Origin of the sequence: Streptococcus sp. Marseille-P6264 (assembly GCF_902460355.1) — a bacterium.
In the GTDB taxonomy this organism is placed as follows: domain Bacteria; phylum Bacillota; class Bacilli; order Lactobacillales; family Streptococcaceae; genus Streptococcus.
The window spans coordinates 173015-214717 of record NZ_CABPTO010000004.1 but is presented as its reverse complement, the minus strand read 5'-3'; the positions used below and the strand labels follow the sequence as shown (position 1 = coordinate 214717).

Genomic DNA, 41703 nt, shown 5'->3' with positions numbered 1-41703 from the left:
AAGGGAGAGTTAATCTTTCCCTTTTAGTTGTTGATTTATCAATGATTTTGTAGGTGGTGGGAAATAAAATTGTAAGAAAGATAAAAAAGTTTAAAAAAAGTGTTGACAAGGGGATGGATAGGTGATATACTAATATAGTTGTCGCTTGAGAGAGCGATAAAGACCTTTGAAAACTGAACAAGACGAACCAATGTGCAGGGCACTACAACATAAGTTGTAGTACTGAACAAAGAAAAAAACAATAAATCTGTCAGTGACAGAAATGAGTGAGAACTCAAACTTTTAATGAGAGTTTGATCCTGGCTCAGGACGAACGCTGGCGGCGTGCCTAATACATGCAAGTAGAACGCTGAAGGGAGAGCTTGCTCTTCTGGATGAGTTGCGAACGGGTGAGTAACGCGTAGGTAACCTGCCTGGTAGCGGGGGATAACTATTGGAAACGATAGCTAATACCGCATAACATTGACTATTGCATGATAGTCAATTGAAAGGTGCAAATGCACCACTACCAGATGGACCTGCGTTGTATTAGCTAGTTGGTGGGGTAACGGCTCACCAAGGCGACGATACATAGCCGACCTGAGAGGGTGATCGGCCACACTGGGACTGAGACACGGCCCAGACTCCTACGGGAGGCAGCAGTAGGGAATCTTCGGCAATGGACGGAAGTCTGACCGAGCAACGCCGCGTGAGTGAAGAAGGTTTTCGGATCGTAAAGCTCTGTTGTAAGAGAAGAACGAGTGTGAGAGTGGAAAGTTCACACTGTGACGGTATCTTACCAGAAAGGGACGGCTAACTACGTGCCAGCAGCCGCGGTAATACGTAGGTCCCGAGCGTTGTCCGGATTTATTGGGCGTAAAGCGAGCGCAGGCGGTTAGATAAGTCTGAAGTTAAAGGCTGTGGCTTAACCATAGTACGCTTTGGAAACTGTTTAACTTGAGTGCAGAAGGGGAGAGTGGAATTCCATGTGTAGCGGTGAAATGCGTAGATATATGGAGGAACACCGGTGGCGAAAGCGGCTCTCTGGTCTGTAACTGACGCTGAGGCTCGAAAGCGTGGGGAGCAAACAGGATTAGATACCCTGGTAGTCCACGCCGTAAACGATGAGTGCTAGGTGTTGGGTCCTTTCCGGGACTCAGTGCCGCAGCTAACGCATTAAGCACTCCGCCTGGGGAGTACGACCGCAAGGTTGAAACTCAAAGGAATTGACGGGGGCCCGCACAAGCGGTGGAGCATGTGGTTTAATTCGAAGCAACGCGAAGAACCTTACCAGGTCTTGACATCCCGGTGCCCGTCCTAGAGATAGGATTTTGCTTCGGCACACCGGTGACAGGTGGTGCATGGTTGTCGTCAGCTCGTGTCGTGAGATGTTGGGTTAAGTCCCGCAACGAGCGCAACCCTTATTGTTAGTTGCCATCATTTAGTTGGGCACTCTAGCGAGACTGCCGGTAATAAACCGGAGGAAGGTGGGGATGACGTCAAATCATCATGCCCCTTATGACCTGGGCTACACACGTGCTACAATGGCTGGTACAACGAGTCGCAAGTCGGTGACGGCAAGCTAATCTCTTAAAGCCAGTCTCAGTTCGGATTGTAGGCTGCAACTCGCCTACATGAAGTCGGAATCGCTAGTAATCGCGGATCAGCACGCCGCGGTGAATACGTTCCCGGGCCTTGTACACACCGCCCGTCACACCACGAGAGTTTGTAACACCCGAAGTCGGTGAGGTAACCTTTTAGGAGCCAGCCGCCTAAGGTGGGATAGATGATTGGGGTGAAGTCGTAACAAGGTAGCCGTATCGGAAGGTGCGGCTGGATCACCTCCTTTCTAAGGAAAAACGGAAGCCATTGGTCGTCATGTTTAGTTTTGAGAGGTCTTGTGGGGCCTTAGCTCAGCTGGGAGAGCGCCTGCTTTGCACGCAGGAGGTCAGCGGTTCGATCCCGCTAGGCTCCATTAGGATAGTGATAACTATTCTAAACTTGTCCATTGAAAATTGAATAACTATATCAAATAGTAACAAGAAAATAAACCGAAACGCTGTGAATATTAATGAGTTTAAGACTGAGAGGTCAAAAATAAGGTTAAGTTAGTAAGGGCGCACGGTGGATGCCTTGGCACTAGGAGCCGATGAAGGACGTGACAAACGACGAAATGCCTCGGGGAGCTGTAAGTAAGCGCAGATCCGGGGATGTCCGAATGGGGGAACCCAACAGGTACTACCTGTTACCCATCTCTGTTAAGGAGATGAGGAGGAAGACGCAGTGAACTGAAACATCTAAGTAGCTGCAGGAAGAGAAAGCAAAAGCGATTGCCTTAGTAGCGGCGAGCGAAACGGCAGAAGGGCAAACCGAAGAGTTTACTCTTCGGGGTTGTAGGACTGCAATGTGGACTCAGATTTTATAGAAGAATGACATGGGAAGGTCAGCCAAAGAGAGTAATAGCCTCGTATTTTAAATAGAATCTGTACCTAGCAGAATCCTGAGTACGGCGGGACACGAGAAATCCCGTCGGAATCTGGGAGGACCATCTCCCAACCCTAAATACTCCCTAGTGACCGATAGTGAACCAGTACCGTGAGGGAAAGGTGAAAAGTACCCCGGAAGGGGAGTGAAATAGAACCTGAAACCGTGTGCCTACAACAAGTTCGAGCCCGTTAATGGGTGAGAGCGTGCCTTTTGTAGAATGAACCGGCGAGTTACGTTATGATGCGAGGTTAAGTTGAAGAGACGGAGCCGTAGGGAAACCGAGTCTGAATAGGGCGTCTTAGTATCATGATGTAGACCCGAAACCATGTGACCTACCCATGAGCAGGTTGAAGGTGCGGTAAAACGCACTGGAGGACCGAACCAGGGCACGTTGAAAAGTGCTTGGATGACTTGTGGGTAGCGGAGAAATTCCAAACGAACTTGGAGATAGCTGGTTCTCTCCGAAATAGCTTTAGGGCTAGCGTCGACATAAAGATTCTTGGAGGTAGAGCACTGTTTGGGTGAGGGGTCCATCCCGGATTACCAATCTCAGATAAACTCCGAATGCCAATGAATTATGGTCGGCAGTCAGACTGCGAGTGCTAAGATCCGTAGTCGAAAGGGAAACAGCCCAGACCACCAGCTAAGGTCCCAAAATAATTGTTAAGTGGAAAAGGATGTGGGGTTGCACAGACAACTAGGATGTTAGCTTAGAAGCAGCTATTCATTCAAAGAGTGCGTAATAGCTCACTAGTCGAGTGACCCTGCGCCGAAAATGTACCGGGGCTAAAACAATTTACCGAAGCTGTGGATACCTTTATAGGTATGGTAGGAGAGCGTTCTATGTGTGGAGAAGGTGTACCGTGAGGAGCGCTGGAACGCATAGAAGTGAGAATGCCGGTATGAGTAGCGAAAGATGGGTGAGAATCCCATCCACCGTAAGACTAAGGTTTCCAGGGGAAGGCTCGTCCGCCCTGGGTTAGTCGGGACCTAAGGAGAGACCGAAAGGTGTATCCGATGGACAACAGGTTGATATTCCTGTACTAGAGTATGAAGTGATGGAGGGACGCAGTAGGCTAACTCGTGCGTACGAATGGATGTACGTCTAAGCAGTGAGGCGTGGTATGAGTCAAATGCTTATACCTCTAACGTTGAGCTGTGATGGGGAGCGAAGTTTAGTAGCGAGTGAGTGATGTCACACTGCCAAGAAAAGCTTCTAGCGTTGTATCATACTCTACCCGTACCGCAAACCGACACAGGTAGTCGAGGCGAGTAGCCTCAGGTGAGCGAGAGAACTCTCGTTAAGGAACTCGGCAAAATGACCCCGTAACTTCGGGAGAAGGGGTGCTGACTGATGTCAGCCGCAGTGAATAGGCCCAAGCAACTGTTTATCAAAAACACAGCTCTCTGCTAAATCGTAAGATGATGTATAGGGGGTGACGCCTGCCCGGTGCTGGAAGGTTAAGAGGAGTGCTTAGCGGTAACGCGAAGGTATGAATTGAAGCCCCAGTAAACGGCGGCCGTAACTATAACGGTCCTAAGGTAGCGAAATTCCTTGTCGGGTAAGTTCCGACCCGCACGAAAGGCGTAATGATTTGGGCACTGTCTCAACGAGAGACTCGGTGAAATTTTAGTACCTGTGAAGATGCAGGTTACCCGCGACAGGACGGAAAGACCCCATGGAGCTTTACTGCAGTTTGATATTGAGTGTCTGTGCCACATGTACAGGATAGGTAGGAGCCTAAGAGATCGGGACGCCAGTTTCGATGGAGGCGTTGTTGGGATACTACCCTTGTGTTATGGCCACTCTAACCCGGATAGGTGATCCCTATCGGAGACAGTGTCTGACGGGCAGTTTGACTGGGGCGGTCGCCTCCTAAAAGGTAACGGAGGCGCCCAAAGGTTCCCTCAGACTGGTTGGAAATCAGTCGCAGAGTGTAAAGGTATAAGGGAGCTTGACTGCGAGAGCTACAACTCGAGCAGGGACGAAAGTCGGGCTTAGTGATCCGGTGGTTCCGCATGGAAGGGCCATCGCTCAACGGATAAAAGCTACCCTGGGGATAACAGGCTTATCTCCCCCAAGAGTTCACATCGACGGGGAGGTTTGGCACCTCGATGTCGGCTCGTCGCATCCTGGGGCTGTAGTCGGTCCCAAGGGTTGGGCTGTTCGCCCATTAAAGCGGCACGCGAGCTGGGTTCAGAACGTCGTGAGACAGTTCGGTCCCTATCCGTCGCGGGCGTAGGAAATTTGAGAGGATCTGCTCCTAGTACGAGAGGACCAGAGTGGACTTACCGCTGGTGTACCAGTTGTCTCGCCAGAGGCATCGCTGGGTAGCTATGTAGGGAAGGGATAAACGCTGAAAGCATCTAAGTGTGAAACCCACCTCAAGATGAGATTTCCCATAACGCAAGTTAGTAAGAGCCCTGAGAGAAGATCAGGTAGATAGGTTAGGAGTGGAAGTGTGGCGACACATGTAGCGGACTAATACTAATAGCTCGAGGACTTATCCAATTTTCATTGAGCGCAGCGTTCGATAAGACTTGTTAGGATTGAGTAGTTATTCAATTTTGAGTTGACAAGGCAATGTAAGATTGCAAGTTAATTCAGAAAGTTAAGTGACGATAGCCTAGGAGATACACCTGTACCCATGCCGAACACAGAAGTTAAGCCCTAGAACGCCGGAAGTAGTTGGGGGTTGCCCCCTGTGAGATATGGTAGTCGCTTAGCTATTATCCGCCATAGCTCAGTTGGTAGTAGCGCATGACTGTTAATCATGATGTCGTAGGTTCGAGTCCTACTGGCGGAGTAAATGAGCATATGAGAAAAGAGCAGTTGGCTCTTTTTTCTTTCTCTCTATCGATGCTTTTGCATTGTTTTAGAATCAGAGTGTTACTATAGTTGGAGCTTGACTCTTTTCTTTTTTGTGGTATAATTAACCGGTAAAGTTTCAACCAGTTAAGAAAGGAAGCGAAGAATGGGGGATTTGGCGGAAAAAATTAATCATTTTTTGAATGAGGTTATATTGACAGCTGAGAATCAACATGAAATCTTGGTCGGCTCTTGTACGAGCGATGTGCGGCTAACGAATACGCAGGAGCACATTTTGATGCTTTTGTCTCAGGAATCTTTGACAAATTCTGATTTGGCGAAACGGCTGAATGTTAGCCAAGCTGCTGTAACTAAAGCTGTTAAGGCTTTGGTGGAGCAAAAGATGTTGCAAACTTTCAAGGATAAGAAAGATGCTCGTGTGACTTTTTATCGTTTGACTGACTTGGCGCGACCGATTGCGGAAGAGCATCAGCACCATCATGTGAACACCTTAGACACCTACCAGAGATTGGCGGAGCAATTTTCTTCTGATGAGCAAGAAGTGATTGTGAGATTTTTGGATGGTTTGATTGGAGAAATTGGGAAATGAGATATATCACAGTGGAAAATCTGTCTTTTTACTATGACAAGGAACCTGTGTTGGAGCATATTCATTACTTTTTGGATAGTGGCGAGTTCGTAACCTTGACAGGGGAGAATGGGGCTGCTAAGACGACACTTGTCAAGGCTAGTTTGGGAATTTTGCAGCCTAAGCATGGGGAAGTTAAGATTTCCAAGACCAATGAGCGAGGTAAGAAACTGCGGATTGCTTATCTTCCTCAGCAGATTGCTAGTTTTAATGCAGGTTTTCCTAGCACGGTTTACGAGTTTGTTAAGTCGGGACGTTATCCGCGCAAGGGCTGGTTTCGTCGTTTGAATGAGCATGATGAGGAGCATATCAAGGCCAGTTTGGAGTCGGTTGGGATGTGGGAACATCGGGACAAGCGGATTGGTTCTCTCTCTGGTGGTCAAAAGCAGAGGGCTGTGATTGCTCGTATGTTTGCTTCGGATCCGGATATTTTTGTCCTAGATGAGCCGACAACAGGGATGGATGCAGGCAGCAAGGATGAATTTTACAAGCTCATGCACCATAGTGCTCACAAGCATGGGAAAGCTGTCTTGATGATTACACACGATCCAGAAGAAGTTCGTAAATATGCTGACCGCAACATTCATCTAGTTCGGAATCAGGACTCACCTTGGCGCTGCTTCAATGTGCATGAAAGTGACAGCGGACAGGAGGTAAATCATGCTTAATCTATTTTCCTATGATTTTATGCAGCGAGCCTTTTTAGCAGTTATTGCCATGAGCCTCTTTTCACCGATTCTGGGTACTTTCCTTATTTTACGTCGGCAGAGCCTCATGAGTGATACGCTTAGTCACGTTTCTCTGGCGGGTGTGGCTTTTGGCTTGGTTCTAGGTTTGTCACCAACCTTCACAACGGTAGTGGTGGTTATCATTGCAGCGGTCTTTTTGGAATACTTGCGGACAATCTATAGAAATTTCATGGAAATCGGGACAGCCATTCTTATGTCAACTGGCTTAGCCATTTCCTTGATTGTTATGAGTAAGGGCAAGAGTTCCAGCGCCATGAGTCTGGACCAGTATCTATTTGGCTCTATTGTGACTATCAGTAGGGAGCAGGTGATTTCTCTTTTTGTTATTGCTGCTGTGGTGCTTGTCTTGACCTTCCTCTTCATTCGGCCTATGTACATCTTGACCTTTGATGAGGATACAGCATTTGTGGATGGGCTACCTGTGCGGACTATGTCTATTCTCTTCAATATCGTGACAGGTGTTGCGATTGCCCTCATGATTCCGGCTGCGGGAGCCCTGCTGGTTTCGACCATCATGGTCTTGCCGGCCAGTATTGCCCTACGGATTGGGAAAAATTTCAAGTCGGTCATTTTGCTGGCAAATGCCATCGGCTTCTTTGGTATGATTGCTGGACTTTATATTTCTTACTATGCAGAGACACCAGCGAGCGCCAGCATTACGATTATCTTCGTCAGCTTGTTCTTACTGGTCAATCTGGTCAAAAAATTTATGAAATAGGAGCATAAAATGAAAAAAATTAGTTTACTATTAGCAGGTTTACTGAGTATTTTCTTAGTAGCTTGTTCCAATCAAAAAAATGCAGATGGCAAGCTCAGTATTGTCACGACTTTTTATCCGGTTTACGAGTTTACTAAGCAGGTTGCTGGAGATGAGGCCAATGTTGAACTTCTAATCGGGGCTGGTACAGAGCCGCATGATTATGAGCCTTCAGCTAAGGCAGTTGCTACCATTCAGGATGCAGATGCCTTTGTCTATGAAAATGAAAATATGGAGACTTGGGTTCCTGATTTGCTAAAAACCTTGAAAAATAAGGAAGAAAAGGTTATCAAAGCGACTGGAAATATGCTTTTGCTGCCTGGTGGTGAAGAGGAAGAAGACCATGACCATGGGGAAGAGGGACACCATCATGAATATGATCCCCATGTTTGGCTGTCTCCAAAGCGAGCTATTAAAATGGTGGAACATATCCGAGATAGTCTGAGCAAGGCCTATCCTGACAAGAAAGCTTCTTTTGAGAAAAATGCGGCGGCTTATATCAAGAAGCTAGAAGCCTTGGATAAAGAATTTGAAGCTGGTTTGGCCAACGCTAAGCAAAAGAGCTTCGTCACTCAGCACGCTGCCTTTAACTATCTGGCATTGGACTATGGCTTGAAACAGGTACCAATTTCTGGACTTTCACCAGACAGTGAACCATCCGCTTCACGCTTGGCTGAATTGACCGAGTACATCAAGAAAAATAAAATCAAGTATATCTACTTTGAAGAAAATGCTTCTCAGGCTCTGGCTTCCACTTTGGCTAAGGAAACAGGAGTAGAGCTTGATGTATTGAATCCGCTGGAAAGCTTGACAGAAAAGCAGAGCAAGGACGGGGCAGACTATATTTCGATCATGCAGGCTAATCTAAAGGCCCTCAAGAAAACGACTGACCAAGAGGGAGCGGAGATTGCAGCCGAGAAAGAAGAAGACGATAAGACAGTCCAAAACGGCTACTTTGAAGACAGTGCTGTCAAGGATCGGACCTTGTCTGACTATGCTGGCGAGTGGCAGTCTGTTTACCCATATCTGAAGGACGGTACCCTAGATCAAGTCTTTGACTACAAGGCTAAGTTGACTGGGAAAATGACGGCAGCTGAATACAAGGACTACTATGACAAGGGCTATAAGACGGATATTTCCAATATCAATATCACAGACAAGACCATGGAATTTGTGGTAGATGGGAAAACCAAGAAATATACGTATAAATACGTTGGTAAGCACACTCTGACTTACTCTAAGGGAAATCGTGGAGTTCGCTTTATGTTTGAAGCGACAGATGCGGATGCTGGCCAGTACAAATATGTTCAGTTTAGCGACCATAACATTGCACCGACCAAGGCGGCTCACTTCCATATCTTCTATGGTGGTGAGAGTCAGGAAGCGCTCTTTAATGAGCTGGAAAACTGGCCAACCTACTATCCAAGTAAGTTGACAGGTCAAGAAATCGCCCAAGAGATGTTGGCACACTAATAGAATAAAGCAAGAAGACGGGATGATCCCGCCTTCTTTTTTGTATATCAGAAAATGACGATAAAAATACTTGACAAATTACGATTACAATTGTAAACTATTAAAGAATCGAATTACAAATGTAAATGTTAAGGAAGTGTTAGACAATGGAACAGCAAAATATGAGCCAAGCAGAATGGCAAGTGATGCGCGTACTATGGGCTTATCCACACAGTCGTAGTACAGAGATTATAGCGCGTTTAGAAGCCGATTTCTCCTGGAAGCCGGCAACCATCAAGACTCTTTTGAATCGTCTGAAGACAAAAGAATTTATTGCCATGGAAAAGATCGAGGGTAAGTTTTATTACAATGCTCGGATTTTAGAAGCAGATCATCTGGAAAGTACTTGGCAGGCGCTTTTTGACAATATCTGTAATACTAAACATGGAGATCTTTTGATTTCGATGATTGAGAGAAGTCAGTTCAGTCAAAGGGACTTGGAGCGGCTCAGCCAAGTCATTGATAAGAAAAGAGCTTCGGCTCCGCTAGAAATCAAATGCCACTGCCCTCAAGGTCAGTGTCGTTGCGGGCACGGAAAGGAGACACATTGATGAGCGAGAAGAAAGAATACAAGCTCTCAGGTATGACCTGTGCTGCCTGTGCTATGACGGTGGAGATGGCGGTCAAGGACTTGGAAACGGTAGAGGATGTCAGTGTCAATCTGGCGACAGAACGTCTCAGTTTAGTCCCTAAGGCGGGATTTGACAGCCAGCAAGTGCTGGATGCGGTAGCTGAGGCTGGTTATCAGGCTGAAGAAAAAGGAAAAAATAAGCCGTCTGACGTAAACGAAGAGGCTGTAGCTAGAGCGCAAATATTACGAAGAAAGAAACAAGAGCTACTAATTCTTTTATTTACAGCTCTGCCCTTGCTTTATATCTCTATGGGCAGTATGATTGGTCTTCCCTTGCCTAGCTTCTTGGATCATATAGCGCATCCCTTGGTCTTCGTTCTGTCACAACTGCTTTTGACACTGCCTGCTGTGTGGATCGGTCGTGGCTTTTATCAGAGAGGATTTCGCAATCTGATCAAGCGACATCCTAATATGGATAGTTTGATTGCGGTAGGGACCAGCGCAGCATTTTTCTACAGTCTCTACTCGGTCAGTCAGGTTTTTCGAGGTCATCATGCCTTTGTGCATCAGCTTTATTTTGAGTCTGTTGCAGTGATTATTGCCTTAGTTCTTCTGGGTAAATATCTGGAAAGTTCAGCCAAGGGGAAAACGTCTCAAGCGATTCAGTCTCTACTTGAGCTAGTGCCTAGTCAGGCGACAGTGATTCGCTATGGAGAGGCTGTGACCATTGATACAGAGGATATCCGAGTTGGAGACATTATCCGTATCAAGCCAGGGGAGCGTATGCCGGTAGATGGCCTTGTGATGGAGGGGCAGACCTTTGTGGATGAGTCCATGATGACTGGTGAAAGTGTCCCGATTGAAAAGAAGGTCGGCGATACTATTACCAGTGCCACAATCAATCAAAATGGTAGTATTGACTACCAAGCAACTAGGGTGGGTTCAGATACGACCTTAGCTCAGATTGTCAGATTGGTGGAGGAAGCGCAGGGGTCTAAGGCTCCGATAGCGGCTTTGGCCGATAAGATTTCGCTCTATTTTGTCCCGATTGTGCTAAGCTTGGCTACTTTGTCCGCGCTGGGCTGGTATTTTCTAGCTGGTGAGAGTCTTAGCTTTTCCCTGTCAATCTTTATCGCAGTTCTGGTCATTGCCTGCCCTTGTGCGCTGGGGTTAGCCACTCCGACAGCCATCATGGTTGGGACTGGTAAAGGGGCTGAAAATGGCATTCTGATTAAGTCTGGTCAAGCATTGGAAGCTGCTTATCAGTTGGATACTATTGTTCTGGATAAGACTGGGACGATTACGGTTGGCAAGCCCAGCCTGACGGATTTGTTGCCTTTAGGTGCTTTTAATCGCTCTGACTTGTTGCAGCTAATAGCCAGTGCTGAGCAGCATTCTGAGCATCCTTTGGCTCAGGCTATCTTGGAAGCAGCTGAAGAGGAGGAGCTTGACTTGCTGCCTGTCAGTCATTTTGAGGCCATTGTTGGCCGAGGTTTGTCAGCTCAGGTTGAAGGTAAGCATCTTCTGGTCGGTAATGAGTCTCTGATGAAAGAAAAGAACATTGACAGCAGTGCCTTTCAAGAACAGTTGTTAGAGCTATCCCAAGAAGGGAAGACAGCCATGTTTGTCGCAGTAGATGGACAGCTGGCTGGTATTTTAGCAGTAGCCGATGAGATGAAATCTAGTAGTCTGTCGGCTGTACAGGAGCTCCAGTCTATGGGACTAGAAGTCATCATGCTGACAGGTGATCGTGAAGAAACTGCGGTAGCTATTGCCCAGAAAGCTGGAATCCAAAAAGTTATCGCAGGTGTATTGCCAGATGGTAAGGCCGCTGCTATCAAGGACTTGCAGGAAGCCAGGAAAAAACTAGCCATGGTCGGAGACGGTATCAATGACGCACCGGCTCTGGTTCAGGCAGATGTTGGAATTGCCATCGGATCAGGAGCTGATGTAGCTATTGAGTCAGCAGATGTAGTGCTCATGCATAGTGATTTGCAGGATGTGGTCAAGGCTATCAAGCTCAGTCAGGCGACCATCCGCAATATCAAGGAAAATCTTTTCTGGGCTTTTGCCTACAATACACTAGGCATCCCGATTGCTATGGGGCTATTGCATCTTTTCAGCGGTCCCTTGCTCAATCCGATGTTGGCTGGTCTGGCCATGAGCTTAAGCTCAGTGTCAGTTGTGGCCAATGCTCTGCGTCTAGGACGCTTTAAATTTTAAAATGAAGGAATATACGGAGGAATAAATCTATGAAACAAACAGTTCAATTAGAAAACTTATCTTGTCAAAACTGTGTTAAACACGTCACCCAGCACTTCCTATCTATGGAGGGAGTGTCAGATGTGGCTGTAGACTTAGAAAAGCAGACTGCAGAAGTTATTGCGGATAGATCCTTGAGTGCAGAGGATTATCAGGCGGCTTTGAGCAAAACCATCTATAAGGTCTTAGCGGTGCAGGATAGCTGAGCCAACTTGTAAAATAGGCTGAAAAAGTCTATAATATTAGTAATCATTTATTGGATAAGGAGAAAGCCATGAAGCAGAAAATAGTCTATCCTTTGTTATGTTGCTTAGCACTATCGACTTTGGCAGCCTGCTCTAGTAAGGCAGTTAATTCTACTCAGACAAGTTCGAGTACTACTCAGGAATCTTCTCAAGTAGCTTCTAGCCAGAGTGTTGCAGAATCGTCTTCTTCTGCAACAAGCAGTCAAAGCTCAGCAGAAGTTAGTCCAGAAAAGACGCAAGAGGAGAAAAAAGCAATGGATATTTCGGCCTTGGCCAATGGAGACTACTCCAGTGTAAAAGGAACCTGGCAGAATGCTGCTGGTCACCAGCTGGTGTTCAATGATAAAGGGTTAGTTTCTGATAGCTATGAGCTGTATGGAGCATCGTTAACGGATTATGGAACAGCTTCTGGCGGTGTATACGGCGGTGAAACTGGTGGTTTCTTGCTAGAGTTCATTCCAAAAGGTGTCCAGCTTGCGAATAAAGAAAATTTCCAAGATAGCTCAGATGCCAGCCAAGATCGTCTGTGGACGGGAGTTGGGATGAATAGCTTTGATGAACAAGGCCAATTTTACTATCGTGTTACTAACTAGTCGTGTAGGATAGAAATTTTCTATCCTATTTTTGTTTTAAAAGAGTAGTTATTCGAAATATGATAAAAAATTGTGCAAACGTTTGAATAAATGCTTGAAATAATAATTAAAAAAGGATATAATATTTTTATGAAAGCGCTTTGAAATTTTTAGGGGTTTCAAAGGCAACTATTTTCACATAAAGTAAAGGGGAACTTATGGTTGAGTTAAATCTGAAAAATATTTATAAGAAGTATCCAAATAGTGAGCACTATTCTGTTGAAGACTTTAATTTGGACATCAAGGACAAGGAGTTTATCGTTTTCGTTGGTCCGTCAGGATGCGGAAAATCTACAACGTTGCGTATGATTGCGGGTCTTGAGGATATCACAGAAGGGACAGCGTCGATTGATGGTAAAGTTGTCAATGATGTGGCACCGAAAGACCGCGATATTGCCATGGTCTTCCAGAACTATGCCCTCTATCCGCACATGACAGTCTATGACAACATGGCTTTCGGATTGAAACTGCGCAAGTACAGCAAGGAAGATATCGACAAACGTGTGCAAGAAGCGGCTGAAATCCTTGGTTTAAAAGAATTCTTGGAGCGTAAACCAGCAGACCTTTCTGGTGGTCAACGTCAGCGTGTTGCCATGGGACGGGCCATCGTGCGTGATGCAAAGGTTTTCCTAATGGATGAGCCTTTGTCAAACTTGGATGCTAAATTGCGTGTGTCTATGCGTGCTGAGATTGCCAAAATCCACCGTCGTATCGGAGCAACAACCATCTACGTTACCCACGATCAGACAGAAGCCATGACACTGGCTGACCGCATTGTTATCATGTCAGCAACCAAGAATCCTGCTGGAACTGGAACCATTGGTCGAGTGGAACAAATCGGTAGTCCACAGGAAGTTTACAGAAATCCAGTCAACAAGTTTGTGGCAGGCTTCATTGGCAGCCCAGCGATGAACTTTATCACTGTGACACTTGAGGGGAATGAAATCGTTGCCGATGGCTTGCGTTTGACAGTGCCAGAAGGAACGCTGAAAGTTCTGCGTGAGAAGGGTTATGACGGCAAGAAATTGATCTTCGGTATTCGTCCAGAAGACATTAATACAGAACCTGCCTTCTTAGAGACCTTCCCAGATTCTGTGGTTCATGCGACCATCTCTGTCTCTGAGCTTTTGGGTGCTGAGTCTCACCTATACTGCCAAGTTGGCGACAGTGAGTTTATCGCGCGTGTAGATGCTCGTGACCACTTGGAGACAGGTGTTGGAATTGACCTTGGTTTCGACTTGAACAAGGCGCATTTCTTTGATTTCGAAACAGAGAAAACAGTTTATTAAAATATGAGTTAGAAAAAGATAGTCCGCAAGCTAAACGGAATACATTTGGTCTGCGGACTATCTTTTCTTTATTTTGCTTTTCCGATAAGAATGGTAGCTGCAATGGTCACTTGGGTGAGGTCAGTCCAGTCGATCTGGTCTTGCTCGACATGAAAGAGCAGCGGTGTCATTGCTAAAAGAGCTGCTCGGCTTTCGGCAGTCAAGGACTGGCTGGACTCGACAGTAATCTCGGAGATTATATCGAAGTGTTCTTGGAAATGCTGAATGACTTCTTGGTTAGAGTAATCCTTGTTGCTGAGCTGTCTAGCGGCTTTTTGGCGAATTTCTTGAAGATGGTGCTCAGTGGGGATGACCTTGATGAGGAGGGCATTGTCAGACATGACTCTCTGAAATTCCTGATAATTGGCTGGAGAAAAGATGTCTAAAATGATGTCCATGCTGGCATCTTGTAGCGGTAGATTGGCCAAATCACCGACGAACCAATTGACTGCGAAAGAGCTGTCACTCTTGGCTGCTAGCTGGATAGAATCTTTTGAAATATCGAAGGCATAGAAGGTTTTTTTGGAATGGATTTCTTGGAGTTTGCGAGAGTAGAAGCCTTCGCCGCAGCCAATATCTAAGACTGTTTTGGCAGTTTCTGAGTTAGCAAGTAAGCTCGAGACAGCCTCTAAGATAGCTTGGTAGAATCCAGCTTCTAAAATCAACTGCCGATTCTGAAAACTTATCTTATCGTAGTCTTTGGGCTGCTTGATTTGAGGTGCTAGATTTACATAGCCAAACTTGGCCAAGTCATAAGAATGCCGGTGGTGACATTTGAGGCTGTTTTCCATCAGCTGTAATTCTTCCTTGCAGATGGGACAGGCAAAGGCGGTCGCTGTGGCAAAGCGAGCGAGTTTTGGTTTCAAGTTTGTATTCATAGTTTTAAGTCTAGCAAAAGTGAATCTTGAAATCAAGATTTGCTTCAATTTTCTTGATACAAAATGAAGAAATATAAAAGGATACCCTGTAGGAGTATCTATGATTGCTTTTGAACTTAATTTTATATATAATGATTACAAAGGAGGAAATCAATATGTTAAAAGAAGCATTAACAGTGGCAAAGATTGCTAAAAAATCAGGTCTCTTTTTAGGAGGCTTAGCATTTGGTACAATTGGTTTGAAGGTTCTAGCAAGCAAAGAAGCTAAAAAAGGTTATTCTAGGGCCTTGGCTAAAGCCTACAAATTGAAAGATGAACTGGATGCATCTGTTTCTGTTGTAAAACAACACGGTGATGATGTTTTACAAGACGCTAAATATTTATACGAACAGGAAAAGAAAGAAGAACAACTAGATAGCCTGACAGGTGAATAATATGTCTTTTAAAGTGCTACATAGAGGATACCAACATATCCGATTATCATCCTCTTTTTCACTGACCTTGGATATTCAAGATTATCTTCGTTCCTTGGCTAGAGATGAAAAAGGGATCGACTCTATTCAGTTTTATATAGATCAGCAGCACTTTACTCTACGTATGAAAGAGGGCTTCTCTGTATTAGAAAATGCAGAGGCCTTTTTAAAAAGAATTGATAAGGGGAAAGTTTCGGACTTGATGACTCTTCCCATTCGTAGAGAAGAGAGTGCTTATTCTATTGTTTCAGGTGCAGCGGTTAAGCGTGTACTTTTTCGTAGTTTTGTGCCGTATCCTATTCGCTATATATGGACTTGTTATCAGGCTTTTGGCTATATTAGAGAAGCCTATCAAACACTAGCGCGTAAGGAACTAACGATGGAAGTCTTGGACTGCTCGGCGATTTTATTGTCCTTGTTCATGAATCAATCCAAGACTGCTAGCAACATCATGTTTATGCTTGATTTGGGGAATCATTTAGATCAGTGGTCCTTGAAAAAAACTGCAACAGATTTAGAACAGAGTCTTCTTGCAAAAGAGAGCGATGTATTCCTAGTACAGGGCGATACGGTTGTTAGTATCAAGAGTTCCGATGTTCAAATAGGAGATGTTTTGGTCTTATCTCAAGGAAATGAAATTCTGTTTGATGGACAAGTAGTTTCAGGTTTAGGTATGGTCAACGAAAGTTCCTTGACGGGAGAGAGTTTTCCAGTTGAAAAAAGAGAGTCTGATTTGGTTTGTGCAAATACAGTATTAGAAACTGGAGAGTTACGCATTCGTGTAACCGATAATCAGATGAACAGCCGGGTTTTACAACTGATTGAGTTGATGAAGAAATCTGAAGAAAACAAGAAAACGAAACAACGCTATTTCATCAAAATGGCGGACAAGGTCGTCAAATATAATTTCTTGGGGGCTGGGCTGACTTACCTATTGACAGGTTCTTTTTCTAAGGCTATTTCTTTCCTATTGGTCGATTTCTCCTGCGCTTTGAAAATCTCTACTCCTGTAGCTTATTTGACAGCTATCAAGGAGGGGTTGAACCGTGAAATGGTGATTAAGGATGGAGATGTTTTGGAGAAATATCTGGAAGTTGATACTTTCTTGTTTGATAAGACGGGAACAATCACAACTAGCTATCCGATAGTTGACAAGGTGTTACCTTTTGGGGACTATAGTGAGGAAGATATTCTCAGAATCAGTGCCTGTCTTGAGGAACACATTTATCATCCTATTGCTAATGCCATCGTCAAGCAAGCTGAGATAGAGGGGATTGAACATGAGGAAATGCATGGGAAACTCCAATATATCGCAAGCAAGGGGATCAAATCTCATATAGATGGCCAACCAGTTCTTATTGGGAATTATGTCTTGATGCAGGATGAGCAGATTCATATCAGTTCAGAACAAAATGCTTTAATTGAAGAGTACAAGAGTCACTACAATCTCTTATTCTTGGCTTATCAGAATGAATTGATTGGAATGTTCTGCATTCATACTCCTTTGAGAAAAGAAGCAAAAACAGCCTTGGATAAACTTAAGGCACAGGGGAAAAAATTGATTCTGGCAACAGGGGATACCTCGGTTAGGACAGAGGAATTAGTCAAAGATTTGCCCTTTGATCAGGTATATACAGACTTGAAACCTGATGGGAAATTTGAATTGGTGCAGGAGTTACAGCAATCTGGTCATACTGTCTTAATGGTCGGAGATGGCCTGAATGACTCGGCAGCTCTAACCCTTGCGGATATTGGTGTTGTGATGAATGAAAGTGCAGATATTTCTAAGCAAATGAGCGATATATTATTATTAGATAATCGCTTGGATTTTTTTGAAGAATTAGACTCTCTGTCATCGTCTTTGCAAAAACTGATTCAGAAGAATATCCAAGAAACCGTCGTCGTAAATAGTAGTTTGATTGGCTTTGGTTTATTTAACTGGCTTAGTCCTTCCAATCTTTCTATCTTACATAACCTCACAACTTTGCGAATTGTACTTCGTAGTCTTTCTGTTAAGAATAGATAAGTAAGAAGATTTTAATCTACTATGAGCAAAAAGGAGTTATCTCAGAGAAGAGTAACTCCTTTTGTTTGTGTGGATAAATTTTGAATGTTTTAGTATGTAAGGACGAAGTATTTCTTCTTACCACGGCGGATAACAGTAAGTTCATTCTCTAACTTATCTGCGTCGCTCAAGACATAGTCAAGGTCTTGGATGCGGTCGCCGTTGACGTAAATTGCTCCGTTTTGAACATCTTCGCGGGCTTGGCGTTTTGAGTTGACTACGCCAGATGACACGAGGATTTCCACGATGTTAAGATTTTCGTCGGCTTGAACTTGGTAGTTTGGTACTCCACGAAGTCCTTGTTTGAGTTCTTTGACAGAAAGGTTTTTGATGTTTCCAGCAAAGAGTTGCTCGGTAATATTGAGGGCTTCCTTGTAGGCTTCTTCACCGTGAACAAGAGTCACGACTTCACGAGCGAGGATTTTTTGAGCCAAGCGTTCGTGTGGAGCTGCTTCGAATTGTTTGCGGATGTCTTCAATCTCATCCAGTGACAAGAAGGTAAAGATCTTCAAGAAGCGAACAGCGTCAGCATCCATGACGTTCATCCAGAATTGGTACATTTCGTATGGAGAAGTCTTGTCAGCATTGAGCCAGACTGCGTTTCCCTCTGATTTACCAAATTTCTTACCAGTCGCATCAGTGATAAGGGGAACAGTGATAACGTGGCCAGTCTTATCAGCCTTACGACGAAGCAATTCGGTACCAGCTGTCATATTTCCCCACTGGTCAGAACCACCGATTTGCAGCGTTACGTTGTGCTCTTGGTTAAGGACGTAGAAGTCGTACCCTTGCATGATTTGGTAGGCAAACTCTGTGTAAGAAATTCCAGTTTCGATCCGTTTTTTAACAGACTCCTTGCTCATCATGTAGTTGACAGTGAAGTATTTACCGACATCACGGAGGAAATCAATGAAGCTGATGCTGCCAAACCAGTCGTAGTTGTTGACCATGACAGCTTTGTTTTCGCCATTTTCAAAGTCAAGAAAGCGAGACAGTTGTCCTTTGATAGACTGAACCCAGCCATCAACGGTTTCCTTGGTTTGCAGGCTACGCTCCGCATCTTTAAAGGATGGGTCGCCAATCAAACCTGTTGCACCACCGACGAGGGCATAAGGCTTGTGCCCAGCCAACTGTAAGCGGCGGCTGGTCAAAATAGCCACCAAGTGACCTAAGTGCAGACTGTCCGCTGTTGGATCGTATCCAGTATAATAAGAGACCTGCCCTTCTTCTAAGGCTTTACGCAAAGCTTCTTCATCAGTCGTTTGAAAAATCAAACCACGCTCTTGCAGCTCATCAAAAATGTGCATAGTCGTCTCTCCTTTTCTAAGATAGCAAAGGATTGTGCCCTTGCTCAAGTATTTTTTTGTTTTATCTCTCTATTGTATCACAAACGCGACAAATAGCAATGAGTAGCCAGAAAATAATTCCTGTAAAAGCGCTAGAATTAGCTCTTTCTTGATATAATCTGCTGATGTTTGCTATAATAGTCGATAAGGAGAATCTATGTTGAAACCATTTATAAAAAAGTTAAAACAGTTTGGTAAGGGGGAGCCCTCACCTGTTAAGACGTCTAAGCCAAAAGGAGAGACATGGTCGGTACTTGATATTGTTTCCGTTATTTTTCGGACAGTAAAACTACTCTTAAATGTCGCTTTTGTATTTATCTTTTTTGGAATAGTATTGGGGGCTGGACTCGGATTGGGCTATGCCGCCAGCCTTTTTAGTGATGTCTCCGTGCCGAAGCAGGAGGAGCTGGTAAGTCAGGTCAATAAGATTTCTGGGATTTCGAAGCTGACCTATGCTAACGGAGAGTTGATTTCTGAAATTGATAATGATTTGTTGCGGATCCCAGTTGCCAGCGATGCGATTTCGGATAATGTCAAAAATGCTATCATTGCGACAGAAGATGAGAATTTTGAAACTCACAATGGTGTTGTGCCCAAGGCGGTTCTGCGGGCAACCTTGGGTTCTGTAGTTGGAGTTGGTTCATCCAGCGGGGGCTCGACCTTAACTCAGCAGTTGATCAAGCAGCAGGTCGTGGGAGATGCTCCGACTTTCAAGCGGAAGGCAGTAGAGATTGTTGATGCCTTGGCTTTGGAACGCTATATGTCTAAGGATGACATTCTGACTGCTTATTTGAATGTGGCACCTTTTGGTCGGAATAACAAAGGACAAAATATTGCTGGAGTGGAAGAAGCAGCTCAAGGGATTTTTGGTGTATCAGCCAAGGATTTGAGCATTCCACAGGCTGCGTTTATTGCAGGATTGCCTCAGAGCCCGATTGTCTATTCGCCCTATGCCTCTGATGGCAGTATGAAGAGTCCAGATGATATGGCTTTAGGTCTAGAGCGGGCTCGGAATGTTTTGTATAATATGTACCGTACAGGTCGACTGAGTGAGGCAGACTATCAGCAGTACAAAGACTATGATCTGACACAAGATTTTAAGCCGACTGAGAGCCTTCAAAAGAGCTCGCATAGTTACCTCTACCATACAGCCTTTTCAGAAGCGCAGACGGCCATGTATCAGTACTTGATCCAGCGGGACAATGTATCCCAGCAAGAATTAAAAAATAATGCAACGGTTGAAGCTTATCAGGAGTTGGCTCGAAAAGAGCTGAGCGAGGGTGGCTATACCGTTACGACAACCATCAATCATTCCATTCATCAGGCCATGCAGAAGGCAGTTGCCAACTACGGTGGTCTCTTGGATGATGGGACAGGAATGGTCGAGGTTGGGAATGTCCTTCAGGACAATAAAACAGGAGCTATCATTGGTTTTATCGGTGGTAGAGACTATAGTTCTAATCAAAACAACCATGCTTTTGATACGGAAAGATCTCCTGGTTCGACTATCAAGCCGATTTTAGCTTATGGGATTGCCATTGACCAAGGGCTGATGGGAAGCGCGAGTGTGCTTTCTAATTACCCAACGAACTTCTCTAGCGGTGAGCCGATTATGCACGTGGACAGTCGCGGGACAGGCATGATGGATCTGCAGGAAGCCCTCAATACTTCTTGGAATATTCCAGCTTATTGGACCTATCGTGCACTTCGTGAGAAGGGTGTGAATGTCCGAGGTTATATGGAAAAAATGGGCTATCATATTGACAACTACGATATTGAAAGCCTACCAATGGGTGGGGGAATCGAGGTTTCAGTTGCCCAGCATACCAACGGCTTCCAGACCTTGGCCAATAATGGCTCTTACCAAGAAAAATATATGATTGAAAAGATCACAGCTCCAGACGGCAAGGTAGTTTATGAGCATAAGGCCAAACCAGTTCAAGTTTACTCACCTGCTGCTGCGACGATTATGCAGAACTTGATGCGAGGCGTACTTAACTCTGGTGCAACTACGACCTTTAAATCAAGAATTAGCCAAGTCAATGGCACTTTGTCAGGTGCAGATTGGATTGGTAAGACAGGGACAACTAACAGCAATGGTGATATGTGGCTCATGCTTTCCACTCCTCGGATGACCCTTGGAGGCTGGATCGGTCATGATGACAACACCTCTATGGCTGCCTTAACAGGCTACAATAATAATGCGGCCTATATGGCTTATCTGGCCAATGCCATTTATGAAGCGGATCCAGAGGCCTGGGGAATCGGAGAGAAGTTCAATCTTGATTCGAGTGTTATCAAGTCTGATGTTCTCAAGTCTACGGGAGAAAGACCAGGAACCGTCACAATCAATGGTCGCTCCATCAATCTAAGCGGTCCGACCGTTCCTAGCTACTGGGCCAAGAATGGCGCGCCTACGACGAGCTACCGCTTTAGTATTGGGGCATCAGATGCGGATTATCAGAGAGCTTGGGGAGCAATTTTGGGAAGCTATACCTCTAATTTTAGCTCTAATTCCAACTCCAGTTCCAATAATGGGACTAATTCTAGCAGGAACCGGCAGGGAAACTAGGACATCAAGAACGGCTTTTCAACTTTTCAGAAAGCAGAAGAAAGCCTTGCAATTTCTAGATAAATACGGTATAATAGTATCAATAATTTGTCGTGTGCTTTAATTGAAATATTGTCCGATTAAAGCTTGCAGCAGTTAAATCAAACTTTTTATAAGTCAGATTTAGCTGCTCTTTTTGTGTCTATTTTTCAGAATTCTAGGATTTGTAACGCAAATTTAAAGATTCTAAAAACTTAGCAAAAGGGACTGATTGTAGCTGTTTTGACGAGAGTCAATGGTGTAGAAGGGGTCTCCCCTTGGTAAGAGTGAAGAAGAGTACGATATGAGAGGTAGATGGTTATTATTTCAATAATCGGTAAATCTCAATTCTCTCCGATTCCTCCCTCTGTACTTTATAAAAAAGGAGTTAGAAACTTGGCAGGACATGACGTTCAATACGGGAAACATCGGACCCGTCGTAGTTTTTCAAGAATTAAAGAAGTTCTTGATTTACCAAACTTGATTGAAATTCAAACAGACTCGTTTAAAGATTTCTTGGACCATGGTTTGAAAGAAGTCTTTGAGGATGTGCTTCCTATTTCAAACTTTACCGACACCATGGAATTGGAATTTGTCGGCTATGAAATCCGTGAGCCTAAATATACGCTGGAAGAAGCTCGTATCCACGATGCTAGCTACTCAGCGCCAATCTTTGTGACTTTCCGCCTGATTAACAAGGAAACTGGTGAAATCAAGACGCAGGAAGTCTTCTTTGGTGATTTCCCAATCATGACTGAAATGGGGACCTTCATCATCAACGGTGGTGAACGGATTATCGTGTCTCAGTTAGTGCGTTCGCCAGGGGTTTACTTCAACGATAAGGTTGACAAAAACGGTAAAGTTGGCTACGGTTCAACTGTTATTCCTAACCGCGGTGCTTGGTTGGAGCTAGAAACAGACTCAAAAGATATCGCCTATACTCGTATTGACCGGACTCGTAAAATTCCATTTACGACCTTGGTTCGTGCGCTTGGTTTCTCAGGTGATGATGAGATCTTGGACATCTTTGGTGACAGCGACTTGGTTCGCAATACCATTGAAAAAGATATCCACAAGAACCCAATGGACTCTCGTACGGATGAAGCTTTGAAAGAAATCTACGAGCGCCTTCGTCCAGGTGAGCCTAAGACAGCTGAAAGCTCACGTAGCTTGCTTGTAGCTCGTTTCTTTGATCCACATCGTTATGATTTGGCAGCCGTTGGTCGTTACAAGATTAACAAGAAGCTCAACATCAAGAACCGCCTGCTCAATCAAACATTGGCAGAGCATCTGGTAGATGCTGAAACTGGTGAAATTCTTGTCGAAGCTGGTACAGTCATGACTCGCAGTGTGATTGACAGCATTGCTGAGCATCTGGACAATGGTTTAAACAAGATCACTTATATTCCAAACGACTCAGCTGTCTTGACAGAGCCTGTAGAATTGCAGAAGTTCAAGGTTGTCGCACCAAGCGATCCAGACCGCGTTGTGACGATCATTGGCAATGCAAACCCATCTGACAAGGTTCGGACTGTAACACCAGCTGACATCTTGGCTGAAATGAGCTATTTCCTCAACTTGGCAGAAGGTATCGGTCGTGTGGATGATATTGACCACTTGGGGAACCGTCGTATCCGTGCGGTTGGTGAGCTTTTGGCTAACCAAGTTCGACTCGGACTTTCTCGGATGGAGCGTAATGTTCGCGAACGGATGTCTGTTCAGGACAATGAAGTTCTCACACCACAACAAATCATCAACATCCGTCCAGTAACTGCAGCTATTAAAGAATTCTTTGGTTCTTCTCAGTTGTCTCAGTTCATGGACCAACACAATCCGCTGTCTGAGCTTTCTCACAAACGTCGTCTCTCTGCCTTAGGACCTGGTGGTTTGACACGTGACCGCGCTGGTTATGAAGTGCGGGACGTGCACTATACTCACTATGGTCGTATGTGTCCGATTGAAACGCCTGAAGGGCCAAACATCGGTTTGATCAATAACTTATCTTCTTACGGACATCTTAATAAATACGGATTTATTCAAACACCTTACCGTAAGGTGGACCGTGAAGCTGGTGTAGTAACTAACGAAATCGTTTGGCTGACAGCTGATGAGGAAGATGAATTTATCGTAGCGCAGGCCAACTCTAAGCTGAATGAAAAAGGTGGCTTTGCAGAGCCTATCGTGATGGGACGCCACCAAGGTAATAACCAAGAATTCCCTTCAGACCAAGTAGACTACATGGACGTATCACCTAAGCAGGTAGTTGCCGTAGCGACAGCATGTATTCCTTTCTTGGAAAATGACGACTCCAACCGTGCCCTCATGGGTGCCAACATGCAACGTCAGGCTGTGCCTTTGATTGATCCAAAAGCGCCTTATGTCGGTACTGGTATGGAATACCAAGCTGCCCACGATTCTGGTGCAGCGGTTATTGCTCAGTATGATGGTAAGGTTACCTATGCGGATGCGGATAAGGTAGAAGTTCGTCGCGAAGATGGTTCACTAGATGTGTACCACATCCAAAAATTCCGTCGTTCTAACTCAGGAACTGCCTACAACCAACGCACCCTTGTAAAAGTTGGCGATGTCGTTGAAAAAGGCGACTTTATCGCTGACGGACCTTCTATGGAAAATGGAGAAATGGCGCTTGGACAAAACCCAATCGTTGCCTACATGACATGGGAAGGTTACAACTTCGAGGATGCGGTTATCATGAGTGAGCGTCTGGTGAAAGACGATGTCTATACATCTGTCCACCTCGAAGAATACGAATCAGAAACACGTGATACAAAGCTTGGGCCTGAAGAAATTACCCGCGAAATTCCAAACGTTGGTGAAGATGCTCTTAAAGACCTTGACGAAATGGGTATTATCCGTATCGGTGCCGAGGTTAAAGAAGGCGATATCCTTGTAGGTAAAGTCACACCTAAGGGTGAAAAAGATCTTTCAGCTGAAGAACGCCTCTTGCACGCTATCTTTGGTGATAAGTCGCGTGAAGTGCGTGATACTTCTCTTCGTGTACCTCACGGTGCCGATGGTGTCGTTCGCGATGTGAAAATCTTTACACGTGCAAATGGAGATGAGTTGCAATCAGGTGTTAACATGCTGGTTCGCGTCTACATCGCTCAAAAACGTAAGATCAAGGTCGGAGATAAGATGGCCGGACGTCACGGAAACAAAGGGGTTGTCTCTCGTATCGTTCCCGTGGAAGACATGCCATACTTGCCAGACGGAACACCAGTTGATATCATGTTGAACCCACTTGGGGTGCCATCACGTATGAACATCGGTCAGGTTATGGAACTCCACCTTGGTATGGCAGCGCGTAACTTGGGTATCCACATTGCAACACCGGTCTTTGACGGAGCAAGCTCAGAAGACCTCTGGTCTACAGTTCGTGAAGCTGGTATGGATAGTGATGCTAAGACAATTCTTTATGATGGACGTACTGGTGAGCCATTTGATAACCGTGTTTCTGTCGGTGTCATGTACATGATCAAGCTCCACCACATGGTTGACGATAAGCTCCATGCCCGCTCAGTTGGTCCATACTCAACCGTTACCCAACAGCCACTCGGAGGTAAAGCTCAGTTTGGTGGACAACGTTTCGGGGAAATGGAAGTTTGGGCCTTAGAGGCTTACGGTGCGTCAAATGTCCTTCAAGAAATCTTGACTTACAAGTCTGACGATATCAACGGACGTCTGAAAGCTTATGAAGCGATTACCAAAGGGAAACCAATTCCAAAACCAGGTGTTCCAGAATCCTTCCGAGTTCTTGTGAAAGAATTGCAATCTCTTGGTCTTGACATGCGTGTCCTTGACGAAGATGACCAAGAAGTAGAATTGCGTGACTTGGATGAAGACATGGATGAAGATGTGATCCATGTGGACGATCTGGAAAAAGCACGTCAAAAACAGGCTCAAGAAGCTAAAGCAGCTTTTGATGCTGAAGGAAATGAAGAAAAATAATTCGTCGCTGATTAGATAAATAAGAAAGGTAAGAAATAGTGGTTGATGTAAATCGATTTAAAAGTATGCAAATCACCCTAGCTTCTCCAAGTAAGGTCCGTTCATGGTCTTACGGAGAAGTGAAGAAGCCTGAGACAATCAATTACCGGACCTTGAAGCCAGAACGTGAAGGCCTCTTTGACGAGGTGATCTTCGGTCCAACCAAGGATTGGGAGTGTGCCTGCGGTAAATACAAACGGATTCGTTACAAAGGGATTATTTGTGACCGCTGTGGTGTTGAAGTAACACGGACTAAGGTTCGTCGTGAACGTATGGGCCACATTGAGCTCAAAGCACCAGTTTCTCATATCTGGTATTTTAAGGGAATCCCAAGCCGAATGGGCTTGACTCTGGATATGAGCCCGCGCGCCTTGGAAGAAGTCATTTATTTCGCGGCTTATGTGGTGATTGATCCTAAGGAAACACCACTGGAGCATAAGTCTATCATGACAGAGCGTGAGTACCGCGAGCGTCTCCGTGAATATGGTGCAGGTTCATTCGTCGCTAAAATGGGAGCAGAAGCAATCCAAGACTTGTTGAAACAAGTGGATTTGGAAACAGAAATTGCGGCTCTCAAGGAAGAATTGAAAACAGCTTCTGGTCAAAAACGAATCAAGGCTATTCGTCGATTGGACGTTTTGGATGCCTTCTACCGCTCTGGCAATAAGCCAGAATGGATGATTCTCAACATCCTGCCAGTCATTCCGCCAGATCTACGTCCAATGTTGCAGTTGGATGGTGGCCGTTTTGCCTCATCTGACTTGAATGACCTTTACCGCCGTGTTATCAACCGGAACAACCGCTTGGCTCGTTTGCTTGAGTTGAATGCACCAGGTATCATCGTTCAAAATGAAAAGCGGATGTTGCAAGAAGCGGTGGATGCTTTGATTGACAACGGTCGTCGTGGTCGTCCGATCACAGGTCCAGGTAGCCGTCCACTTAAGTCTTTGAGCCATATGCTTAAAGGTAAACAAGGTCGTTTCCGTCAAAACTTGCTGGGTAAACGGGTTGACTTCTCAGGACGTTCCGTTATCGCTGTTGGTCCGACATTGAAAATGTATCAATGTGGTGTGCCACGTGAAATGGCGATCGAGCTCTTCAAGCCGTTTGTCATGCGGGAAATTGTTGCCCGTGACTATGCACAGAATGTGAAAGCTGCTAAACGCATGGTAGAGCGTGGCGATGAGCGTATTTGGGATGTCTTGGAAGATGTTATCAAAGAACACCCAGTGCTCCTTAACCGCGCACCGACCCTTCACCGTTTGGGTATCCAAGCCTTTGAGCCAGTTCTAATCGATGGTAAAGCTCTTCGCTTGCATCCACTGGTCTGTGAAGCCTACAATGCCGACTTTGACGGTGACCAAATGGCCATCCACGTTCCATTGTCTGAAGAAGCGCAAGCTGAAGCTCGTATCCTCATGCTGGCTGCTGAGCACATCTTGAATCCAAAAGACGGAAAACCAGTTGTAACACCATCTCAGGATATGGTCTTGGGTAACTATTACCTGACCATGGAAGAAGCAGGTCGTGAAGGTGAAGGCATGGTCTTTAAAGACCGTGATGAAGCCGTGATGGCCTTGCGTAATGGCTATGTCCACTTGCACACTCGTGTAGGTATCGCGACAGATAGCCTCAACAAACCTTGGACAGAAGATCAAAAACACAAGATCCTTATGACCACAGTAGGTAAGATTCTCTTCAACGATATCATGCCAGAAGAGCTGCCTTACCTGCAAGAGCCAACGAATGCTAACTTGACAGAAGGTGTACCAGCTAAATACTTCTTGGAGCCAGGTAAAGACATCAAGTCTGCTATTGAAGCCCTAGAGCTGAATATTCCATTCAAGAAGAAAAATCTAGGAAATATCATCGCTGAAATCTTCAAACGCTTCCGTACCACAGAAACATCTGCCCTGCTGGACCGCTTGAAAGACCTAGGTTATCACCATTCTACTTTGGCTGGTTTGACAGTGGGTATTGCTGACATTCCAGTCGTCGAAGACAAGGCAGAGATCATTGAAGAATCTCACAAACGTGTAGAACAAATTACCAAACAATTCCGTCGTGGTATGATTACAGACGACGAGCGCTACAACGCGGTTACTGCTGAATGGCGTGCTGCCCGTGAAAAACTGGAGAAACGCTTGGTTGCCAACCAAGATCCGAAGAACCCGATCGTTATGATGATGGACTCTGGAGCCCGTGGTAACATCTCTAACTTCTCCCAGTTGGCCGGTATGCGTGGTCTGATGGCTGCGCCAAACGGACGTATCATGGAGTTGCCAATCCTTTCAAACTTCCGTGAAGGTCTGTCCGTTTTGGAAATGTTCTTCTCAACTCACGGTGCCCGTAAGGGTATGACCGATACGGCCCTCAAGACAGCCGACTCAGGTTACTTGACTCGCCGTCTGGTTGACGTTGCTCAAGATGTAATTATCCGTGAGGACGACTGTGGTACAGATCGCGGCTTGCTCATCACTTCTATTACAGAAGGCAAGGAAATGATCGAGTCACTGGAAGAGCGTCTCAATGGTCGTTATACTAAGAAGACGGTTAAACATCCAGAAACTGGCGCAGTTATCATCGGTCCAAATGAATTAATCACCGAAGACAAGGCGCGTGAGATTGTCAATGCTGGTGTTGAAGAAGTGACGATTCGCTCTGTCTTTACATGTAACACACGCCACGGTGTCTGCCGTCACTGTTACGGTATCAACTTGGCAACTGGTGATGCAGTTGAAGTTGGTGAAGCAGTCGGAACCATCGCTGCCCAATCTATCGGGGAGCCTGGTACACAGCTGACCATGCGTACCTTCCACACGGGTGGTGTTGCCTCAAATACCGATATTACTCAGGGTCTTCCTCGTGTCCAAGAAATCTTTGAAGCCCGCAATCCGAAAGGAGAAGCGGTCATCACTGAAGTCAAGGGTGAAGTTACTGCTATTGAAGAAGATGCCTCTACTCGTACTAAGAAAGTCTTTGTCAAAGGTGCAACTGGTGAAGGTGAATATGTGGTGCCATTTACAGCCCGCATGAAGGTGGAAGTGGGCGACCAAGTTTCTCGTGGTGCTGCCTTGACCGAAGGTTCTATCCAGCCGAAGCACTTGCTGGCTGTCCGTGATGTCTTGTCTGTTGAAACTTACCTGCTTGCTGAGGTACAAAAAGTTTACCGTAGCCAAGGGGTAGAAATCGGCGATAAACACATTGAGGTAATGGTTCGTCAAATGATTCGCAAGGTGCGCGTCATGGATCCAGGAGATACAGATCTTCTCATGGGAACTCTCATGGATATTACAGACTTTACAGATGCTAACCGTGATGTGGTTATCTCAGGTGGTGTACCTGCGACAGCTCGTCCAGTCCTCATGGGAATCACCAAAGCTTCCCTTGAAACTAATAGCTTCCTGTCTGCAGCTTCCTTCCAGGAAACAACTCGTGTCCTGACAGATGCTGCGATCCGTGGTAAGAAAGACCATCTGCTTGGTCTCAAGGAAAATGTTATCATCGGTAAGATTATCCCAGCCGGTACTGGTATGGCTCGTTACCGTAACTTGGAACCACAAGCAATCAATGAAGTTGAAATCATTGATGAAGTTGTGGAAACAGCAGAGACTGAAGAAGTTGAAACAAGCGTAGAATCATAAAAACTTGCTTGAGTTTACAATATAAAAGTCTATCAGAGGCTGGGACAAAAGTCCTAGCCTCTCTATTGTCTTTGGATTGTCGAGCAAGACGCAGTGGTTGAGTGGGCCCTACTACGCTGATTTCATCAGCTTTTACAGTCCTACTCAACTATGCGGAGGTGGGACGATGAAATCGAATTCTAACGAATTACCGATTTCTGTCCCACTCCCTTTTTTGCTAGGTGTACTACATTGGTAAAGATATAAAAAATTGGAAATTTAGCGTTCCTTTTTTCTGCTAGACTGAATCAAAAGCTTAGGGAAGGAGATTCCTAGTGAGCATGATGGCGCATTTTTTGATTTTATCTGGCTCTTAGCTGTACAGGAAGGGAAAAATTCGCTATACTAAGTAAAAGGAGGAAAAAATGAAAATTTTTTTGCAAAAAGTAGAATATAGTTTACTGGCTTTGTTTTTAGCCGTACAGACTCAAATTCCTTTTGTGCTGATCCAGTTTTACAAAGGTCGAGATCAAAGTTTTTCAATAGGCTACACCTTGCTTGTCCTGATGGTTTATTTTCTGATTATTTTTTATGCTCTGCGAATGGCCAAAAAAGAAGGCTTACTGACCCTTGATTTTAGCTTTTTTAATTTAAAATCAGTAATCTGGTTGATATTATCCTATCTGATAACTTTTGGAATTAGTATCTTTGCAGCACTTATCATGGTCCTAGAGGGTCAATTTTCAGGAACGACAGCCAATCAGGCTGCTTTGCAGAGCTTGTTTCATAATACACCCGTTATCTTGATTCTTGTGGGGACGCTACTCTCAGCGCCAATTTTGGAAGAGATTCTTTTCCGTGGTTTGATTCCCAAAAAGCTATTTCCCCAGCATGAGTTGATTGGTTTGATAGTTGGTTCCATTCTTTTTGGTTTTTTCCACGGTCCGACCAATATCGGTAGTTTTATTCTTTATGCTGGCATGGGTGGCGTCTTAGCTTTAGTAGTTTACCAGACCAAGCATTTGGAAATGGGAATTTTAGCCCATATGCTACGAAATGGAATTGCTATTTTGGTGATGCTTATCTCACAAAGTTAACGATATATCATTCATGGATGAAGAGGTCAGATTGACCTCTTTTTTGACATTTCAGGGATAAAAAGTGACTTTTGAGGACAAGGGGCTAGCAAAGCGAATCTTTTGCTTTATAATGAGAATTGTATCTTAGCTTTAGGGAGTGAAAAATATGCGTCTCAAATTTCAAAAATCTATCCAAATCTTATTAGTAGTTATGCTACTTCAATCGGGTTTGTTGCTTTTGGTTCAGCCAATGACCAACCGCTTGGTTTTATCAAGGCCTAGTCTGCTCGTTATCTCTCTGTTTTTGATCATTCTTTTTGGGTACGCCTCTTACTTTTCTCGTGAGTGGCGGGATTTTAAGATGGAGCTGCGTACTTCCAAGCGATTTCCACACTTGCGCTACCTCTACTTTTTGATGATTGCAAGCAATGCAGCAGGTCTTGTTCTTCTTTGCGGTCAGGCGAGTTTGGTGCAAGCACCCTTGCAGCAGCTAGTTTCAGACAGTTTTTTGGCTTCCTCCTTGCTGCTACTTGGCATGGACTTACTGGCTTTGTTGCCGCAGGTTGACCAAAATAGGCAGATGAAATATGGGAAAAGTTTGGCTCTTGCCTTGGGAATTACTCTCTTTGCTTTCCTGAGAAATCCCGGAGAATCATCTTGTTTTCTGATTTATCTAAGTTTAGGTATGGCTTTTATCCAGCTCTTAAAAGCTTGGGTTGGATCTCTAGAATTATCCTTACTGGCTCATCTTCTTCGGAATTTGATTCTGATCCTCCTTTTACCCTTCTGTTTGTAAAAAGTGTTTTCTTAAATAGTGGAATTGTGGTAAAATGATAAATGAAACAAGAGTCTGATAGGATTGCTTGTAGGATCAAGTGCAGTTTGTAAAACTGATGCTGCATCTGCTGTTGGCTTTGCGGTACACTAGATGGGTGTGCCTTTTTTATTGAAAGGCAGTAGTAGCAAGAGGAAAGGAAATACGATGAATCTAAGACAACTTGCTCCAGAGGGCAAGACGGCCCTTTGCGGGATTCTCAATGTTACCCCAGATTCCTTTTCGGATGGGGGCAGATATGATACGGTGGAAAAGGCTCTGGAGCAGGCGCGCAAGATGATAGCTCAGGGAGCTCACCTGCTGGATATCGGTGGTGAGTCGACTCGTCCGGGCAGCCATTTTGTGGACATTGAGGCGGAAATAGGGCGTGTTGTGCCGGTCATTGAGGCTCTTCGCCGGGAGACTGATATCCTCATTTCTGTGGATACTTGGAAGGCACCAGTTGCCGAAGCAGCTTTGGCCGCTGGAGCCAATATCATCAATGACATCACAGGACTCTTGGGTGATGAGAGAATGGCAGTTGTGGCTGCCAAGGCTGGAGCACCAGTTATTGCCATGTTCAACCCAGTCATGGCTCGGCCCCAACATGCTAGCTCGAAAATCTTTCCGACTTTTGGCTTTGGGCCTGCTTTTACGGAGTCAGAATTAGCAAATTTTGAGCAGCTGGATATTCAGGCGCTCATGTGGGCATTTTTTGAAAAGACACTGGAAAGAGCTGAGAAAGCTGGGCTAGAGCGGGAGCAAATCATGCTGGATCCAGGGATAGGCTTTGGTTTGACTAAGCGGGAGAATCTCCTGCTCTTACAGGAGTTGGGGAGCATTCATCGGGCTGGCTTTCCCATTTTTCTGGGTGTCTCTCGCAAACGCTTTTTGGTCAATATCTTGGAGGAAAATGGTTTTGAGACCGACCCAGAGACGGAAGCTGGTTTTCAAAACAGAGACCTTGCTTCAGCTCATTTGACCAGCATTGCAGCTAGTCAGGGTGTCGAGGCTGTGCGGGTGCATGATGTGGAAGCCCATCGGATGGCGGCTGAGATTGGCGATGCCATTCGACTGGCTCAGAAAATGGAAGATCTAAATTTACGGCAGTATAAATGAGTATGATAAAAGAAGAATTGCCAGATTTAAGCTGGCTGGAAGCCTATCGGACGGATAGTCCTAATTTTGGCTTGGAGCGGATGGAGCGGATGCTGGCTCTGCGGGGAAATCCTCATTTGCAGCTGTCAGTGATTCATATAGGGGGTACCAACGGGAAGGGCTCAACCATTGCCCACCTGCGTCAACTCTTGGAAATGCGAGGTCTGCGTGTGGGAACCTTTACCTCCCCCTATCTGATCAGCTACAATGAACAAATCGCCATCAATGGTCGGCCTATTGCCAATCAAGATTTGGAGCGTCTGCTAGAGACTTATCGAGCTCTCTTTGAGGAGCAAGCTAATGATGAGGTTTTGCAGGGAGTGACTGAGTTTGAAATCATGACGGCTTTGGCCTATGATTATTTGGCTCAGGAGCGGGTCGATGTGGCCATTATGGAGGTCGGCATGGGTGGCCTATTAGACAGTACCAATGTCTGCCGCCCTGATTTGACAGCCATTACGACCATTGGCTTAGATCATGTGGCTCTGCTGGGGCATTCTCTGGCAGCAATTGCCGAGCAGAAAGCTGGGATTATCAAGCCAAATGTGCCCTTGGTGACTGGACGGATTGAGCCAGAAGCTCTGGCGGTCATTGAGGACAAGGCTCATCAAATGCAAGCGCCTCACTATGTTTATGGGCTGTCTTATCAAGTTCAGAGCTTGGGCGGGACTGACTCAGGAGAACATCTTAGCTTTTCTAATGCCTATCGGGAGGCGGAGCCTTACCTGACGCCTCTGCTGGGGCAGCATCAGGTAGATAATGCTGGTTTGGCGATTGAGCTCTGTGACCTCTATTGCCAGCTCAAGCAGTTGCCACTGTTAACAAAAGAGCAAGTTGGCGTGGCTTTAGTGGCGACAAGTTGGCCGGGTCGGATGGAGCAGATTTCGCATCAGCCTCGTATTTTGCTTGATGGCGCCCACAATCCCCATGCTATGGAGAGATTGATGAGGACCTTGAGCCAGCATTATCCAGACTTGGATAAGAAAATCCTTTTCAGCTGTATCCAGACCAAGTCTCTGGAGGAAATGGTGGGTCAGCTCAAGCAGGTGCCTAAGAGTCAGCTAATTTTGACCAGTTTTGCAGATCCGAGGAGCTTTCCTAAAGAAAAAATGGAGGTGCTGACTTGCGAGCAAGACTTGCACTATGCTGATTGGCAGGACTTTTTAGAGGCTTATTTGAAAGCTGGGCATAGGGACGATGAGCTCTTGCTGATTACGGGCTCTCTTTATTTCCTGGCTCAGGTTAGGGCCTATATCATTGACAAAGAAAAAGAATCTAGGAGTGAATATGGACACGAAGAAAATTGAAGCAGCTGTTGCTCAGATTATTGAGGCGATTGGCGAAGACGGAAGCCGCGAAGGCTTGCAGGAGACACCTCAGCGCATTGCTAAAATGTACCAGGAAATCTTTGCTGGGCTAGGTGAGACGGCTGAGGAGCATCTGGCCAAGTCTTTTGAAATCATTGACAATAATATGGTAGTGGAGAAGGATATTTTCTTTCATTCCATGTGTGAGCACCACTTCCTGCCATTTTACGGGAAGGTTCACATCGCCTATGTGCCTAATGGTCGGGTAGCAGGCCTGTCCAAGCTGGCTCGTACGGTGGAAGTCTATGCCAAGAAACCGCAGATTCAAGAGCGATTGACCGTGGAGATTGCTGAAGCCTTGATGGACTATCTGGGTGCTCAAGGGGCCTTGGTCTGGGTGGAAGCTGAGCATATGTGTATGAATATGCGCGGAGTCAGAAAGCCTGGCACTGCAACGGTTACTACAGCAGCGCGTGGCGTTTTAGCGACGGACAAGGACCTAAAAAATGAAGCTTACAAGCTGATGGGGCATTAAGGACTTGACAATAAGGAGGGGAGAGTCATGGATCAGCTACGGATTAAGGATTTGGAAGTGTACGCCTATCATGGTGTTTTTGGAGCGGAAAAAGAACTGGGCCAGCGTTTTGTGCTGGATCTGATTTTGGACTATGATATGACTCGAGCGGCCAAAACAGGCGACCTGACAGCTTCTATCCACTATGGAGAATTGGCTCAAGATTTGACCCACTGGTGTCAGGAAAGCAAGGAGGACTTGATTGAGACGCTGGCTTACAAGCTGATTGATCGGGTTTTTCTGACTCATCCTTTGGTACAGAAGGTCAGCTTGGAGGTCAAGAAGCCTTGGGCACCGGTGCCGCTGCCTTTAGAGACCTGCTCAGTCAAACTAGTGCGTCAAAAGCGGAAGGTCTTTATCGCTTTGGGAAGCAATCAAGGCAACCCAGCTGCCAATCTGGATGCTGCTTTGGAAAAAATGGCAGAGCAAAATATAAGAATTTTGCAGGCATCAAGCCGCATTGAGACGGAGCCTTGGGGTGGCGTTGAGCAAGATCCGTTCCTCAATCAAGTTGTTGAAGTTGAAACTTGGCTTAATCCTGAGGAATTAATGCAGACCCTGCTAACTATTGAATCGGCACTAGGGCGCGTGCGGGAGATCAAATGGGGACCTCGTGTGATTGATCTGGATATCCTTTACATAGGGCAGGAGGAGATATACAGTCCAGATTTGATTGTTCCTCATCCTTATGTGGCTGAGCGGGCTTTTGTCTTGCAATCTTTGGTGGAAATCGCCCCACACTTTGTCGATCCCGTGCAGAAAAAAAGCATCCGCCAGCTCTGGGATGCGGTTGAAAAATGAGAAAAGAAACTTGTCGCAAGGCAAGTTTTTTATTGTCTGAACTTTCTCTGAACTTGCTCCTGTATACTAAAGAAAAAACAAAAGGAGTTCAGTATGGAACATATGGTGAAAATAGAAGGAGTCTGCAAAAAACATGGCAGTAAGCAGATTTTAAAAGATATTTCTTTTACAGCTAGAAGCAGTCGGATTACAGCTTTTCTGGGCCCAAATGGTGCAGGGAAAAGTTCGACCTTGAGGATTCTCTTGGGGTTAGATCGGGCGACAGCAGGAACTGCGACTTTTGATGGGCAAACCTATCAGTCAATGACTTACCCGCTCAGAATAGTAGGTGCAGCCTTTGACGGCATTGGCGGTCTGCCAAATCGAAAGGTCTATGACCACTTGAGGATTATTGCGGCGAGCAATGCTATTCCCAAGTCTCGGATCGATGAGGTTTTGGAGATGACTGGAATCGCTCATAAGAGGAAGGACCTCTTGTCAAGCCTGTCTCTGGGGGAAGGTCAACGCTTGGGTTTGGCTGCAGCTTTGCTGGGTGATCCTCAGTTTCTCATATTAGATGAGCCGACCAATGGACTGGATCCAAGTGGGATTAAGTGGTTTAGAAAGTTCATCCGTCAGCAGGCTGATTTAGGGAAAACGGTACTTCTATCTTCTCATATCCTGTCAGAGGTGCAAATGGTGACAGATGATGTCGTCTTGATTCATCATGGGCGAATTATTGAGCAGGGACAATTGGAAGAGGTGCTGCAAGATTCAGATAGTCTAGAAGATCTCTTCTTTGATTTGACAGAGGAGGTTTAAGATGAAAGAAACGATGTCTTTATTGCATTCAGAATGGTTGAAAATTCGCTCAACCAAGGCTTTCAAAGTGAGTATGGCCTTCATGTTGCTCTTGGTGCCTGCCGTATCCTGGCTGGAGGGCCGACAGTATTTATCTGTCGGCTTGGATGCCACACCTGAGACGGTTCCCGGTCTGGCAGAAGCCATTGACCCGCTGGAATATCTAGGCCTCAATGGTGCCTCTATGGCAGGCATGGTTTTGGTCATCTTAGCTGGAATTTTGGGAGCTATGGAATTTCAGTCTCATAGCTTGAGAACCAGTCTTTTGACCTGTAATAACCGCCTGAAGTTGCTTGTGGGGAAACTCATGACCTTTGCTTGCTTTTCTCTTGCCAGTAGCTTTTTATCAATCTACTTTAGTTATATGGTCATGCATCTGGCTTTAGGAAAGGAAGGGCTTGATCCGATTTTGCTCAATCAGGCAGCTTGGAGTTTGATTTTGTGGAAAATCTTATCTCTAACCTTATTGGGAATCCTTTCATTTTTGTTAGGTTTATTGGCTCGGACCATGCTAGTTCCTCTGCTATTTCTCGTACCCCAGATCTATAATCTGGGAAACTACCTGGCAGCTCACACGAGTTGGGGAGCTTATTTGCCACAGCCAGCAGGAGAGTTGTTTGCTGCAACGCCAACTTCCCAATATGTCAATAATCCCTTGCAAGGGCTGTTGATACTAGGCACATGGTTGCTGGTCATTGGCGGCGTGACCTCTCTGCGCTTTTTGAAGACGGATTTAGGAGGGCGATACTGATGATAAAAGCTCTACTTAGAAGCGAATGGATTAAGTTCCGTTCTTACTATCTCGCTCTTGGTGCAGCCTTGGTGGCTCTGGTAGCTGTTCCGTTTTTTCTAATGAATCTTGACTACAGTCAGACAGCAGTTGGCCAGATGAAGGCTCTGAGCGAGGCTTTGCATGCCCTCTATCTGGCGCAGCCTGTCATCGTCATCTTTACTTCCCTCTATTTTGCCCAGGAGTTTGTCAAGTCTGGGATGCGAACGAATTTTCTAACCGTATCAAATAGAAAGGTTTGGTTGGCAGGGAAAATCTCATTTTTGAGCTTGTTGCTCTTGGTTCTCTATAGTATCATGATAAGCAGCTGTTTCTTTGTTATGCTAGCTCGTTTTGACCTAGACTTTAGCTGGTCCTTGCTGGGGAAATTCCTCTATTACAGTTCTTTTGGTCTTCTCAGCAATCTTTTTCTGGCTCTTTTAGCTGCTGGACTCGCTTTGCTATTTCAATCTTGGGTTGTGCCGGTGTCGGTGCTTTTTCCTCTCTTGATTGGTCTCAGTCGTTTGTTGGCAACTTTTATCAAAGAAGCAAAATACCTGCCCGATCTGGCTACCCTAAATCTTTTTGAGTATGAAGGACTTCAGCATTCAATAGATCTATCAGGGCTGGGAATACAGCTGTTCTGGTTAGCCTTGGTTTGGAGCTCTGCTATATTCTTAACCTTGAAACGAGATGTTCGCTAGAGGTATGCTATAATGGAAAATATGAGACAGTATCGTATTTTGGTAGTTGATGACGATCGGAGCATTTTGAAGCTGGTGAAAAACGTCCTAGAGCTCGATGCTTATGATGTGACGACGCTTGATCGGATAGAAGACCTAGAGCTGACGCATTTTGTCGGATATGACTTGATTCTGCTGGATGTGATGATGGAGCCTGTTAATGGTTTTGAGCTGTGTTCCTACATTCGTCCTCATCTTTCGTGTCCAATCATCTTTCTGACGGCTAAGGAATTGGAGGCGGACAAAGTAGAAGGGCTCTTTCGCGGAGCAGATGACTATGTTGTCAAGCCTTTTGGAACCAAAGAATTGCTGGCGCGTGTCAGGGCTCATCTTCGGCGGGAGGAAAGACGTGAGGAGCGATATTCTGAAATTGCTTCTTGTCAATTTTATCCTGAGCTCTATGAAGTTGCCTGTTTTGGTAAAGTCTTGAAATTTTCAGAGCGAGAGTTTAAGTTGCTGCATTTACTAGCTAGCAATCCCAAGCAGACCTTTTCAGCTGAACGCCTGCATACCTTACTTTACCCAGAAAGCTCAGAAACACAGCTTCGCTCTATCTCAGAATACGTGTATCAGATTCGCCAAAAATGCAAACAAGAAGGGCTGCAAGCAATCGCAACTGTGAGAGGAGTAGGCTATAGATGGCAATTAGAACCCGAAATTTCAAAAGCCTAGTCTGGACAACCAGTTTGAAAATCGTCTTTTTTCATGTTTTGATTTTTGTGCTTATAGGTTATGAATTTACACAAGGAAGCGATTATGCCCTTTTCACCTTGTTCTTTTGGGCGGGGAGCTTGCTGCTGATTACTTTTTATCATATTTTAAAATTACTCCGCAAAATCGACAGGGAAATAAAAATGCTAACGAGCAAGAAGCTTTTAGAAGAAAATCAAAGTCAGCTTTTTCGGATTGAGGAAATGCTAGAAGTCTATAACGATTTACGGAGCAGCCACCAAGAAAATGCTCGTCTTCTAGAAAAAGAGCAGCAGCATAATCAGGAGTTGATTTTACAGCTATCAGCGACATCGCACGATTTAAAAACGCCCCTAACTGTGATTAAGGGGAATGCTGAGCTCTTGGAGTTGGCTCAGTTGGGCCAGCCACAGGCAGACTATGCTGCTGAGATTTTGCAGGCTAGTCACAAGATGGAAGAATATTGTGGCTCTTTGATTGATTACGCTAAGACTTTTCAGATTGATGCTAGTCAGTTCAGTCAGCTTTCTTTAGAGGACTTTTTGGCTGATTTACAGGACGACTGGGCACTGTTCAGCAAACAGGAAAGCTACCGTTTTTATATCCAAGAAGATTGTAATCTTAGCTTGAGTTTGTCCATTCATTTGGACTATCTCAAACGGGCTTTGCTCAATATTTTACTGAATGCGCTTGAACATGCAGACCAGGACCAAAAGGAAGTCAAGCTAACGGTATCAGTGCAGCAGGACCAGTTGGTTTTTGCTATCTGGAACAACGGCCCTTCATTTTCAGAGGAGATGCTGCTGGGAGCAGACCAACTCTTTTACCAGAGTGACCAAAGCCGCAATTCAGCTAATCCCCATCATGGTATCGGCTTAGCCTTTTCTAAACAGGTAGCTCTCTTGCATGGTGGTCGTCTGACCCTGCTCAATCCAGACCAAGGAGGAGCCTGTGTCGAGTTGACTGTAGCTTTAAAAGGCAAATAACAAAGGAAGTTAATAAAGATACTAAAACATACTAAGATTAGTAGTGAGGAAATCTCCAACGGGAGAAAGTACTCACTACTTTTTCGTTATGTTAAAGTAGAGGTGTCTTGTTAAGTCGATAAGTTCTTTGGCGCTAGACGTCGTAACTAAAACTGACAAGGCACCTGTTTTAGGAAGAATGTTATCTAATGGGGTCAGTATATATTAAGTCAACTTTTTCCTAAAATCCCCAGGACTCATGCCAAATTCGTGCTTGAAAAGTTTGGAAAAATTACCGCTATCTTCAAAACCGATTGAGTAGGCGATATTTTTGATGGGGAGTTTGGTACTTCTGAGGAGTTCTTTGGCTTTACGAAGGCGAATATTGGTGAGAAAGGTTTTGGGAGCTTGCCCGATTTCCTGTACAAAGAGGCGATGGAGATAGGTGCGGTCGATAGCAAGGTGATTGGCGATGTCAGTTATACGGATATTGGTTTCGTAGTTATTGGTCATAAAGCTAATAGCTTTGGCAACGATGAGGTTATGGGTAGATTGGGTCACTTTTTTGTTTTGGGAAGGAAAGTCTGAATTGAGTTGGTTGAGGATTTCCAAAAGACAAGCATTGAGCATGATGTCATTACTTTCAGAAATTAGAGAAATTTCAATTAGCTTGCTCATGAGACTCTTGATGGGGTCATTATCAGAAAAGACAGGATTGTTGCTAGAAATGGCGGTACCTTTGAGGTAGTGTTGGGCTAAATCTCCACGAAAGCCAAACCAGTAGTAGGCCCAGGGATCTGTTTCGTGGGCCTGGTATTGGATAGTAGCTTGAGGTGAGATAAAGAAAAAGTCGCCTGCCTTTAGGCTGTAAATCTTACCTTGACAGGTAAAGGTACCTCTGCCCTTGTAAATATAATGCAACATATAACCACTTCGAACAGCAGGGCCATAACTGTGGGAGGGTTGGGTTTCTTCATAACCAACTGTATACACACTTAGATAGGGATTGGTATTGGTATTGTTAAATAAAAAATTCATAAAATCTTCCTACAAATCGACTGATCTTGTCTACATTTTACCATTTATTTTAACTAAGTGAAAGGGTAAACTATAATTAAGTAAAACAAACAAGGAGGTTTTTCAGATGGCTCAATATCAAGACATCAGTGAACAAATTGAAAAATTAGTTGGTGGGCGTGACAATATTTCTCACGTGACACATTGTGCCACTCGCTTGCGTTTGGTCCTAAAGGATAATAAAAAAGCTGACATGGAAGGTTTGGAAAATATCCGTCTAGTTAAGGGGGTTTTCGTAGCGGGTGACCAGTTGCAGATGATCTTTGGCGCTGGTCTAGTCAATAATATCTATGACGAATTTTCAAGCTATATTGGTATTAATAGTGATAGTAAGATTGATGATGAGTCTAGTCAGGATCACCAGAATCCTTTGCAACGTTTTATGAAGGCCTTGTCAGATGTCTTTATTGAAATTATGCCATGTATCTTGGCTGCAGCGCTTCTTATGGGATTGTCATCACTCTTAACGACCAAGGACCTCTTTGGGGCCAAGTCCATCGTTGAGCATGTGCCTGGTCTGGCTGGTTTCAATCGTATTGTCAGCATTGCTTCATCAGGAATTTTTGCGCTCTTACCAATGATTGTAGCTTACTCAGCGACCAAACGTTTTGGAGGACGTGCTTCCCTTGGTTTGGCTATTGGAGCTGTTATGATTCACCCAAACTTGTCAGATGCCTATGCAGTAGCGGGTGGAACAGCTCAAGCAGAAATCGCCAATGTCTTTGGCCTCAATGTTGAGCTAGTTGGTTTCCAAGGCGGGATTATCATTGCCCTTCTAATTGGTTACATCGTTGCCTTCCTAGATAAGAAATTTAACAAAATTTTGCCCGATATGCTTAAGTTTGTTTTATCTCCTATGTTGACCATTTTGATCTCGTCATTCTTGCTCTTTACCATTATTGGTCCAGTTGGTCGTTCTATGGGATTTGGATTGACAGCAGGTTTATTGTGGATGGTTGAACACTTGGGTATCTTTGGTTATATGATTTTTGGTGGTATCCAACAAATTATCGTTATTACGGGTCTTCACCATACCTTTGGGGCTATCGAGACTCAGTTACTACAAGATACAGGTCGTGATTTCCTCAATCCGCTCTTATCTGTTGCCATGATGGGGCAAGGTGGTGCAGTACTGGGGTATCTCTTCCTTAATCACAAGGACAATAACAAACGCTCAATGGCCGTTTCAGCGTTCACTTCAACTCTATTTGGGATTTCTGAGCCTGCTCTATTTGGTGTGACTGTCAAATACCGTTACCCATTGATTGCTGGCTGTATCGCAGGCGCTATTTCAAGTGGTTATGTTTACCTGTCTAAGTTGACCGCAGTTGGTTTCGGTGCGACAGCTATTCCTGGTTTCACTATCGTAGATGGGGCAAATCATGGCCATCTTAACTACATTATTGCTCACTTGATTTCCATTGTTACAGGTGCCATTTTAACAGTCGTCTTTGCAAAATTCTGGAAAGAAAAGGATTAATATCACATGAAGAAATATCATCAATACCGTGATATTCCTTCTCAATTAACAGCATCATTGGCTGATTGTGTGGCAGTGTGCCCTTATCGTCAAAGCTTCCATGTGGAAGGTGACATGGGCTATGTTAACGATCCTAATGGTGTTTGTTTCTTTGATGGGAAATATCATCTCTTTCATCAATGGAGCCCTCTCACTTATAGCGAGGACAGCTGGTTTCAAGGCTGGTATCATCTGGTGTCATATGACATGATTACTTGGGAAGATGCAGGAGTGGGCTTGCAGACAGATACTGTCTATGAAACCCATGGAGCCTACTCAGGATCAGCCATCGCTGACGGCGATGTCATGCGTATCTTTTATACTGGTAATACTCGTGATGCCAATAACGAGCGAATCCCTTATCAAGTTGTGGCACTCATGGATAAGGCAGGTCATCTCTCCAA

At 45.0% G+C, this 41703-nt stretch carries 30 protein-coding genes, 2 tRNA genes and 3 rRNA genes (1 of these 35 running past the window's edge); 32 read left to right on the top strand and 3 right to left on the bottom strand.

The genetic code is table 11. From position 1 onward, the window contains the following. Window positions 1–281: 281 nt before the first annotated feature. The 14 genes from FZ941_RS07080 to FZ941_RS07015 all read left to right on the top strand — a co-directional run bounded on the left by FZ941_RS07080 (window position 282) and on the right by FZ941_RS07015 (window position 13941). Window positions 282–1828: ribosomal RNA gene (locus tag FZ941_RS07080) — 16S ribosomal RNA — on the top strand. Between the two features lie 53 nt (window positions 1829–1881). Beyond that, window positions 1882–1954, top strand: a tRNA-Ala gene (locus tag FZ941_RS07075). A 126-nt stretch (window positions 1955–2080) separates the two neighbouring features. Continuing rightward, window positions 2081–4978: ribosomal RNA gene (locus FZ941_RS07070) — 23S ribosomal RNA — on the top strand. Window positions 4979–5078: 100 nt separating this feature from the next. Further along, window positions 5079–5194, top strand: a 5S ribosomal RNA gene (gene rrf, locus FZ941_RS07065). Together the 16S, 23S and 5S rRNA genes with 2 tRNA genes alongside form the textbook arrangement of a ribosomal RNA operon. Before the next feature lie 5 nt (window positions 5195–5199). After that, a tRNA-Asn gene (locus FZ941_RS07060) sits at window positions 5200–5273 on the top strand. A gap of 168 nt (window positions 5274–5441) precedes the next feature. Continuing rightward, window positions 5442–5885: a zinc-dependent MarR family transcriptional regulator gene (locus FZ941_RS07055; RefSeq protein WP_148887354.1), complete on the top strand. Its 444-nt coding sequence runs from the start codon at window positions 5442–5444 to the stop codon at window positions 5883–5885. Next, a complete protein-coding gene (locus FZ941_RS07050) occupies window positions 5882–6592 on the top strand; it encodes a metal ABC transporter ATP-binding protein (protein WP_148887353.1) in 711 nt (236 codons plus the stop codon). The genes FZ941_RS07055 and FZ941_RS07050 overlap by 4 nt, the downstream gene beginning before the upstream one ends. Beyond that, complete coding sequence (locus tag FZ941_RS07045; protein ID WP_148887352.1) at window positions 6585–7391, top strand: metal ABC transporter permease; 807 nt, start codon at window positions 6585–6587, stop codon at window positions 7389–7391. The genes FZ941_RS07050 and FZ941_RS07045 overlap by 8 nt, the downstream gene beginning before the upstream one ends. A gap of 9 nt (window positions 7392–7400) precedes the next feature. Next, complete coding sequence (locus FZ941_RS07040) at window positions 7401–8903, top strand: zinc ABC transporter substrate-binding protein AdcA (RefSeq protein ID WP_148887351.1); 1503 nt, start codon at window positions 7401–7403, stop codon at window positions 8901–8903. 146 nt (window positions 8904–9049) lie between these two features. Then, window positions 9050–9493 (top strand): CopY/TcrY family copper transport repressor, encoded by a 444-nt coding sequence (locus FZ941_RS07035; protein WP_125371281.1) that lies wholly within the window; start codon window positions 9050–9052, stop codon window positions 9491–9493. After that, on the top strand, window positions 9493–11736 hold the full coding sequence (locus tag FZ941_RS07030; protein WP_148887350.1) for a heavy metal translocating P-type ATPase: 2244 nt from the start codon (window positions 9493–9495) through the stop codon (window positions 11734–11736). Before FZ941_RS07035 ends, FZ941_RS07030 begins: the two co-directional genes overlap by 1 nt. A 29-nt stretch (window positions 11737–11765) precedes the next feature. Continuing rightward, window positions 11766–11981, top strand: coding sequence for a heavy-metal-associated domain-containing protein (locus FZ941_RS07025; RefSeq protein ID WP_148887349.1), 216 nt, complete (start codon window positions 11766–11768; stop codon window positions 11979–11981). Window positions 11982–12049: 68 nt separating this feature from the next. Continuing rightward, window positions 12050–12613, top strand: a complete 564-nt coding sequence (locus tag FZ941_RS07020) for a DUF6287 domain-containing protein (RefSeq protein ID WP_148887348.1) — start codon at window positions 12050–12052, stop codon at window positions 12611–12613. A gap of 197 nt (window positions 12614–12810) precedes the next feature. Beyond that, window positions 12811–13941, top strand: a complete 1131-nt coding sequence (locus FZ941_RS07015) for an ABC transporter ATP-binding protein (protein WP_148887347.1) — start codon at window positions 12811–12813, stop codon at window positions 13939–13941. Window positions 13942–14009: 68 nt separating this feature from the next. Here the strand turns inward: FZ941_RS07015 and FZ941_RS07010 are convergent, their stop codons facing one another. Beyond that, window positions 14010–14858 carry a methyltransferase domain-containing protein gene (locus FZ941_RS07010; RefSeq protein ID WP_048765516.1) on the bottom strand — a complete coding sequence of 283 codons (849 nt, stop codon included), beginning with the start codon at window positions 14856–14858 and terminating at the stop codon, window positions 14010–14012. Window positions 14859–15013: 155 nt separating this feature from the next. On the opposite strand from FZ941_RS07010, the gene FZ941_RS07005 reads away from it, so the two are divergent. Then, the gene (locus FZ941_RS07005; RefSeq protein WP_015604268.1) at window positions 15014–15292 is read left to right on the top strand and encodes a DUF6110 family protein; all 279 of its coding nucleotides are present in this window, start codon (window positions 15014–15016) and stop codon (window positions 15290–15292) included. Between the two features lies 1 nt (window position 15293). Continuing rightward, a complete protein-coding gene (locus FZ941_RS07000) occupies window positions 15294–17357 on the top strand; it encodes a heavy metal translocating P-type ATPase (protein WP_187418397.1) in 2064 nt (687 codons plus the stop codon). 89 nt (window positions 17358–17446) lie between these two features. Here FZ941_RS07000 and tyrS read toward each other — a convergent pair whose 3' ends face one another. Then, the gene (gene tyrS / locus FZ941_RS06995; protein ID WP_148887345.1) at window positions 17447–18703 is read right to left on the bottom strand and encodes a tyrosine--tRNA ligase; all 1257 of its coding nucleotides are present in this window, start codon (window positions 18701–18703) and stop codon (window positions 17447–17449) included. A 196-nt stretch (window positions 18704–18899) separates the two neighbouring features. Here tyrS and pbp1b point away from each other — a divergent pair, with 196 nt between their 5' ends. The 14 genes from pbp1b to FZ941_RS06920 all read left to right on the top strand — a co-directional run bounded on the left by pbp1b (window position 18900) and on the right by FZ941_RS06920 (window position 38724). Next, on the top strand, window positions 18900–21314 hold the full coding sequence (gene pbp1b, locus FZ941_RS06990) for a penicillin-binding protein PBP1B (protein ID WP_398587561.1): 2415 nt from the start codon (window positions 18900–18902) through the stop codon (window positions 21312–21314). 414 nt (window positions 21315–21728) lie between these two features. Further along, entirely contained in the window at window positions 21729–25301 is a 3573-nt protein-coding gene (gene rpoB / locus FZ941_RS06985; RefSeq protein WP_148887344.1) for a DNA-directed RNA polymerase subunit beta, read from the top strand. A 38-nt stretch (window positions 25302–25339) separates the two neighbouring features. After that, a complete protein-coding gene (gene rpoC, locus FZ941_RS06980; protein ID WP_015604273.1) occupies window positions 25340–28984 on the top strand; it encodes a DNA-directed RNA polymerase subunit beta' in 3645 nt (1214 codons plus the stop codon). A gap of 404 nt (window positions 28985–29388) precedes the next feature. Then, window positions 29389–30060 carry a CPBP family intramembrane glutamic endopeptidase gene (locus FZ941_RS06970; protein WP_148887343.1) on the top strand — a complete coding sequence of 224 codons (672 nt, stop codon included), beginning with the start codon at window positions 29389–29391 and terminating at the stop codon, window positions 30058–30060. Between the two features lie 148 nt (window positions 30061–30208). Continuing rightward, complete coding sequence (locus tag FZ941_RS06965) at window positions 30209–30838, top strand: hypothetical protein (protein ID WP_148887342.1); 630 nt, start codon at window positions 30209–30211, stop codon at window positions 30836–30838. A 186-nt stretch (window positions 30839–31024) separates the two neighbouring features. Beyond that, window positions 31025–31975 (top strand): dihydropteroate synthase, encoded by a 951-nt coding sequence (folP, locus tag FZ941_RS06960; protein WP_187418396.1) that lies wholly within the window; start codon window positions 31025–31027, stop codon window positions 31973–31975. A 2-nt stretch (window positions 31976–31977) separates the two neighbouring features. Further along, window positions 31978–33321: a folylpolyglutamate synthase/dihydrofolate synthase family protein gene (locus tag FZ941_RS06955; RefSeq protein WP_148887360.1), complete on the top strand. Its 1344-nt coding sequence runs from the start codon at window positions 31978–31980 to the stop codon at window positions 33319–33321. After that, window positions 33302–33856: a GTP cyclohydrolase I FolE gene (gene folE, locus FZ941_RS06950; RefSeq protein WP_037617359.1), complete on the top strand. Its 555-nt coding sequence runs from the start codon at window positions 33302–33304 to the stop codon at window positions 33854–33856. The genes FZ941_RS06955 and folE overlap by 20 nt, the downstream gene beginning before the upstream one ends. 27 nt (window positions 33857–33883) lie before the next feature. After that, on the top strand, window positions 33884–34696 hold the full coding sequence (folK, locus tag FZ941_RS06945) for a 2-amino-4-hydroxy-6-hydroxymethyldihydropteridine diphosphokinase (RefSeq protein WP_148887340.1): 813 nt from the start codon (window positions 33884–33886) through the stop codon (window positions 34694–34696). Window positions 34697–34789: 93 nt separating this feature from the next. After that, window positions 34790–35497: an ABC transporter ATP-binding protein gene (locus tag FZ941_RS06940; protein WP_148887339.1), complete on the top strand. Its 708-nt coding sequence runs from the start codon at window positions 34790–34792 to the stop codon at window positions 35495–35497. A gap of 1 nt (window position 35498) precedes the next feature. Then, complete coding sequence (locus FZ941_RS06935) at window positions 35499–36287, top strand: lantibiotic ABC transporter permease (RefSeq protein ID WP_148887338.1); 789 nt, start codon at window positions 35499–35501, stop codon at window positions 36285–36287. Next, complete coding sequence (locus FZ941_RS06930; protein WP_148887337.1) at window positions 36287–37009, top strand: lantibiotic ABC transporter permease; 723 nt, start codon at window positions 36287–36289, stop codon at window positions 37007–37009. The genes FZ941_RS06935 and FZ941_RS06930 overlap by 1 nt, the downstream gene beginning before the upstream one ends. Window positions 37010–37021: 12 nt before the next feature. Next, window positions 37022–37720: a response regulator transcription factor gene (locus tag FZ941_RS06925; RefSeq protein WP_148887336.1), complete on the top strand. Its 699-nt coding sequence runs from the start codon at window positions 37022–37024 to the stop codon at window positions 37718–37720. Beyond that, entirely contained in the window at window positions 37687–38724 is a 1038-nt protein-coding gene (locus FZ941_RS06920; protein ID WP_148887335.1) for a sensor histidine kinase KdpD, read from the top strand. The genes FZ941_RS06925 and FZ941_RS06920 overlap by 34 nt, the downstream gene beginning before the upstream one ends. Window positions 38725–38928: 204 nt before the next feature. Here the strand turns inward: FZ941_RS06920 and FZ941_RS06915 are convergent, their stop codons facing one another. Then, window positions 38929–39741 (bottom strand): AraC family transcriptional regulator, encoded by an 813-nt coding sequence (locus FZ941_RS06915; RefSeq protein WP_148887334.1) that lies wholly within the window; start codon window positions 39739–39741, stop codon window positions 38929–38931. Window positions 39742–39847: 106 nt separating this feature from the next. On the opposite strand from FZ941_RS06915, the gene FZ941_RS06910 reads away from it, so the two are divergent. Both FZ941_RS06910 and FZ941_RS06905 read left to right on the top strand, forming a co-directional pair. Then, window positions 39848–41260 (top strand): PTS transporter subunit EIIC, encoded by a 1413-nt coding sequence (locus FZ941_RS06910; RefSeq protein WP_148887333.1) that lies wholly within the window; start codon window positions 39848–39850, stop codon window positions 41258–41260. Between the two features lie 6 nt (window positions 41261–41266). Next, window positions 41267–41703, top strand: the 5' portion of a protein-coding gene (locus tag FZ941_RS06905) for a sucrose-6-phosphate hydrolase (protein WP_148887332.1). Its footprint extends 1027 nt past the window's final position; only the first 437 of its 1464 coding nucleotides appear in the window; the start codon lies at window positions 41267–41269; the stop codon falls past the right edge of the window.

Excerpts from the sequence above, each read along its gene's own strand:
- FZ941_RS07055 (WP_148887354.1), top strand. The coding sequence starts at position 5,442 with ATGGGGGATTTGGCGGAAAAAATTAATCATTTTTTGAATGAGGTTATA.
- FZ941_RS07050 (WP_148887353.1), top strand. The coding sequence starts at position 5,882 with ATGAGATATATCACAGTGGAAAATCTGTCTTTTTACTATGACAAGGAA.
- FZ941_RS07045 (WP_148887352.1), top strand. The coding sequence starts at position 6,585 with ATGCTTAATCTATTTTCCTATGATTTTATGCAGCGAGCCTTTTTAGCA.
- FZ941_RS07040 (WP_148887351.1), top strand. The coding sequence starts at position 7,401 with ATGAAAAAAATTAGTTTACTATTAGCAGGTTTACTGAGTATTTTCTTA.
- FZ941_RS07035 (WP_125371281.1), top strand. The coding sequence starts at position 9,050 with ATGGAACAGCAAAATATGAGCCAAGCAGAATGGCAAGTGATGCGCGTA.
- FZ941_RS07030 (WP_148887350.1), top strand. The coding sequence starts at position 9,493 with ATGAGCGAGAAGAAAGAATACAAGCTCTCAGGTATGACCTGTGCTGCC.
- FZ941_RS07025 (WP_148887349.1), top strand. The coding sequence starts at position 11,766 with ATGAAACAAACAGTTCAATTAGAAAACTTATCTTGTCAAAACTGTGTT.
- FZ941_RS07020 (WP_148887348.1), top strand. The coding sequence starts at position 12,050 with ATGAAGCAGAAAATAGTCTATCCTTTGTTATGTTGCTTAGCACTATCG.
- FZ941_RS07015 (WP_148887347.1), top strand. The coding sequence starts at position 12,811 with ATGGTTGAGTTAAATCTGAAAAATATTTATAAGAAGTATCCAAATAGT.
- FZ941_RS07010 (WP_048765516.1), bottom strand. The coding sequence starts at position 14,858 with ATGAATACAAACTTGAAACCAAAACTCGCTCGCTTTGCCACAGCGACC.
- FZ941_RS07005 (WP_015604268.1), top strand. The coding sequence starts at position 15,014 with ATGTTAAAAGAAGCATTAACAGTGGCAAAGATTGCTAAAAAATCAGGT.
- FZ941_RS07000 (WP_187418397.1), top strand. The coding sequence starts at position 15,294 with ATGTCTTTTAAAGTGCTACATAGAGGATACCAACATATCCGATTATCA.
- tyrS (WP_148887345.1), bottom strand. The coding sequence starts at position 18,703 with ATGCACATTTTTGATGAGCTGCAAGAGCGTGGTTTGATTTTTCAAACG.
- pbp1b (WP_398587561.1), top strand. The coding sequence starts at position 18,900 with ATGTTGAAACCATTTATAAAAAAGTTAAAACAGTTTGGTAAGGGGGAG.
- FZ941_RS06970 (WP_148887343.1), top strand. The coding sequence starts at position 29,389 with ATGAAAATTTTTTTGCAAAAAGTAGAATATAGTTTACTGGCTTTGTTT.
- FZ941_RS06965 (WP_148887342.1), top strand. The coding sequence starts at position 30,209 with ATGCGTCTCAAATTTCAAAAATCTATCCAAATCTTATTAGTAGTTATG.
- folP (WP_187418396.1), top strand. The coding sequence starts at position 31,025 with ATGAATCTAAGACAACTTGCTCCAGAGGGCAAGACGGCCCTTTGCGGG.
- FZ941_RS06955 (WP_148887360.1), top strand. The coding sequence starts at position 31,978 with ATGATAAAAGAAGAATTGCCAGATTTAAGCTGGCTGGAAGCCTATCGG.
- folE (WP_037617359.1), top strand. The coding sequence starts at position 33,302 with ATGGACACGAAGAAAATTGAAGCAGCTGTTGCTCAGATTATTGAGGCG.
- folK (WP_148887340.1), top strand. The coding sequence starts at position 33,884 with ATGGATCAGCTACGGATTAAGGATTTGGAAGTGTACGCCTATCATGGT.
- FZ941_RS06940 (WP_148887339.1), top strand. The coding sequence starts at position 34,790 with ATGGAACATATGGTGAAAATAGAAGGAGTCTGCAAAAAACATGGCAGT.
- FZ941_RS06935 (WP_148887338.1), top strand. The coding sequence starts at position 35,499 with ATGAAAGAAACGATGTCTTTATTGCATTCAGAATGGTTGAAAATTCGC.
- FZ941_RS06930 (WP_148887337.1), top strand. The coding sequence starts at position 36,287 with ATGATAAAAGCTCTACTTAGAAGCGAATGGATTAAGTTCCGTTCTTAC.
- FZ941_RS06925 (WP_148887336.1), top strand. The coding sequence starts at position 37,022 with ATGGAAAATATGAGACAGTATCGTATTTTGGTAGTTGATGACGATCGG.
- FZ941_RS06920 (WP_148887335.1), top strand. The coding sequence starts at position 37,687 with ATGGCAATTAGAACCCGAAATTTCAAAAGCCTAGTCTGGACAACCAGT.
- FZ941_RS06915 (WP_148887334.1), bottom strand. The coding sequence starts at position 39,741 with ATGAATTTTTTATTTAACAATACCAATACCAATCCCTATCTAAGTGTG.
- FZ941_RS06910 (WP_148887333.1), top strand. The coding sequence starts at position 39,848 with ATGGCTCAATATCAAGACATCAGTGAACAAATTGAAAAATTAGTTGGT.